Consider the following 56,684-nt stretch of genomic DNA (forward strand, 5'->3'; position numbering starts at 1 on the left):
GCGGGGCAAGCCCGCTCGCCACAGGGACAACTCAATCAGTCGAGGATCAGGTGCGGTAGAAACCGGCTTGAGTCCTTGGTGATCAAGCTGTTGTCTTCGCGCACGCCGATGCCTGCGGCTTGGTCAGCGATGACCCAGGAACCGATCAGTGTGTAGCTGTCACCAAACCTCGGCAGCGGCGCGAACTCCTGAAGGATAAACGGCGCATCCGTGTAGGGGCCGTCTTCTTTTACGACCAGGCCGTCGGCGGTTTGCAGTTCGATGTTGGCGCCTTCGCGGGAGAAGAACGGTTTGCGTACCCAGCCCTTTGGCACGGCTTTGCCGGGGTCGGTGTCCAGGTGGCAGGCGAGCAGGTTCGGGTGGCCCTTATTGAACTCCCACAGCAGCGGCAGGATGCCTTTGTTGGAGAGGATGGCCTTCCACGCCGGCTCGAAAAACTGGGTGTCGCTCTCGGCAATCGCGGCGCCGAAGGGTTCGTGGAAGATGAATTCCCAGGCGTGCAGTTTGAACAGGTGGGGAATCCAGCGATCCTCAAGGTCGACGAAGCGGCCTTCGCTGGTAAGGCCGATGTCTTCGATGTCGATGTGGCGGGATTCGATACCGACTTTTTCCGCGACCAGGCGCAGGTAGTCGGTGGTGCCTTTGTCTTCGATCGAGTCTTTCATCGAGGCGAAGTAGAACGGCTGGTTCAGTTGCAGTTGCGCGAAGGCCTGGTGCAGCTTGGTGTCGATGCTGTTGAACTGGTCGGCGTGCTTGGGCAGCAGGCCGCGTTCGATGCATTGCTCGAGCCAACCCCATTGAAACGCCGCCGCCTCATAAAGGCTGGTGGGTGTGTCGTAGTTGAGTTCGAGCAGTTTGGCTGGCCCGCTGCCGTTGTAGGAGAAGTCCATGCGCCCGTACAGGTGCGGGTGGCCTTCGAGCCATGAGGTGCGGATCATGTCGAAGAACGGCGCGGGAATGCTCAGGCGCTCCAGCAGCTCCTCGTTGTGCACCACGCGGGCCACCAGGTCCATGCACATGTCATGGATCTCGGTGGTCGGGTCTTCGAGGTCGCGCTCGATTTGCGCGAGCGTGAACTGGTAGTACGCGCTTTCGTCCCAGTAGGGTTCGCCGTCGATGGTGTGGAACAGGAAGCCGAGGCTCTCGGCGGTCTGTTTCCAGTCATGACGTTCTGCGCAGTGGATCTTCTTCATGATCTGGCTTCCTTAACTGCTCGACCCGCCGCCGCCCCAGCCGCTGCGGGCGCTGGCTTTGCTACCGAAGCCGCCACGGGAGGTGGACGAAGCAACATTCACCGGCTTGCTGGAGGAGCGCAGCGTGTTGGAGTAGTTGCTGCTGCCGTATCGGGCCTGGTTGGAACGGCCAAAGGTTGCCCCGTTGGAGACGCGCTGGTTGAGCGTTGAGTTGCCGTAATTGCCGCGATCATCGCGGTAGCGGTACACCGGCTCGGAGCGGTAGCTGTTGCGATTGTTGCTGAGCATGTTGCCAATCAACAGGCCGGTGAGCAGGCTGCTGGTAGAGAAACCAGAGCCGCCGCTGTTGGCTTGCGAGCCGGCGGCCTGGGCATTGGCCGCGTCGACCTGGGACTGTGTTACCTGGCCTTCGGCGGTCAGTTCAAAACCGCCGAGCCTTGGGATGAACTTGCCGGTGGAGTCTTGCTGGCACCAGTCAGCGACAAAGTCGGCGTCACAATCGGTCTGGCTGTCGTACACCGGCGCGATGCGGCGGTGCTCGGCCATGGCGGTCATGTAGGCGTCTGAACAGACGTCGACCGGCAGCTTTTCATCGGCGCATTGCTGGACCGACTGGAAGTTGTACTTCTTCTGCAAATCGTAGGTTTTTTCGGTCGGCCCGCAGCCGGATATCGCCATGGCGACCGACGCTGCCAGCGACAGCTGGACGTACTTGCTTCGTTTCATCGAGAGCTCCGTGCGCAATCAGTACTGGGTGGGCGTCATGCACGCGGCGTTCAGCATGCCGACGCTGATAGCCACGGCGGCTACGTAGATGCCGGCCGCAACTTCGCCGTTCTTGATGCGCTCGGACGTGCCTTTGAGCACCAGGCTGGTCAGCAGAAACGCCAGCAGTTGGACGATGGCGGCGATCACCGACCAGACGACAAAATCCAGCAGGCTGATGGAGTAGGCAATCACGTTGCTGGCCGGTATGGCGAAGCCAATGATCGCGCCGCCCAGGGCCACCGCCGCCGAAACGTTGCCGGCGCGGATCAGTTCGAATTCCTTGTGCGGGGTGATGCGGGTGTAGATGAACTGGAACAGCGCGAACAACACCGCAGCCCCCAGGATGTAGATGACAAAGCCGAGCACTGCGGCTTTGTTCAGGGAGATGGAGAGAGCTTCTAGCATGGATGGCTTCCTTTTTTAGAGCGCAGTCAGGTCGGTTGTGTACAGTGAAATGCCCAGCGACGTGCTCAGGCTGATGCCACCCTCGGCATCTTCTTCGACGGAAAACAGCAGGAACTCGCGGCGATCGGTTAACCCGGTGTCGCGGGCGTACAGCATCGAACGGTGCTCGACGTTGTAGGCGTCTTCCGGGTTTATCACGCGCTCGCTCATCGCCACCAGCTCGGTCTGGCCGGCTTCGCCGCCCCACACACGGGCGTACTCGACGCCGTTGTGGGTGTAGGTCGGCAGCCCGATCAAGCTTTGTGGGCCTGCCAGCCGACGCAGTTCCGCTTCGCTGCTGATGGTGACATAGCTTAAGTAGTTAAACAGGATCACCGACTCGACCTGCCCGGCGATGTCGCCGGTGGTGTGCACCTGCAGCCAGTAATCTTCTTCGTTCATGTAGTAGCGCGACAGCCAGGTCGACTGCCCGAGATCAACGGTGCCGTTGGCCCAGATTTCCTGGGAACCAGGGATCACCACCGAGGTTTTCCCATCGAGTAGCAATTTCAGAGTGGTGTCGAACATCACGCCTTTGCCCGGCGCCAGGCCCAGCGGCCCGGTGGTGGGCACGGGTTCGGCGGCGGGCCGGTTCGATTGTGGATTCGCGTTCGGGGCCTCGAGCCCCATCAACTGTTTAAACCATCCCATGGGAGATTTCCTTGAGGCGGGTGGAGGCAATGTAGAAGAGCTCGCCGCCTTCAACGCGCGTGGCACTGGGCGGGTTGATCGACGGTTGCTGGGCACCTTTGGCGCGATAGCCGATAAGGGTGGCGTTGTGGCGTTCTTTCATCCGGGTGTACAGATCGCCGAAGGTGGCTTCAAAGGCCTCGGGCAATTTCATCAGGTATTGAGTGGCGCCCTGCCCCACGCACAACAGTTCATTGATGACCACGGATGAGCCCGGATCCTGGGAGGCGCGCACCAGCATTTCGATCGCCATGCTGGACGTGCATTCCAGGCGCGGGGCGTAGGAGCTGGCCAGTGCGGCAATTTCACTTTCATTGAAGTGGGCGACCACATGGCCGACGGGGCTCAGTTGATTCACCGCCAGCACCGTGGCCAGCGTCAGGTCGTCAGACGGGGTTCGCACCAGCACACGCTCGGCACCGGGCACACCGGCACGCAGTAACAGCGCGCTGGAGGACAGGCTTTCACCGCGGATGAACGCGGCTTTGCCCGGCATAGGGTTTTCTTCGAGGGTGCAATCGCAAATCACGATCAGGTTGTCGTTTGAGGTTTCGTCCTGAAGCAATAACTCAATGACCCGCTCACTGGACGCGCCTTCCCAGCCGATGAGCACCGTATGGCCGACCTTGCCGGTGAAATCACCTTTGCCCTTCATGCCTTTTCTCCATGCATCGATAACACTGCTGGTGGTTTTGCCGATAGCCGCTGTGAGCAGCGCAATGCCCCCGAGCATTACCCAGGTCGCCACGAAAATGCGCCCTGCAGAGGTCTGCGGGGCGAGGTCGCCGTAGCCGACGGTGAGCGTGGTGGTGAGATAGAAGTAGATAAACGTGGCGGGAGCAGTGAGGTGTTGTTCGCCCAACAGCACCAGGCCCAGGTAAGCCGTGCTCAGGTGTACGCCCAGGGCAATGATCAAGCCTGCCCAGCCGAAGCGGTGAAAGAGCGAGGAGGCGTACATGCGCAATAAAAGGAAAATCGACATTTCGTCCCTGGCTCCCTGGGTACTTGAATCCTGATGACGCCATCGCCTCAGCGTCTGTAGGCTCAAGTGCGTTCACCCGGCATTAAACCTGCTGCGCGGTGCAGAGAGAAGTACCTTGGCAGCAATAAATCCGGCGAACGCACCAAACAGATGCCCTTCGAAGGAAATACCCTGGCGCGGCAGGAAACCCAAGATCAACCCGCCATAAAACACCGCCACCCCACCCGCGATTAACAGGTTGCTCCAGCTTCTGTGAAACCAGGCGCGTGACAACAGGTAGGCCCATAGCCCAAAGACCCAGCCGCTGGCACCGACATGTACGCCGCTAAACCCGAACAGCCAGACCAGCGAACCACCCAGCAGGATAATAATCGCGCTCACGGTGACGAATCGGTTGAGCCCTTCGGCCATGACCAGGGTGCCCAGCACCACAAAGGCGATCAGGTTTGCGCTGAGGTGGGCAAAGGAGGCGTGCAGAAACGGCGAGGTGAGGATGCCGAACAGGCCCTGCACGGTCCTCGGGATCAGCCCGAATGCCATGAGGCTGTAGCCGGTCGCCACATTGAGCAGTTGCAGCGCGACCATTAACACGGCCAGCCCTGCGATTGTCTTGAAACCCTTCAGGGCGTCCATCCTGACCTCGAGGTAAAAAAGAAGGGCAGACCTTAATGCCGGTCGGTTAAGCGCAAGCCCCCTGTGGGAGCGGGCTTGCTCGCGAAAGCGGTGGGTCAGTCAACATCCATGTTTGCCGGGCTGACGCCTTCGCGAGCAAGCCCGCTCCCACATTTGACCTTCGCTGCCTTGAGCATTTCGCTGACTTAACTGCCCGGCCTGCTTCGGCGTTGTTTACTCAGCTGACTTTTGCTTCAGGCGCTCCAGAATCGCATTAGCGCTGCCGGTGTCCGGCGTGATGCCGGCGTCGCGCAGTTTGCGTTCCAGGTCGGTGCCGGTCGATGCCTCGGCCAGTTCATCCTGGGCTTGCAGTTCAGCGGCACGTTGCTGCTGTTTGGCCTGCAGGCGGTTGAGTGTACCGACGGCGGTTTCCAGCTTGCCGTTGGCGCCGCCGCTGGCGACGGACGCACTGACCTGGGCCTTTTGTACGCTTTCGCGGGCCTTGGCCATGTCCACTTGCTGGCGCAGGCTTTTGATCCGGCTTTCGGCCTTGGTGATGTCCTTGCGCATGCTGTCGGCGTAGCCACCGAACTCGGCGGTCTGCTTTTGCTCGGCGTCGCGCTCGTTGGTCAGGGTCGAAATGGCTTCGGCCACTTCCAGGGCCAGGTCTTCACGGTTGGCCTGGATAGCGGCCATCGCTTTGGATTCCAGGTCTTTGATCTTGGCGTCGTACTCGCCCACGCGATCGGCCGCCAGTTTGTGCTTGGCCATGATGCTCACCAGCTCACGCTTGGCGTTGGCCAGTGCGGTGTCGGCGTCGCGAATTTCTTGATCAAGGATGCGCAGGGCCTGTTGGTCGACGATCGATTCGCCGACTTCGCTGGCACCGCCACGCAGCGCGGTGAACAATTTGCTCCAGATGGACTGAGTCATTGGATACTCCCGAATACTTAATTGAAGAAACGTTCGAAGGCTTCGCTCGCGCGCTGCACGTTATCGACCAGGGTTTTCACCTCGGTCACGATGTTGGTCAGGCTGGAGTCGGAACTCAGCGCACCAAACATGTTGTAAACGACTTGACCGTTCGGCATGGACTCGATGCCGATCGACGACAACGGGAACATTTCCCGGCTGCGCAGCACGGCGTCATTGAAGGCCGTTACATCGTTGATCGACTCGACGTCGACCAGCACGGTATCGACGATGATCTGCTCGCCCACCACCGCGATGTAAATCGGCAAGCCACCGAAATCGTTCATTTCCAGCTTGATGCTGGACTCGGAGCCTTGAACCAGAGAAAGCGTAATGTCTTTGGCGACCACTTCGTCCAGGGCCTGAAGCGCGCTGAAAAGGCGGTCGATGTTCCAGTTGGTACCTGCGCTCATGAAATTCTCCGACATAAATGAGCCAGCCAGAATCGGTTGGCGAAGCTGTTTCTCCATTTGCTTGAGCAGGCTTCGGTTTTCGGGAAGCACCCAAGTCTCGTGTTTCACATAACCGGCGGCCGCCAGCCCCGCGCGCATCTGCTTCATGTAAAAGCTCGACGGCTTTTTAACCGGCGGTTTCAAGCGCTCTCCCTTGCGGCTTGCTGAATCGGTATCGGGCTCTGCGGGCGGGCTCGATGGAGAGCTGCTTTTCATGGTACTGGCCTCGTTGTGAAAATCTCACGCGTGAGAAAATCTACGCGCTATTTTCGTCAGGCTCAATAGCTCACGCGTGAGATTTTTTGTCTCACTTTTCCCGAACCGCCCAACAGCGCCCACCGCTCAAGGCTGAGGCTCGATTGTTCCAATCTGATGAACGGTTAAATGTCATTGTTGGCGCGCCCACACTTGGCTCGCCACGCTCTAGCGCAAGCGCACCGTACACATCGGGCTTTTTTTCGGGCACCGGCCTTACTGCATAAATGTTCCGAAATTACCTTGGCGTTGTGAATTGTTGTGAAGGCGTTGCGAATCAGCCAAAACTCCGTGCTAAGTTCTGTGACGTTGCAATTCACAGCATTCATGCACAGCGGCCGCCCAACTAAGGCCGCCCTCTTGTTATCAAATAAACAGCCTCGGGTAGTTAACCAGGAAGTTGTACGGCCCTGCGCGCTTTAATAGTAGCCAGGCCACACTTACATCAGGAGAATAACCATGGTAGCGAAGGTAGAAACGACCCCAAAGGACGCCGCGGTCACTAATAAGAGTTCTGTCGCTGCCTGGGAAAAGTCCGTAAAAAAAGCCGCCGCCGCGCCCAAAGATGAGTTGGGCAAGGGCCAGAAGCGCCCCGAGGGTGACACCCGCTCGGCCCAGCAAATCATTGATGACACGCCCCTGCTCGCCCAACTGGGCAACCAAAGTGGAGTGAAGGACAACCTTAAAAAGCAGGTTGGTGATTTTGAGAAAGATGCGGATGCCGCCTATCGCGCGTCCAAGGTGCTGGAGCATGTGGAATACATCGACGAAGACGGCAAGCTCACCGATGGCAAAGAGGTCGGCAACCACAGCATCGACGGCTTCACCAAGGACGGCGAAGCCCGGCATGGCACCGAGGCGGGCCGTTTGCAGGACTTTGGCAAATACGGGTATTCGAGCCTGCGCGGCGAAGTGGTCAAGTCGAACCTGGGCGACAAACAGAAACGCCCCGACGGTGACACGCGTTCGGCCAAGGAGATTATCGACGCCACGCCCCTGCTGAAAAACCTCGGCAACCAGAGCGATGTGAAGGACAACCTCAAGAAGCAAGTGGGCGACTTCGAGAACGACGCCGACGCCGCGTACCGCGCTACCCAGGTGCTGGAACATGTGGTCAGCATCGATGAAAACGGCAAGTTGCTGACCGGTTATGACGCGCGCAACAAAGACAACGACAGCATCGATGGCTTCACCAAAGACAAAGAAGCCCGGCACGGCACCGAAGCCGGCCGCTTGCAGGATTTCGGCAAGTACGGCTACTCAAGCCTCAAGGGCGACCTGATGCACGTTAAGGACGCAACCCATTCCGACAAGGCCGCGCCGCCCGATGAGCCCCAGGACGTGCAGGCCCTGCGCGACAAATACAACATCCCCACCTTCGGCGCCGAAGGGCTGATGGACATGGAGCTGCCCAACGACAAGACCGTGGGCGGCCAGACGGCCGAGAACTTTGTGCAGGGCATCCGCGATGACATCAAGAGCGGCAAACTGACCGAGGACTCGGATGAAGCCAAGATCGTCAAGCTGATGGACGCCCAGGCCGCACTCGACAGTGGCTATGACCTGTACGGCTACGCCGAGAGTATCAACCTGGGCAGCGGCACTTACCGTGAAACGGATAAGACCCCGACTAAGTTGAACGGCAAGGACGTCAAGGAGATGGTCGACGAGGACAAACTCGCCAAAGAAATCTCCACACTCATGGGCAAAGAAGGCATTAAAGACCGTTACGACGTAGAACTAAAGAAAAGTGTCGGGAGCTTATCGGAAGATCGCTTGAATGAAGTTCGCGAGCAAGTGTTCCCGGCACTCTTCAAAGACGGTACGCGTGATGCCAACTTGAACTTTGAAGACTATGTGATTGCCATGAACGACTCCGGCGATCCGAAAAAGTCGGAAACCGCCGAACTCGATGTGGACCGTTATTTCGAATCGCTGCGCATCCTCGAACCGGACAGCTACACCGCACGTCGTCAGACTTTCGACCAGAACATGATGACGCACCAGCTCAACACCTACATGGAGAACCCCGACAAGGTTTCGCCGGAAAATGCCGAAAGTGGGTTGAAAGCCTCGTTCACGATGATCAAGGGCGGTATCAACGCCGTCCTCGGAGGCCTGGACAAGGGCGACAAAACCTACGACATGTACAAAAAGATGAAGGATGAAATCGACATCCTCGATGGCCATATCAAAGGGCTGACGCCGGCCGAAAACAAACAGATCGCAGCGGCCATTCGTCTCGCTGCCGCCAGCGGCGACCCGAAAGCCATCGACAAGGTGGTCGACAACCAGCTGAAGGGCCTGGGCGACAAACGCGAGGCGGCCGCTGGCTCCTTGAAGACGGTGCTGCACACCGCCAGCTCCACCGGCGGGCTGAGTGCCATGGCGGGCACCATGAACCTCGTCAGCGGCGCCCTGCAGCTCGCCAATGGCGGCGGCAACATGACCGACGACCAGAAAATCGCCGCCGCCAAAGACCTGGTCGCCGGTTTGAGCTTTACCAACGACTTCCTCAAGTTCGGTTCGAATATTGCTAAAACCCTGGGAGACAATGACTCCGATAAACCTGACGCGGACAAAGAGGGTAAAGGCCCGGCAAAAAGCAAAGCCACTGATTGGCTGGGCCTGCTCGATGAGAACCTCCCGGATATCTGGGGTAAGAAAGCCACTGAAAAATCTGATGCACTCGCCGCAGCCATAAGTACCCGTGTCAAAGAGTCGTCCGAAACCCTGAAGAAACTCGACGTGGGCAACCTGTCGGCCGATGAGGTCAAGGAGTACGACAACGCCGCCAAATCCCTTGGCGAACACATGGGCGTCAAGGACATTCCCGGCAAAGGTAGCCCGGCGTCAAAATCCGAGATTGCGATCGCCTCCGGGCGCTCGTTTCTGCGCTTTATGGGCGGCGCCGGCCTGGATTTGACCGGTGGCGTGATGGACATCGTTTCCGGCGCGCGCAAACTCAAAAACGCCAAGACCGCACTGGAGAAAACCGACGCGGCCTTCACCCTGGGCGGTGGTGCATCCGGTACCGGTATGGCGATTGCCAATACCATCGCCATGTTCGCCCCCAAAGGCGCGCACCTGGCTGGCAAACTGGCCGGTGATGTTGCCGCCACCGTGGTACGCGGGCTGGCCATCGGCGCCCGTATTGCTGGCCCGGTTTTCGCCGTGGCCGGTGTGATCTTCGGTGTGGCAGGCACCTTGATTGCCGAGGCGGTCGAGCATGCAAAAATGCAAAAGCTCACCGACTCCCAAGGCAAGTTTTTCAAAGACCTCGCCGCTGCCGGCGTAACCAAGGACGACTGGGGCGACAAGCTCGAATACGCGCGTTATGCCAGCTACATGTACGGCGGCCGCGACACACCGGACGACAAATCGATGTTCGAGTACCAGTCGGACGAATGGAAACACTTCAAGGAAACCGAAGACAAAAAAGGCAGCTCCCTGGCACGGCTGGCGCCCCACTTGCACAAGGACAGCGATCCCGACAGCAAGAACCTGTGGGAAAAATTCCTGGCCGGCGGCACCAGCTCCAGCGGGCCCCATGGCAGTGAACGGCATACCGATGACTGGCGTCCTTGGGGTAGCACGGACATGGATGCGGGCAAGCAGGAAAGGGCCTGATTTTATCCATTCAACGGTTACAGCCTGTCCTAATGGCAGGCTGTAACGGTTAAACGCCGCTAACCCGCCAACTCCCGCTCAATTTGCTCAATACTTGGCAAGCTCGTTTGCAGCTCTGCCGGTAAAGATTCCACCAACTGATATTCCGCCACGCCGATCGGTCGGTTGTTGTCGCGCAATGCGTATTCAGCCACCACCTCATTTTTGCTCTTGCACAACAACAGGCCGATGGTGGGCCCGTCCTGCGGGTGTTTAAGCTGGGCATCCACTGCCGACAGGTAAAAACTCAGCTTGCCGAGGTGTTCAGGCTTGAATTTGCCGGTCTTGAGTTCGATCACTACGTAGCAGCGCAGCTTCAGGTGATAGAACAACAGGTCGACGAAAAACTCATCACCGCCAACATCCAACAACACCTGTTGCCCGACAAAGGCGAAACCGGCGCCCAGCTCAAGCAGGAAGTCGGTGACGTGCTTGATTAGCGCGTTTTCTATATCGCGCTCCTGCGCATCCAAAGCCAGGCTAAGGAAGTCGAAGCGATAAGGGTCCTTGAGCGATTCGCGCGCCAGGTCGGACTGGGGTTTGGGCAAATGGTGTTCAAAATTGCTCACGGCCTTGCCACTGCGCTCCAGCAGGCGATGCTCGATTTGCATCACGAGGGTGTTACGCGACCAGTTGTGTTCGATTGCCTGGGCGATATACCACCGGCGCGTTTCGGGGCCGGGGAGTTTGTCCAGGAGCACCACATTGTGGCCCCACGGCAATTGTGCAGCAGCCTGTTGCACAAATCCGGCATTCGGCCACGCCTCGGCAAAAGCGCGCATATATTTGAGGTTGCGCGGTGAAAAGCCCTTCATCTTGGGGAAGGCCGCGCGCAAGTCTTGGGCAAGGCGATCAACCACCTTGCTGCCCCAACCCTGCGCGGCCTGGCGGGTCAGAATATCGTGACCGATCTGCCAGTAAAGCAGCACCAGTTCGCGGTTCACCGCCAGCGTCGCTCGCTGCTGGGCCGTATGGATGCGCAGTTTAAGGTCGCTCAGCCAGTCGCTATAGCCCGCAGGAGGCGTGATCAAGCCGATAGAGGTTTCACTCATGCCCGTTTCACTCTTGACTGGAAGGTCACAGGCTAGTCAGTGGTTTTTACTGTCACAAGGGGCCGCAAACGGTTCAGGAAGGGCCTTGCACAGATCACAGAAACGTCCTGCTGGCCTTTGCAAATCGGCGCATCGCAACGCCACGCCTTGACTCTCCCCGATACAGCACACCCTACCTTGAAAGACCCACTTTCAGGCTCCGGCACCATGACTCAGCGCATCCTGCTCATTCTCGGCCATCCCTCCAGTACCAGTTTCTGCTCAGCCATCGCAAGCAAGAATTGCGAACTAGCCGGGCAGATTGCCGGGCTGCAGAAAATGCAGGCCGGCTTGATGGCATTTGAAGCGCAGCTCAAGGACGCACAGGGGCAATGCTCCGGTATGCGCTGAGCCGAATAAAATGCCTAATCGGCTCACGAAATGAGCCGAATAAGCGTTTTATTCGGCTCAACGGCAGACCAGTGACAGCCCCGCTCATTTGCCCAGAATCCCCATGTCTGCTAGTGTCGCGCCGGTTTACCGTCTACCGGATTAGCCGCCATGGCCCGCAAAAAAGTTGCACTCGATTTCGAACAATCCCTCGCCGACCTGCAAACTCTGGTTGAGCGTCTGGAGAACGGCGAGTTGTCGCTGGAAGACTCGTTGACGGCGTTTGAGCAGGGCATCGGCCTGACGCGCGACTGCCAGAGCGCGCTGGCGCAGGCAGAGCAGAAGGTGCAAGTGTTGCTGGAGCGTGACGGGGAGTTGGCCGAAGAACCCTTCGATGCGGAACAGCCCGAATGATCGACGCGTATCAGGCCAGCAGCCAGGCCCGGGTCAATACGGCGCTCGAACCCTTGTTCGTGGCGCCAAGCCCCGAGATGAAGCGCTTGTATGAAGCCATGCGCTACAGCGTGATGAATGGCGGCAAGCGTGTGCGCCCGTTGCTGGCGTATGCGGCCTGTGAAGCCCTGGGCGCGCCGGCCGAGCAGGCCAATGGCGCAGCGTGTGCGGTTGAGCTGATTCATGCCTATTCGCTGGTGCATGACGATTTGCCGGCCATGGACGATGACGATCTGCGTCGCGGCCAGCCCACCACCCATAAAGCCTTTGACGAAGCCTACGCAATCCTCGCCGGTGACGGCTTGCAGAGCCTGGCGTTCAGCGCCTTGCTGGACCCGCGCCTGAACAGCGTGAATGCCGAGATCAGCCTGCGCATGGTCACGGCCCTGGCCCTGGCCGCAGGCCCGGCCGGCATGGTCGGCGGGCAGGCCATCGACATGGGCTCGGTCAGCCTCAAGCTCGACCAAAAAGCCCTCGAACATATGCACCGCCACAAGACCGGCGCACTGATCGAAGCCGCCGTGCATTTGGGCGCCCTGGCCAGTGGCCGCGCCGAAGCGGCGCAGTTGGCGGCCCTGCAGACCTATTCCCGGGCCATCGGCCTGGCATTCCAGGTGCAGGACGACATTCTCGACGTAGAAAGTGACACCGCCACCCTGGGCAAACGCCAAGGCGCGGATATCGCCCGGGACAAACCGACTTATCCGGCGTTGCTGGGCCTTGATGCTGCCAAGGCTTACGCCCTGGAACTGCGCGACCAGGCCCTGGATGCCCTGCGACCTTTCGACGCGGCGGCCGAGCCACTGCGCGACCTGGCGCGGTATATCGTCGAACGCCGCCACTGATAACCGCGGCCTTTCGCGCCGCATATCGGCCAAGTTCGGCGCCCTGCGTGGGCAGTTTGCACCGCTTGAGGTAAACTGCCGCCTCTTCTATACCTATAACGATTCGCCTGATGCCCACGACGTTTCAAGAGATTCCCCGCAAGCGCCCGTCCACGCCCCTGCTCGACCGTGCTGTCACGCCGGTCGGCCTGCGTCGACTGGGTGAAGCCGAGCTGGAAACCCTGGCCGATGAGTTGCGCCTGGAATTGCTCTACACGGTCGGCCAGACCGGTGGGCATTTCGGTGCCGGGCTGGGCGTCATCGAGCTGACCATCGCCTTGCACTACGTGTTCGACACCCCGGACGACCGGCTGGTGTGGGACGTGGGCCATCAGGCGTATCCGCATAAAATCCTCACAGGTCGCCGCGAGCGCATGGGCAGCCTGCGCCAGAAGGACGGCCTGGCCGCCTTCCCGCGCCGCTCCGAGAGCGAGTACGACACCTTTGGCGTCGGCCACTCCAGCACCTCCATCAGCGCCGCGCTGGGCATGGCGATTGCCGCCCGCCTGCAAGGCAGCGATCGCAAGGCGATTGCGGTGATTGGTGATGGCGCGCTGACCGCCGGCATGGCCTTTGAAGCACTGAACCACGCGCCGGAAGTGGACGCCAATATGTTGGTGATCCTCAACGACAACGACATGTCGATTTCGCGCAATGTGGGTGGCCTGTCCAATTACCTGGCAAAAATCCTTTCGAGCCGCACCTACGCCAGCATGCGCGAAGGCAGCAAGAAGGTGCTCTCGCGCCTGCCCGGTGCGTGGGAAATTGCCCGGCGTACCGAAGAATATGCCAAGGGCATGCTGGTACCCGGCACCCTGTTTGAAGAGCTGGGCTGGAACTACATCGGCCCGATCGACGGCCATGACCTGCCGACCCTGATCGCCACGCTGCGCAATATGCGTGACCTCAAGGGCCCGCAATTCCTGCATATCGTCACCAAAAAAGGCAAAGGCTTCGCTCCGGCAGAAGTCGACCCGATTGGTTACCACGCCATCACCAAGCTCGAACCTGTGGATGCGCCCGCCGCTGCGCCAAAAAAAGCCAGCGGGCCGAAGTATTCCGGCGTGTTTGGCGAATGGCTGTGCGACATGGCCGCCGCCGACCCGCGCCTGGTTGGCATTACCCCGGCGATGAAGGAAGGCTCCGACCTGGTGGCGTTCAGCGAGCGTTTCCCGCTGCGCTACTTCGACGTGGCAATTGCCGAGCAACACGCGGTGACCTTCGCCGCCGGCATGGCCTGTGAAGGCGCCAAGCCGGTGGTGGCGATCTACTCCACCTTCCTGCAACGCGGCTATGACCAGCTTGTTCACGATGTGGCGGTGCAGAACCTCGACGTATTGTTCGCCATCGACCGCGCCGGTTTGGTCGGCGAAGACGGCCCGACTCACGCGGGCAGCTTCGACTTGTCCTACCTGCGTTGCATCCCCGGCATGCTGGTGATGACCCCGAGCGACGAAAACGAGCTGCGCAAGATGCTCAGCACCGGCCACCTGTATAACGGCCCGGCTGCCGTGCGCTACCCGCGCGGCAACGGCCCGAATGCGGTGATCGAAAAAGACCTGGAGCCGATCAAGATTGGTAAAGGCGTCGTACGTCGCCAGGGCAGCAAGACCGCGTTTCTGGTGTTTGGCGTGCAGTTGGCCGAAGCCCTGAAGGTCGCCGAGAAAATCGACGCCACTGTGGTCGACATGCGCTTCGTCAAACCGCTGGATGAAGCCTTGGTGCGCGAAATCGCCGCCAGCCATGAGCTGCTGGTGACCGTCGAAGAAAACGCCATCATGGGCGGCGCCGGTGCAGCAGTCAGTGAGTTCCTGGCGCGAGAGAACATCCTCAAGTCGGTACTGCACCTGGGCTTGCCGGATGTGTATGTGGAACACGCCAAACCGGCGCAGATGCTGGCCGAATGTGGCTTGGATGAGGCCGGGATCGAGGCTTCGGTGCGCACGCGCATGGCGCTGCTCGGCCTGTAAACATCAATAACATGTGGGAGCTGGCTTGCCTGCGATAGCATCACCTCGGTTTAACTGAAAAACCGAGGTGGCCGCATCGCAGGCAAGCCAGCTCCCACATTGGTTTTGTATTGCTGCTCAATGCTATGGACAGCCCATGAATCGCCTTCGCTTTGCCTTGCCCCTGCTGCTGCTACCCGCCATTGACGTGCTGGCGGACAGCTTTGAGCGCGACGACGCGCTCAAACTCTCCGACGTGGTGATCAGCGCCAACCGCCAGGTGCAGGCGCGTAACGACAGCAGCGCCGCCAACAGCGTGTTTACCCGCGATGACATCGACCGTTTGCAGCCTACCAGCGTGAGCGACTTGCTCAGCCGTGTGCCCGGCGTGCAGGTGGCACAAAGTGGTGGCCGTGGCAGCGTGACAAACGTGTATGTGCGCGGCACGTCCACCGCCCAGAGCCTGGTGTTGGTGGATGGCCAGCGCATCAGCAGCTCCACCACCGGCACCAGCAACCTGCAATACCTCAACATCGACCAGATCGAGCGCGTAGAAGTGCTGCGCGGCTCGCGCTCGGCGATCTACGGCAGCGATGCGATTGGCGGGGTGATTCAGATCTTCACCCGGCGCAACACCGACTCTGGCCTGCAACCTCGCCTGCACGTGGGCTTTGGCAGCAATCAGACGTGGGAACGCAGCCTGGGACTGTCCGGCGGCGACCAGCAAACCCGGTTCAGCCTCGGCGCCAGCCTGGATGACACCGCCGGGATTAACCGCACACACACGTCGTACCCGAGCGATGGCGACCACGATGCTTATCGCAACCAGGCCATCAGTTTCAGCCTGAGCCATGCCTTCACCGATGACATCGACGCTGGCGTGAACGTGCTGGATAACCGTGGCAAAAGCGAATTCGACAACCCTTTTGGTCGCTATGACTCGGTTACTTACCAGAGTTTCCAGCAAAAGCCCTATACAGACTTCACCGTCAGCAGCGTCAACAGCTATGTCGACGCGCGCATCAACGACGCGTGGAAGTCTCGCCTGGAGCTGGGTCACAGCGAAAACCGCGAAAAGACTCTGGATAAACTCAGCGACGACCGCAGCGTATTCAACACCTACCGTGACTCGCTGAGCTGGCAGAACGATTTGACCCTCAATGATCAGAACAGCCTGATCCTGGGCGGCGACTGGTACGAAGACCGGGTCAACAGCAACACGGTGCTCGCCGAAGACAGCCGCTGGAACCGTGCCGCATTCATCCAGCACCGCTTTGAAGCGCAGTATTTTTCCACCGAGCTGGGGCTGCGCCGCGACCAGAACCAACAATTCGGCGGTCACAACAGCTGGAGCGGCACCCTGACCCTGCCGATGAACCCGGATAACGACCTGTTGCTGAGCTACAGCGAAGGCTTCCGAGCACCGACCTTCAACGACCTTTACTACCCGGACGAATACGGCTTTAAAAACGCCAACCCGAACCTGAAACCCGAAACCTCCAAAAGCTACGAACTACAGTGGCGCAGCCAGCTCAGCGACACCAGCCGCCTGGAGGCCTCGCTGTACCGCACCGATATCCAGGACGCCATTGTGTTCGGCAGCGACGGCCCGCAAAACGTCAGCTCGGCCCGCATCAATGGCTTTGAAGCCGCGCTCAAGCAAGAATTGTTCGGCTGGCAAGGCAGCCTTGGGCTGGCGATGATTGACCCACGCGACCGCGACACCGGCCACACATTGGCGCGCCGCGCCAGACGTACGGTGAGCCTGGATCTGGACCGCCAATTCGATCAGTTTGGCGTCGGCGCCAGCTGGCAAGCGGTGAGCAGCAGCTACGATGACCCGAAAAACCAGCAACCGTTGGGCGGTTACGGGTTGCTGGGTCTTCGCGCCAACTGGGCAGTGAACCGTGAAGTCTCGCTGAACATGAAGGTCGATAACCTGCTGAACAAAGACTACAGCCGGGCACTGTATCAGTATCAAGGCCAGCAATACGGCTACCGGGAAGAAGGCCGGGCGCTGTTGTTTGGAGTGTCCTGGACGCCGGAACTGTAACGCCAGCGCGCACTATCGATGATCAGTACTGCCTTTTGATCCGCTCGTTAGACGTCAGGCTGCCTGCCTCCACCACTTTGCTGCACGTTGAGTAGCCCCAGGCATTTGCCCAACCTTGCGAGGTGAACGAGACGAAATAATCGGCTTTTTTACCATCGCGCTCCAACGCGTAATCAAAACACTGCGAGGTGCCGCCACGGATCGAGGTGATTTTTGTGGGGGCTTGAATATTCAGCATGTCCTGCTTGGTGGTATCCATCGAAGAAGTCCGGTCCACCACGGGATGATTACCGAATGTCCTGATGTCTGAGATCGCTTGCGAGATCCCGCAGCCGCTCACTAGCGCCAATGCCAGAGCGGCACCGGCCAACGCCAATAGATAACGCATGATGTGTCCTTGATCAGCTCGAATGGGAGAGCCGCGAAACTAGCACCCATAGGCAAGCAGATCGCCAGGCAAAATCCGATAGTTTTGACAGACTAATCGCACCGCAGCAGACGAAAATACAGATTCTCAGCGCTGGCCGGCCATTGCCTGACAGAGCTTCGCGATGGCCTCGATCATCTGCCCACTCGGCCGCTCCAGCCCCTTGTCGGGCACGACCTGCAGACGACCTTCAGCCACGGCCGCTATCTGAGGCCAGGCCTTCCATTCGTCGAGTTGCGCCTGATCGCCGGCCAGGATCAGTTCGGGGTTGCGCTGCAGCACTGACTCAACGCTGACCTGCGGCGCAGGCAGCTTGAGGTCGGCAAACACGTTGCGTGCGCCGCAAACCTGCAAGGCATCACTGATGATCTGCCCACCGCCCACGGTGTACAGCGGCTGGTTCCACACCTGGTAAAACACGCGTAACGGCTCGGCACGCTGATAGCGTTGGCGCAGTTCGGCCAGGCGCTGGCGCAACTGCGCAGCCAGCGTTCGACCCGCTGCTTCACGGCCCAATTGTTCAGCGATGGCTTGGACCTCGGCAGTCAGTTGTTCAAGGCTATGGGGTTCGGCCACATAGACCGGGATATTCAGGCGCTGCAATTGTTCGCGCTGGGCCGGGCCGACACTGCCGGGCCAGAGCAGAATGAGGTCGGGCTTGAGGCTCAGCAGGCGCTCCATATTCAATTGGCCGTACTGCCCAACCGACGGCACTTGGGCCAATGCCGCCGGGCGCTCGCCGCCGTCGAGCACGCCCACCAGCAAATCGGCGGCGCCCAGTTCGACCACGATTTCGGAGAGAGACGGCGCCAGGCTGACGACACGCTCAACCGCAATCGCCTGGGCACTGAATGCCAGCAGAACCGCCAGCCAATAGCGCCTCATCCCAGCTGGCGCGGGATGCGGTAGAGGTAAAACAGCACCAGTGTCGACAGCGCCAGCAGAAACAGCGGTACCGCTTCCAGGCCGACGAACACCGCCAACGCGCCGATCCAGGCCGGCAGCGCGGCGACCAACAAAGCCGCACGCCGACGGGCCGCGAGGGTAATCCAGGCAGCCGGTTCTTCGGGCGTATCGAGGGCTTTGGAAGTGGCGATCAGTGCGTGTTTATAGCCATGAAAATAACGCAGGCTCAGAAACATCGAGGCCACGCCGGCAATAAAGAACGGCATGGCCAACACAGGAAGCAGGGATTGGGCTTGCCCGAACACCAGGTTAAGCACGAACAACGGGAGCAATGCCAGGGCCAGGTACTGCCACCAATTGAAGGACAGTCGCCGTTTCACCTGGCCACGGGTCACGCGCGGTCGACCTCGCCCTGATGCTCGTTGCCCATCATATGGTCGAGCTTGCTGGCTTTGGTGGCCAGGTAGAGCTTGTTGTGCGGGTTTTGCCCGGTGTGCAGCGGCACGCGCTCGGCCACGGTGATGCCCATCTCGGTCAAGGCTTTGACCTTGCGCGGGTTGTTGGTCATCAAACGCAGGGATTTGACGCCCAAATGCTCCAGCATCGGCAGGCAGATCGCGTAGTCACGCTGGTCAGCGGCAAAGCCCAGGCGTTCGTTGGCTTCGACCGTATCGGCGCCGCCGTCTTGCAGCTCGTAGGCGCGGATCTTGTTCATCAGGCCAATGCCACGGCCTTCCTGGCGCAGGTACAGCAACACGCCACGGCCTTCACGAGCAATGGCGCGCATGGCCGCTTCCAGTTGCGAGCCGCAGTCACAGCGCTGGCTGAACAAGGCGTCGCCGGTCAGGCATTCGGAATGCACACGGCCCAGCACCGGCGCGCCGTCGGCGATGTCCCCCAGACTGAGCACAACGTGCTCGCGGCCGGTGGCTTCTTCGAGAAAGCCGTTCATGGTGAACGTGGCAAAGGGGGTAGGCAGCTTGGAAGCGGCGACGAAAACGACGGGCACCGTGTGCTCCTGATTTCAGATTTCACAGAGGGCGTCATTGTAACAGCAGGTTCCTACAGACGCTTAAGCTGAATTATCGCTGATAAAGATCAATAGGTTCGATTGGCCTTCGTCCTGGTTCTATGCAGGTCAGAACGGGTACGGCTGCTTCCAGTGTTCGAAAATCGGTTTCAGCTCGCCGCTCTTTACCAGTACAGCCATGCGTTGGTCATACACGCCCATCAGCGCCCGGCCCCGCTCAGTGTCGGCAAAGCCTATGTAGAGCGGCAGTTCGGCTATATGAGTGAGCTTGAATTGCGCCGGGTCATCCGACTGGCTGAGCACGTATTTGGCTTCGGCGAGGGCATCTATATAGAAGTCGGCGCGGCCGTGCTGCAGCATTGGCAGGATGCCGTCGCGACGTTCGATCTGATTGAAGCGGCGCACATTCGGCAAATACTCCTCGTACTTGTAGCCACGCACCCAGGCCAGGCGGTAATTGCCCAGCGTGGCGACGCTGGGCGCAGGTGTGGCTGCCATCCCGAGGGCGTAGATGTGGTCGGAATCGAAGTTCCAGTGCGGGTACAGAACGCCAGTGGCCTCATCGCGATAGGAACCGACCCAGCCATCTACCTCGCCACGCCGGGCCAGGCCAACCGAACGGGTATACGGCACGCTGCGGGTTTGCACGGTAATGCCCACCGGCTCGAAGATCTGGCGTACCACATCCCAGGCCAGGCCCGTGCCGTCTTTGTTGGTGTAGTCGTTCCATTGCTCACTGGCCAGCATGATCTTGCCAGGCACCGAGGCTTCATCCGCCAGAACCTGGGATGCGAAAGCGCACAACACTATCAGCAGCCAACGGCGCACACCCATGGTGACAACCTCTCCTGCACTGGGGGAACCGTATAGAGGGTAGCGCAGGTCTGTCGCTTACGGCGTGTCGCGAAAATGCTGGTAGCCACGCACGGCAGGGGTGATGTCTTGCCCGGCGGCGTCCAGCAGCGTCACGCCCTGCCCTGTCGCAACCCGGCCAATCACATGGATCGGCCAGCCGCCCGCCAACAACGGCGCCAGCTTGGCCGGTGGCAGGGTGAACGCCAACACATAGTCGTCGCCGCCGCTCAATGCCGCCACACGGGCCTCGTCATGGCCGACAAACGCAAGCAACGCCTGGGATAACGGCAGCTTCTCGCGCTCAATCACCAACCTGACAGCCGAGGCCTTGGCGATATGCCCGCAATCGGCCAACAGGCCATCGGAGATATCCATGGCCGCTGTCGCGTTACCTCGCAGGGCCAGACCCAGTGCCAATTGCGGTTGCGGCGACCAGTAATGCGCCAGCAGCGGGCCCGCAATGGCCACGTCAGCCGTGCGCTGCCCCAACACCAGCGGCAAAGCACCGGCGGCGTTGCCCAGTTCGCCACCCACACACAGCAAATCACCCGGCTGCGCACCACTGCGAACCAACGCTTGCCCGGCCGGCACACGGCCGAACACGGTCAGGGTCAGGCTCAGCGGCCCGCGTGTGGTGTCACCGCCCACAAGGCCCACGCCGCAGCTCTGCGCCATGGCGTTCAAACCCTGGGCATAGCGTTGCAGCCAATCGGCATCGACGGTGGGTGTGGTGAGTGCGAGGGTGAAGGCCAGAGGGTGGGCGCCCATGGCGGCCAAGTCGCTGACTGCCACGGCCAACGAGCGCTGGCCGAGCAGGAACGGGTCACACGGGTCGGCAAAGTGCACGCCGGCCACCAGCGTATCGGTGGAGATTGCCAGTTGCTCCCCGGCGGGGAGCGCCAGCAAGGCGCAGTCGTCGCCGATCCCCAGGGCAATACCTTCGCCGCCCTGCGCACAAGGCGCGGCGGCGAAGTAGTTGCGGATCAGCTCGAACTCACCCATTCGGGACTCAAGCGACTTAGCGCTTGTGTTCCTTCACTTCGGCTTCACGCAGGCGCGGAGCCAACTTGTCGAGCACGCCGTTGACGAACTTGTGGCCGTCGGTCGAACCGTAGACTTTCGCCAGTTCGATACCTTCGTTGATCACCACGCGGTACGGCACGTCAACGCGCTTGAGCAGCTCCCAGGTGGACAGGCGCAATACGCACAGTTCAACCGGGTCGAGCTCTTCGATGGTCAGGTCCAGGCATGGCGCCAGAGCTGTATCGATCTCGGTCAGGTTGGCCGGAACACCGTGCAGGATGTCGTGGAAGTAGCTCTGGTCGGCGAAAGTGAAGTCGTTATCGACGCGGAACTGCGCTTCGATTTCGTTCAGCGAAGCACCGGCCATGTGGCGCTGGTACAGCGCTTGGGTGGCGAGCTGACGGGCAGCACGGCGCTTTTCGCTTTTCGATGGCTTGCCGGCGTCGGCTGGACGCTCGTCACGTGGGTTGAAACGATCGCTCTCGTCGGAAATCACTTGGCCTCCAACTGCGACAGCAGGCTGACCATTTCCAGTGCGGACAGGGCAGCTTCAGCGCCCTTGTTACCGGCCTTGGTGCCGGAACGCTCGATGGCTTGCTCGATGGAATCTACGGTCAGTACGCCGAAAGCGACTGGCACGCCGAACTCCATGGACACCTGGGCCAGGCCCTTGGTGCATTCCCCAGCCACGTATTCGAAGTGCGGAGTACCGCCCCGAATGACCGCGCCCAGGGCGATGATCGCCGCGTATTCACCCTGTTGAGCAACTTTTTGCGCAACCAGTGGAATTTCGAAGGCGCCAGGGGCGCGGATGATAGTGATGTCGCTCTCGCTCACACCGTGGCGAACCAGGGCATCCACGGCACCGCTTACCAGGCTTTCAACCACGAAGCTGTTGAAACGGCCAACCACCAGGGCATAGCGGCCTTTGGGGGCGATGAAGGTACCTTCGATGGTCTTCAGGGTCATTCGACAAATCTCTTAAAGAGCCGGGACGCGAAAAGTGCGTCCCTCAGTGATGATTTAACCGCGAACAAGGGGCAGAAAACGCCGGCCTTTATTCGGAGGGCACGTATTCTACAACTTCCAGATCGAATCCGGATATCGCATTAAATTTCATCGGTGCGCTCATCAGGCGCATTTTGCGCACACCGAGGTCGCGCAGTATCTGCGAACCGGCACCGACAATGCTGTAGGTGGTCGGTGTTTTGACCTGGGTGTGCTCAGCGGTTTCACGAATATGCGCGAGCAATACGTCGCCATCCACCGGATTACCCAGCAGCAACACCACACCGCTGCCAGCCTCGGAAACCGCGGCCATGGCGGCACGCAGGCTCCAGCGGCCCGGCTGCTTGACCATCAGCAGGTCGCGCAACGGGTCCATGTTATGCACGCGCACCAGGGTCGGCTCTTCGGCGCAAATATGCCCCAAGGTCAGGGCCATGTGCACGTCGCCTTCGACGGAATCACGGTAGGTCACCAGGTTGAACTGGCCCAGTTCGCTGTCCAGCGGCTGCTCGGCAATCCGCTGAACGGTACGTTCGTGGATCATGCGGTAGTGAATCAGGTCGGCAATGGTGCCGATCTTGATGCCGTGCTCAGCGGCAAACGCCTCAAGTTCGGCGCGACGGGCCATGGTGCCGTCGTCGTTCATCACTTCGCAGATCACCCCGCTCGGCTCGAAACCGGCCATGCGCGCCAGGTCGCAGGCGGCCTCGGTGTGGCCGGCACGCGCGAGGGTGCCGCCGGGTTGGGCCATCAGCGGGAAAATATGGCCCGGGCTGACGATGTCTTCAGCCTTGGCATCTTTGGCCGCAGCGGCTTGCACCGTGCGGGCGCGGTCTGCGGCGGAAATGCCGGTGGTAACGCCGGTGGTCGCTTCAATCGATACGGTGAACTTGGTGCCAAAACCCGAGCCATTGCGCGGCGCCATCAACGGCAGCTTGAGCAGCTCGCAGCGCTCGCGGCTCATGGGCATGCAGATCAGCCCACGGGCGTGCTTGGCCATAAAGTTGATGTGCTCAGGCTTGCACGCCTCGGCGGCCATGATGATATCGCCTTCGTTCTCGCGATCTTCGTCATCCATCAGGATGACCATCTTGCCTTGGCGGATGTCTTCAACCAGTTCTTCGATGCTATTGAGCGCCACGCGGCACCCCCTTGGTCAGGATTTCAGGTAGCCGTTAGCGGCCAGAAAGCTTTCAGTGATGTTCCCAGGCGCTGGCTCTGCGGCCTTATCGCCCAACAACAGGCGCTCCAGGTAACGGGCAAGCAAGTCGACTTCCAGGTTCACCCGGCGACCTGGCTGGTACGACGCCATGATGGTCTCGCTCAGGGTGTGCGGGATGATGGTCAGTTCGAATTCGGCGCCATTCACGGCGTTCACGGTCAGGCTGGTACCGTCGACGGTGATCGAGCCTTTGTGGGCGATGTACTTGGCCAGCTCTTTCGGCGCGCGGATACGAAATTCCACGGCGCGCGCGTTTTCGCTGCGTGCAACCACTTCGCCGACGCCGTCGACGTGGCCGCTGACCAGGTGGCCGCCCAAACGGGTGGTCGGGGTCAGGGCTTTTTCCAGATTGACCGGGCTGCCGGCTTTGAGGTCATTCATCGCGGTGCAGTCCAGGGTTTCCCGGCTGACGTCAGCAGCAAAGCCGTTACCCGGCAACTCGATGACGGTCAGGCACACGCCGCTGACGGCGATGCTATCGCCCAGTTTGACGTCGCCGAGGTCGAGCTTGCCGGTTTCAACCAGCAGGCGCACGTCGCCGCCTTTGGGGGTCATGGCGCGGATGCTGCCGATGGATTCGATAATGCCGGTGAACATGGCCTTCTCCTGGAAAACGGTGCGGGCACTTGAGCGCCCGGTCAGAATTATACGCTCGCTGCTGGCACAGGGATGGCAGTGACTCGCCAGTCGTCGCCTACAGCGCGCATTTCAGTGATTTTGAGTTGGGGGGCATCGGCCAGTTTCTCAAGCGGCCAGTCCAGCAAAGGCCGGGCAGCGGAGCCCAGGAACTTACCGGCGACGAAAATCACGTATTCGTCGACCAGGCCTTGTTGGGCAAACGCGCCTGCCAGGCTTGGACCTGCTTCTACCAACACCTCGTTAACACCACGGGCCGCCAGCGCCACCAGCGCCGAACGCAGGTCGACCTGACCTTCAACGCCCGGCACCACCAGGCATTCAGGGCCACGTGGGAACTGATTTTCCGGGGTGACGCAAGTGATGACCAGCGCCGGGCCAGCCTTGAAGAACGGTGCGTTGAGCGGCACCCGCAGGCGACCGTCGATCAGCACGCGCAGTGGCGGGCGCGACATGGCCAGCGCGGTGGTTTCGGCGTCCAGGCCCAATTCGGCGGCACGCACGGTCAGGCGCGCACCGTCGGCCAGCACCGTATCGGCGCCGGTCAGCACCACACTGGCCTCGGCGCGCAGGCGCTGCACGGCGGCGCGGGCAGCCGGCCCGGTGATCCATTGGCTTTCGCCGCTGGCCATCGCAGTACGGCCGTCCAGGCTCATCGCCAGCTTGACCCGCACAAACGGCAGGCCGTGTTCCATACGCTTGAGGAAGCCGGGGTTCAGCGCGCGCGCTTGTTGTTCGAGTACGCCGCTGTGGGTTTCGATACCGGCCTGAGCCAAGCGCTGCAGGCCGCGACCGGCCACTTCCGGGTTCGGGTCCTGCATCCCGGCCACTACGCGTGCCACACCGGCGGTCACCAGCGCATCGGCGCAGGGCGGCGTGTGCCCATGGTGGCTGCACGGTTCGAGGGTCACGTACACCGTGGCGCCACGGGCCTTGTCACCGGCGGCGCGCAGGGCGTTCGGCTCGGCATGCGGCTCGCCGGTACGTTCATGCCAGCCTTCGCCGACAATCTGCCCATCCCGCACAATAACGCAGCCCACCCGTGGGTTGGGGTGGGTGGTGTACAGGCCTTTGCGCGCCAGTTCGAGGGCGCGGGCCATGTAATGGGCGTCGAGGACGGCTTGTTCGGCAGACGGTGGGTTCATTCTTTGGCAGGCTCACGGGCCAGGCGGTCGATCTCTTCGCGGAACTCATTGAGGTCCTGGAAGCGTCGATACACCGAGGCGAAACGGATATAGGCGACTTCGTCGAGCTTTTGCAGCTCGCCCATCACCAGTTCTCCAACCACCAGGCTCTTGACCTCGCGCTCGCCGGTGGCGCGCAGCTTGTGCTTGATATGCACCAGCGCCGCCTCCAGCCGCTCGACACTCACCGGGCGTTTTTCCAGGGCACGCTGCATACCGGCGCGCAATTTTTCTTCGTCGAAAGGCTGGCGGCTGCCGTCGGATTTGATCAGACGTGGCAACACCAGTTCGGCGGTTTCGAAGGTGGTGAAACGTTCACCGCAGCCAGAGGCCAGGCATTCGCGCCGGCGGCGTACTTGATCGCCCTCGGCGACCAGACGCGAGTCAATGACCTTGGTGTCGTTGGCACCGCAGAAGGGACAGTGCATGGTTGGCAGGCAACAAAAAATGGGAGGGCCATGGTAGCGCATCCCCGTGGCAAGACAAGCCATAGCCTTTACGGTATATAGGCTGACTATTATGTTTCATACTTTTTAAGCCACGGATTTTGTCCTTTCTGGAGCCGTACATGCAGTTACGACCACTTGTTTTACTCGCCCTGTTCAGTTTTCTGGTCGCCTGCAGCAGCCAAGCCCCGAAACCATCGACACCGCAACCGACGCCCGTTCAAGAGAAAAAAGTGCCGGGCATTGAAGACCTCGGCCCTTTGCCGGCTTACCAGCGTGAAATCAACGGCACCCTGAATGGCGTGCCGGCCAACGCCGAAGTCGAACTGGCCATGCTGGTGATCGATGAGCGCAACCGCCCGCAACAACTGCTCGCCAGCAGCGTACTCAGCGGCAACGGCAAGCCCCTGGCCTTCCGCCTGCGTTTCAACCCAGAAGCTTTCCCAGCCGGTGCACGGGTTGAACTGCGCGGTCGCGCCAGCCAGTCAGGTCAGTTGATCCTGCACCTGCCCGCGGTGCGCATCACCCAGGCGATCACCCAGACCACCGGCCCGCTGCAATTCGTCCCGGCGCCATGACGCCACCGCTTGACCTGCAACGCGCCCTGAGCGAACTGATCGGCGACGCGCAACTGGTGCCCTGCCCGCTGCCGGGCACCGAGCTGTCGTTGTGGCTGCTGGACGCAGACAACATGGACCGTGCCTTCAGCCAGGAAGAGACCCGGCGCATCCTGCATGAACCGCCATATTGGAGTTTTTGCTGGGCCAGCGGATTGGCGCTGGCGCGCTACCTGGCGGCGAATCCCGAGTGGGTGGCGGGCAAACGCGTGCTGGATTTTGGCGCCGGTTCCGGTGTGGCCGGCATAGCGGCGGTTAAAGCGGGCGCGCTGGAAGTGGTGGCCTGCGATCTTGACCCGCTGGCCCTGGCCGCCTGCCGGGCAAATGCAGAACTCAATGGTGTGGAGCTGAGTTACTCAGCCGACTTTTTCGCCGAGGTCGACCGCTTCGACCTGATCCTGGTGGCCGACGTGCTCTACGACCGCGCCAACCTGCCGCTGCTCGACCACTTCCTGACGCGCGGCCGCGAAGCGCTGGTGGCCGACTCACGGGTGCGCGACTTCCAGCACCCGGCTTATCAGCGCCTGGGCATCCTTGATGCGCTGACACTGCCGGACCTGGCCGAGCCTTGGGAGTTTCGCAAGGTGAGCCTGTACCATTCGCGGCGCGCTTGAGGCCATCGCGGGCAAGCCCGCTCCCACAGTTGAACGCATGCTCCAGTAGGAGCTGGCTGGTACTCATCATGCTTTCAGCCAACCTCGCCAGCCCTTATAGTTGCCCCATTCCCGCTTTATTCGAGACGTCCCATGAGTGAGCCCACGCCGTACATCTTCGACGCCACCACTGCTACGTTCGACCAGGCAGTGATTCAGAACTCATTCGAAAAACCCGTGCTGGTGGATTTCTGGGCCGAGTGGTGCGCGCCGTGCAAGGCGCTGATGCCGATGCTGGCGAAAATCGCCGAGAGTTATCAGGGCGAGTTGCTGTTGGCCAAGGTCGATTGCGAAGCCGAGCAGGATATCGTTGCGCGTTTTGGCATTCAAAGCCTGCCCACGGTGGTGCTGTTCAAGGACGGCCAGCCGGTGGACGGGTTTGCCGGGGCACAACCGGAGTCGGCCGTGCGAGCGATGCTGGAGCCACACGTGAAGATGCCGCCACCGAAGGCGGCTGACCCGTTGGAACAGGCCCAGGCGTTGTTTGCCGAAGGCCGTGTCAGCGATGCCGAAGCGGTGCTGGTGGCGCTGCTGGGTGAAGACAACACGAACGCCGCCGCGTTGATTCTGTACGCACGCTGCCTGGCAGAACGTGGTGAGCTGGGCGAAGCCCAAACCGTGCTCGACGCGGTGAAAAGCGACGACCATAAAGCCGCCCTCGCCGGCGCCAAGGCGCAAATCACCTTCCTGCGCCAGGCCGCCGACCTGCCGGATGCCGCCGACTTGAAAAGCCGTCTGGCGCAAGACCCGCAGGACGATGAAGCAGCCTACCAACTGGCGATTCAGCAACTGGCGCGCCAGCAATACGACGCCGCGCTGGAAGGCTTGCTCAAGCTGTTTGTCCGCAACCGCAGCTACAGCGAAGGCTTGCCGCACAAGACCTTGCTGCAGGTGTTCGAATTGCTGGGCAATGACCACCCGCTGGTCACGGTGTACCGTCGCAAGTTGTTCGCCGCGCTGTATTAATCGCCGATCCAGCTGTACAGCGGCGTATCCCCGCCGCTGGCCACTTTCACACGAGCACTGTGGCGCAGGCGTACCAGCAGGCGTTTGCCTGACGCCGCATCGCCCGCCAAGCCCTCAAGCTGATCAAGCAACTCAAGCCCATTGAGTTGCCCGGCCTTGCGCAGCAAGTCCTGGGCGCTCTGCCACAAATCATCGTTCTGTTTGACCGGCGCCACAGCGGGCGTGCTTGGCGCCGGTGTTGCCTGCAAGTGGGCGCCCAGGCGCGCCCAATCGCCGTCATCGAGTTCCAGGGTCAAATCCACCGGCAAGTCACCGACGGTTCCACGAATTCGCAACATCGCACTTACTCCCGCAGTTTTCCGACCCGTATGCTCCCACGCGACTTGCGCATCGCCAAGCGGGCGTTCAAACTGGCGCGAATATTGTTATAAGATCACATAACAAAACTTTCATCTTATGGAGCCTTCTCATGCGCCGTCTGCTGCTTGCCCTGCCGTTTGCCCTACTGCCCCTGGCCATCGCCCACGCCGCCGATGAACACGATCATGAGCATGAACACGGCAGCCTTGGTGCCCATGAGCATGGTGTCGGCCGCCTCAATGCGGTACTCGACGGCCAGGCGCTTGAGCTGGAATTCGACAGCCCGGCCATGAACCTTGTGGGCTTTGAACACAAGGCCACCACGCCTGCCGACAAAGCCAAGGTCGCCGCCGCGCGCAAGCAGCTGGAAAACCCACTGGCGCTGTTCAACCTGCCCAAATCTGCCGGTTGTGTGATCAGCACCCAGGAACTCAACAGCCCGTTGTTCGGCGACAAGCCTGAAGCCGATCATGATGAAGACGATGACGACCACGCCACCGACGGCAAAGGCGCCGCCGCCCACGAACATCATCACGACCACAGCGAAATCCACGCCCACTACCAGTTCACCTGCGCCACGCCGACGGCTCTGAGCAACCTCGACCTGACTCAAGTGTTCAAGACCTTCCCTGCCACCCAGAAGATTCAGGTACAACTGATCGGCCCAAGCGGCCAGCAAGGTGTTGAAGCGACGGCCACGACCGCCACTCTTAAATTCTGATTTGAAACACGGTCAATGTGGGAGCTGGCTTGCCTGCGATAGCGGTATAACAGACACATCGATATTGAATGTGCCGCCGTCATCGCAGGCAAGCCAGCTCCCACATTGGATCGGCGCCACGCTCTACAACCAGGCGATATTGATTTCACATGACCCAAGCACTGATCGAACTGTCTGACCTGGGCTTCAACTGGCCCGGCCACCCGCAGTTGCTGGACATCCCCGCGTTCCGCCTGGAAGCGGGAGAAACCCTGTTTCTAAAAGGCCCGAGCGGCAGTGGCAAAACCACCTTGCTCGGGCTGTTGGGCGGCGTGCAGAAACCCAGCCGTGGCAGCATCCGTCTGCTCGGCCAGGAGCTGACCGAACTCTCGGCCGGCGCTCGCGACCGCTTCCGCGTTGATCACACGGGTTACATATTCCAGCAATTCAACCTGCTGCCGTTTCTCTCCGTGCGCGAGAACGTCGAGCTGCCGTGTCACTTTTCCAAGCTGCGTGCGCAGCGGGCGACTCAGCGCCATGGCAGTGTCGACCAGGCCGCCGCGACCTTGCTGGCACATTTGGGCTTGAAGGACAAAGACCTGCTGGAGCGCCGCGCCGACTCGCTGTCCATCGGCCAGCAACAACGCGTGGCCGCCGCCCGTGCGTTGATCGGCCAACCGGAACTGGTGATCGCCGACGAACCCACCTCGGCCCTGGATTACGACGCCCGCGAAGCGTTTATCCGGCTGTTGTTTGCCGAATGCCGCGAGGCCGGCGCCAGCCTGTTATTCGTCAGCCATGACCAGAGCCTCGCGCCGCTGTTCGACCGCCACCTGTCGCTGGCCGAACTCAATCGCGCCGCCACGCTCGCAGAGGTTTGAGATGTATCTGTTCCGTCTAGCCATGGCCAGCCTGGCTAACCGCCGCTTTACCGCGATCCTCACCGCCTTCGCCATCGCCCTTTCAGTGTGCCTGCTACTCGCTGTGGAACGCGTGCGCGTAGAGGCGCGCAACAGTTTCGCCAGCACCATCAGCGGCACTGACCTGATCGTCGGCGCCCGCTCCGGCTCGGTCAATTTGCTGCTGTACTCGGTTTTCCGTATCGGCAACGCCACCAATAACATCCGCTGGGACAGCTTCGAGCACTTCGCCGCCAGCCCGCAGGTGAAATGGGCGATCCCGATTTCCCTCGGCGACTCGCACCGTGGCTACCGGGTGATGGGCACCAACGAATCCTACTTCGAGCATTACCAATACGGCCGCAAGCAGAACCTCGAACTGGCCAGCGGCCGCGCCTTCGCCACCGACCCATTCGAAGTAGTGCTCGGTGCTGAAGTGGCGGATGCACTGCACTACAAGCTTGGCGACAAGCTGGTGCTGGCCCACGGTGTAGCAGTGGTGAGCCTGGTCAAGCACGATGACAAACCGTTCACCGTGGTCGGCATTCTCAAGCGCACCGGCACGCCGGTGGACCGCACGCTGCACATCAGCCTCGGCGGCATGGAGGCCATCCATATCGATTGGCACAACGGCGTGCCGGCCCAGGGCAAAGGCCGTATCAGTGCGGACCAGGCGCGCAATATGGACCTCACACCGCAGGCGATCACCGCGTTTATGCTCGGCCTGAACAACAAGATTTCCACCTTCGCGCTGCAACGCGAGATCAATGAATTCCGTGGCGAGCCGATGCTGGCGATTCTGCCCGGCGTGGCGCTGCAAGAGCTGTGGAGCATGATGGGCACCGCCGAAAAAGCGCTGTTCGTGATCTCGCTGTTCGTGGTGCTGACGGGCTTGATCGGCATGCTCACGGCGATCCTCACCAGCCTCAATGAACGCCGCCGCGAGATGGCGATTTTGCGTTCGGTGGGCGCACGGCCGTGGCACATTGCGACACTGCTGATCTTCGAAGCCTTCGCGCTGGCCTTGTCTGGAGTAGTGGCGGGCGTGGGCCTGCTGTACCTGTGCATCGCGGCGTCACGTGGGTATTTGCAGGCCAACTACGGCCTGGACCTGCCGATGTCGTGGCCCAGCGAATATGAATGGACCTTGCTCGCCGGTATCCTCGCCGCAGCGCTGTTGATGGGCAGCGTGCCCGCGTGGCGCGCCTATCGGCAATCTTTGGCCGATGGCCTGTCCATACGTTTATGAGGAAGCTGTCAATGCGTCGTGCCCTGTTTGCGCTGTTGCTGCTGGTGGTGGTGCCCGCCTGGGCCGACGAGCAGCCCAAGGACCTGTCGTGGCAGGAAATGATCCCGCCGGACGCGCCGCCGGAAATCCCCAATATGAAACCGCTGCACGACCTGTCGAACATGGCCGATGCGCTCTCGGTGGAAGCGGCGCCTGCGGCCAAACAGGAACTGCCCAACGCGCCGGTAGTGCAGAGCCTTAACGGCAAGCACATCCGTTTGCCGGGCTATATCGTGCCGCTGGAAGTCAGCGAAGAAGGCCGCACCACCGAGTTTTTGCTGGTGCCGTACTTTGGAGCGTGCATCCACGTGCCGCCGCCGCCATCGAACCAGATCGTGCATGTCAAAAGCGAAGTCGGCGTGAAGCTGGATGAGCTGTATCAGCCGTATTGGATCGAAGGTGCGATGCAGGTCAAGCCGTCTTCCAGTGAGCTGGCCGATGCCGGTTACCAGATGGATGCCGAGAAGATTTACGTCTACGAACTGCAGGAATAACGCCTTCCCAGGAACACCCAAGATCAAATGTGGGAGCGGGCTTGCTCGCGAATGCAGTGTGTCAGTCAACCAATTCATCGACTGACTGACCGCTTTCGCGAGCAAGCCCGCTCCCACATTTTTGATCAGTGGTGCAAGTGATTGATCGAGCTTTCATTGAGCTGAGTCAAAAGATCGGACGGAACGATCTTTACCATTGGACGTACAACTTTTAACGTCCTTTTGGAGCTCCCATGAACAAGTCTCTGCTCGGCGCGTCCCTCTTCGCGCTTGCCCTCGCCGCCCCTGTCGCACACGCTCACGAAGCGGGTGACATTCTGATTCGCGCCGGTGCAATCACCGTGAACCCGAAAGCAGACAGCGGCCATGTGAAGGTTGACCAAGGCCCATTGGCCGGCACCAACCTGGGCGGCAAGGCGACCATGAGCAGCGACACCCAACTGGGCCTCAACTTCGCCTACATGATCACCAACCACATCGGCATCGAACTGCTGGCCGCCACGCCGTTCGAGCATGACGTGAAGATCAAGAACACCGCCCTGGGTGCCGCCAACGGCAAGCTCGGTACGCTCAAGCACCTGCCGCCAACCTTGAGCGTCGTTTACTACCCACTGGACAACAAGTCCGCGTTCCAGCCGTATGTAGGCGCCGGTATCAACTACACCTGGATCTACGACGAGCACGTCGGCAGCCGCGCCGAACAAGCCGGTTTCAGCAACTTCAAGGCCGAAAACTCCTGGGGCTGGGCCGCGCAGATCGGCGCCGACTACATGATCAACGACAAGTGGATGATCAACGCCCAGGCGCGTTATATCGACATCAGCACCAAGGCGACGGTGGATAACAATGCGCTGGGCCAAGGCACACGTGCCAAGGTCAATGTGGATGTTGACCCGATGGTTTACATGGTGGGGATTGGTTACAAGTTCTAAACAACACTGCATAACCCAATGTGGGAGCTGGGTTTGTGTGGGAGCCGGGCTTGCCCGCGATGCAGGCACCTCGGTGTATCAGTGATACCGGGGTGATGCTATCGCAGGCAAGCCAGCTCCCACACAACCCCAGCTCCCACATTTTTTTGTGTTGCCTTCAGCTATGTCGGTAGAACCGGTCCAGCAACGCCGGCAACCCCGCCCGCCACGCCCGTGGCTTGATGCCGAAGGTGTGGAGGATTTTCTTGCAGGCCAGCACCGCGTGCTGCGGCTCGTCCGCCGCATCCGGCCGGGCCGCGTGGGCCTGGGCGGTGGGCGATTCGATCGCCAGCGGATGGAAGTTGCGCGCTTCGGTAAGGATCGCCTGGCCCAGCGCCAACGGCGTGGTCGCTTCGTGGCCAGCGTAGTGATAGGTGCCCCACAGCGGCGCCGCGCAATCCAGTTGCTTGAGCACCGAAATGATCACCCGCGCCGCGTCGTCCACCGGCGTCGGGTTGCCACGCCGGTCATCGGCCATCTGCAATTCATCCGGCTTCTCGGCACGCGCCAGGAAGCGCCCGAGGGTGCCATCAGCACTGTCATCCAGCAGCCAGCCAAACCGCAGCAGCACATGTTGCGGGCAAGTGGCGCGCACGCTCTGCTCGATCCGCCACAGCGCCTGGCCGCGCAGGCCCAGGGGCACCGGCTCGTCTTTTTCGCTGTAGGCGGTGGCGCGGGAGCCATCGAACACGCGGTAGCTGGACGGTTGCAGCAAGGTGATGTTGTGGTGCTGGCACAGTTCGGCCAGGCGTTCGATGGCGAACTCCTGTGCGGCCAGACGTGTTTCGCTGACTGCTTCGGCCTGGAACCAGTCGAAATAGTAGGCGAGGTTGATCAGCGCATCGGGACGGGTGTCGTCGAGCAATTGGGTGAGGCTCGCGGCATCCCAGCCGTCTTGGGGCGGTTTAGGTGCGAGGAAACCGATGTCTTCCTCTGCACCGAGGCGAATCAGCGCCTGCCCGAGGGCATTCCCGCCGCCCAGTAACATAAGGCGCATTCGCATAGATTGAGCAGGCCCGGTCTGTTTGGAACGATGGTTATTATCGGCAGGCGTGTGCGCCTTGCCGTAGGTTGTTGCCAGAATCGTTGCATTTTGCGGGTTTGTAGCGCAACCGTCACGGACAAAGTACCTGATTGCAACTTGTTGGAATGGGCAGTATCAATCAATAGATGAACCTTCCCGAATCAACCGACACGGTATTGGACGGCTTCCACCCCGCCGTCAGTGCCTGGTTTGGCAACACCTTCCCCTCGGTGACCGGCGCACAGGCCCAGGCGTGGCCGCTGATCCGCCAACGCCGATCAACCTTGATCGCCGCGCCCACAGGCTCCGGCAAAACCCTGACCGCGTTCCTGGCGGTGCTCGATGACCTGGTGCATCAAGGCTTGGCCAACGGCGGTCAACTGCCGGACGAGACGTTGGTGGTGTACGTGTCGCCGCTCAAGGCGCTGTCCAATGACATCCAGATCAACCTGCAAAACCCGCTGGCCGGTATCACCGCGCAATTACAGGCAATGGGTTTACCACCGCTGACTATTCGTACGGCCGTGCGCACCGGCGACACCCCGCAAAAAGACCGCGCACTGATGCGCAAACGGCCGCCGCATATCCTCGTCACCACACCGGAATCGCTCTACGTGCTGCTGGGCTCGGACTCCGGTCGGCAAATGCTGGCCAGCACGCGCACGGTGATCGTCGACGAAATCCATGCGATCGCCGCCGGCAAACGCGGCAGCCACCTGGCCCTGAGCCTGGAGCGCCTGCAAGGGTTATGCAGCGAGTCGTTGACCCGCGTCGGACTGTCGGCCACGCAAAAGCCTATCGAGGCGGTGTCGCGCTTTTTGGTCGGCAGCGGGCGTGAGTGCGCCATCGTCGATATAGGCCACGCACGCCCCCGCGACCTGGATATCGAAGTGCCGCCGGTGCCGCTCTCGGCAGTGATGGCCAACGATGTGTGGGAGTTGGTCTACGACCGCCTCGCCACGCTGGCCCGCGAACACCGCACTACGCTGGTGTTCGTCAATACCCGGCGCCTGGCCGAACGCTTGGCCCGGCACTTGAGCGAGCGTTTGGGCAAGACCGCCGTGGCCGCGCACCACGGCAGCCTGGCCAAAGAGCTGCGCCTGGACGCCGAGCAACGGCTCAAGGCCGGTGGGCTGCAAGTGCTGATCGCCACCGCATCGCTGGAGTTGGGGATTGATATCGGTGAGGTCGACCTGGTGTGCCAGATCGGCTCGCCCGGTTCCATCAACGGTTTTCTGCAAAGGGTTGGGCGTTCCGGCCATCAGGTCGGCGGCACGCCCAAGGGGCGACTGTTCGCCACCACCCGCGATGACTTGATCGAATGCGCCGCCCTGCTCGACTGCGTGCGGCGCGGCGAACTGGACACCTTGCACATCCCCATCGCCCCGCTGGACGTGCTGGCCCAACAGATCATCGCCGAAGTCAGCGCCCGCGAATGGCCGGAACAGGCGCTGCTGGACCTCATCCGCCGCGCCTCGCCCTACGCCGCACTGGATGAGCGTCACTATCAGGCGCTGCTGCACATGCTCGCCGACGGCTATAACGGCCGCCAGGGCATCCGCAGCGCCTACCTGCACCGCGACGCCGTGACCCACACCCTGCGCGCCCGCCGGGGTGCCAAACTGACCGCCGTGACCAGCGGCGGCACCATCCCCGACAACGCCGACTACAGCGTATTGCTGGAGCCTCAGAGCCTGAACATCGGCAGCGTCAACGAAGACTTCGCGGTGGAAAGCATCGCCGGGGATATCTTCCAGCTCGGTAATACGTCCTACAGAATCCTGCGGGTAGAAAGCGGCAAAGTACGCGTCGAAGATGCCCACGGCCAACCGCCGACCATCCCGTTCTGGCTGGGTGAAGCGCCGGGGCGCAGCAACGAGTTGTCGGCGGCAGTCGCGCGTTTTCAGGGACAGTTGGATGCCCTGCTCAGCACCACGCCCGGTGACCTGCAACCCGCGCAAGACTGGCTCACCGCCAGCCTTGGCCTGAACCACGCCAGCGCCGAGCAGATCCTTGATTACCTGGCCCGTGCGCGCCTGGCGCTGAGCGCATTACCGTCCCAGGACACGTTGATCATGGAGCGGTTTTTCGACGAGTCCGGCGGCACTCAACTGATCATTCACACGCCGTTCGGCAGCCGCATCAACCGCGCCTGGGGCCTGGCGTTGCGCAAGCGTTTTTGCCGCACGTTCAACTTTGAATTGCAGGCGGCCGCCAGTGAGAATGCAATCGTGCTGTCGCTGTCCACCAGCCACAGTTTTGAGCTGGATGAAGTGTGGCGCTATGTGAACAGCAACAGTGCCGAGCACCTGCTGATCCAGGCCGTGCTGGATGCGCCGCTGTTTGGCGTGCGCTGGCGCTGGAATGCCGGTGTGGCACTCGCGTTGCCGCGCTACACCGGAGGGCGCAAGGTGGCGCCGCAGATCCAGCGCATGAAAAGCGAAGACCTGATCGCCAGCGTGTTTCCCGACCAGATTGCCTGCCTGGAAAACCTTGCCGGCGAGCGCGAAGTCCCCGAACACCCGCTGGTGGAGCAAACCCTCGACGACTGCCTGCACGAAGCCATGGACAGCGAGGGTTGGCTGACGCTGTTGCGGCGCATGGAACGCGGCGAGGTGCGCCTGATCAGCCGCGACCTGCCGGCGCCCTCGCCCATGGCCGCCGAAATACTCAGCGCGCGGCCCTACACCTTTCTCGACGACGCGCCATTGGAAGAGCGCCGCACCCAGGCCGTGCTCAACCGTCGCTGGAGCGACCCGCACAGTACCGACGACCTTGGCGCGCTGGACGCTGAGGCCATTGCCGGCGTGCGTGAAGAAGCCTGGCCCGCGCCCCATGGCCTGGATGAAATGCATGAGGCGTTGATGAGCCTGGCGTGTATCGCCAGCAACGAAGTCACGCCGCAATGGGCCGAGTGGTTGCATGCCTTGGCCAAGGGCGGGCGCGCCTATCAACTGGACAATGGCCTGTGGGTGGCGGTGGAGCGCCTGAGTTGCCTGCAAGCGGTCTATCCGAGCGGCTTGCCGTTGCTGCCGGGCTTCGATGAACCCTGGACCTTTGACGATGCGCTGGCCGAAGTATTGCGCGCGCGCCTCGGCGGGTTCGGCCCGTTGACCCTGGCCGAGATTGCCACGCCGCTGGCGCTGCCGGCTGCTGATATCAGCCAGGCACTCGCGCGCCTGGAGCGGGAAGGCTACGTACTGCGCGGCCGTTTCAGCCCCGGCGCCACCCAGGAACAATGGTGCGAGCGGCATTTGCTCGCGCGTATCCATCGCTATACGGTCAAGCGCCTGCGCCGGGAAATCGAGCCGGTGGCGCTGCAGGATTTCATGCGCTTTCTTTTCGATTGGCAGCACCTGTCCGACGGCACTCGTGGCCAGGGCAGCGCAATGTTGCCGCAGATCGTCGGGCAGTTCGAAGGTTACGCCGCCGCCACCTCGGCCTGGGACAGCGACTTGCTAAATGCGCGGCTCAAGGACTATTCCTCCACCTGGCTCGATGAGCTGTGCCGCAGCGGCAAACTGGTGTGGACGCGCCTGAGCAACAAGGCCGGCGCCCTGGCACTGCGCAGTACGCCGGTGGTGTTGTTGCCGCGCAGCCAAGTGCCGTTGTGGAGCGGGCTGACCGAACCGACCGCCAGCACCACGCTGTCGCCCAAGGCCCAAAAAGTCCACCTGGCGCTGCGTGAGCACGGCGCGCTGTTTTTCGACGAACTGGTGCACGAAGCCCATCTGTTGCGCAGCGAACTGGAAACCGCCTTGCAGGAACTGGTGGGCGCCGGGCTGGTGAATGCCGACAGTTTTGCCGGGCTGCGGGCCTTGACCACGCCCGCCAGCAAACGCCAGGCACGCAGCAGCCGGCGTGGGCGCGGGGCGTTTATCGGCGGCATGGACGACGCCGGGCGCTGGGCCCTGGTGCGCCGCTCGCCCAGCGCCGCCGGAGCGCATTCGGCCGAGACCCTGGAGCATGTAGCCATGACCCTGCTTCGCCGTTATGGCGTGGTGTTCTGGCGGTTGCTGGAGCGGGAAGCAGACTGGCTGCCTAGCTGGCGCGAATTGCTGCGCACCTTCCATCGCCTGGAGGCGCGGGGCGAGATTCGCGGCGGGCGGTTTGTGAGTGGTTTGGCAGGGGAACAGTTTGCGTTGCCGGAGGCGATTCCATTGCTGCGTGAGGTAAGACGCCGGCCGCATGACGGCAGTCTGATTGCGGTGTGCGGGGCTGACCCATTAAATCTGGTGGGCACCTTGCTACCGGGCAGTAAAGTGCCGGCGGTGAGCGGCAATCGGATTGTGTATCGCGATGGCTTGCCGGCAGCTGTGATGGTTGCGGATAAGCAGCAGGTGTTGCTGGAGGAGGATTTGCAGGCGGTGCAGGAGAAGTTGATCAGGCGCTGAGAGCTGTATGGAGCTTGCCGGCCTCATCGCGGGCAAGCCCGGCTCCCACAGGGGAATGCATTCCAACTGTGGGAGCTGGCTTGCCTGCGATGAGGCCCTGACAGTCATTACATCATTGAGGCCTGTGCTGCTCGGTCAACACCACCGCACCCGGCACCTCTTCACCCGGCTCATCTACATGCGGGGAGCGCTTGGGCAGCCAAACCTGCTGTGGATAAGTTTGCGCGAAGTGCACCTCATCACAGTTATCCACAAGCTTTTTCAGGCGCTGGTTAAATGCCCGGCTCACAGCGTATTGCCCGCCGGACACGGTACGGAACTGCGCCGTCAGCACCACGCCGTTGAGGTCCATCTTGTCGACCCCGAACACTTCCAGCGGACCTTGCAGGTTGTACTTGAGGAACACGTCATCGCGGATCGACTGGCCCGCCTCCCGGATCAGCTCTACAGCCTTATCCACATCGGTGTCGTAGGTGAACTGCACCGAGAAGAACGCATAGGCAAACTGTCGCGACTGGTTGGTGACCGCCTTGATCTGCCCGAACGGCACCGAGTGCACAAAACCCTTGCCGTCCCGCAGGCGCAGGGTGCGAATGGTCAGGCCTTCGACCGTGCCGGCATGGCCGGAATCGAGCACCACCCAATCGCCGATCGACAGCGTGTCCTCGATGATGATGAACAGGCCGGTGATCACGTCCTGCACCAATTGCTGGGAGCCAAAACCGATGGCCAGGCCGACCACACCGGCACCGGCCAGCAGCGGCGCGACATTGATGCCCAGGTTGGCCATGGTGGTGATCGCGCAGATCACCACCAGCACGATTTTCACCGCATTGCGCAGCAACGGCAGGATGGTCTTGACCCGCGTGCTGGGCTGGCGGCTGGAGCGTTTATTCACCGGCGGTTTCAACGCCTCCTGGATTGCTGTGTCGAGCACCACCCAGAACAGCCAGGTCACCAGCAGGATCAGGCCGATGCTGCTGAGGGAATCGCTGATCGCCCGCCCCACCGAGTTGCGCTGGGCAAACTCGAAGAGCGAGATGCCCCAGATACGCCCAAGAACTTCGATAAACGCGATGGCCATGGCGATGCGCAATATCGCGTGCAGCAAGCTCAGGAAGCGCTCCTTATAGGCACTGCTGCGCTGGATCGCCACCTGGCTGCGGGACTTGAACAGGTGTTGCAACACCGTGCTGAGAAACACCGTGCCGATCAACAGAATCGTAGTGAACAGCGCGCAACGCAGGGCCTTCTGGTTGTCGTCGCCAGCGCCGATCAGGTTGATCGCCGAGACCAGCACCATCAACAGAATCGGCCAATACCACAGCCCGGAAAACACCCGCAGCGATTGCTGCAGCGCCGGGTGTTTGAGGCGCTGGGCCAACGGCCGATTGCGGATCAGATGCGCGACCGGACGGCGCAGGCGCACCACCAGCACGCCGAAAATCACCGCCGCGAACAGGCCGGTAAACACCGCGATACTGCTGGTGATATTGCCGCCCAACTGGCGCGCGATCTGCGGGCTGGTCAACGCGTCGCTGAGGGCGGCCAGAAAGCCGATCAGAAACAGCGGCTTGGGGCAATAATTGCGAATAATCTGCACAGCCGGGCGTTTGTGGCCGACGTTGAACATGACGATGACGCACAACAGCATCGACGTGGAGAAGATGCCGCTGCTGGTGGCATAGGCAAAACACAGCGCCAGCGCACGGCCTACGGAGCTGGGTAAAAAGTGGCTGACATAAAGCGTCAGTGGCAGGCAGATCAGGGCTGGAATCGTGTAGGGCACCACGTAACCCAGTACGCCCTGCAGACGCTCGCGCTGCGCAACGAAACGCCGCCGACTGAGGCGCTGCACGCTAAAGCGCCCGAGCAGCGTGAGTGCCGCAAAGGCGCCGACCCACACCCCGGAGAGCAACAGGAAGTCCCCGGCCACGCTCCACGGCGAGCGTTGGGCGGTTTGATCGACCAGCCGCCCGACCTCATCCGCCGCGCGGTCGGCGCGCAGGCGCCAGGCGTCGATGAGGTTCTGGTTGAGGTCGAGTTTGTCTTGCACATCGTCAATGCTGGAGCTGATGGCGCCGAGCAGGCCACCTTCGACCAGCAACTCCGGCTTGGCTGGAGCCTCAGCTGCAGCAGGCGCCGCGGCCGCGGCTTGCAGTGCGCCATTACCACACACCAACAGCGCGACGAGCAGTAATGCAGTCTTTAGATTCAGCAAAACACCGGGCTCCTTCAGCAGGGTCTGTAAGGAACTGACGGGTTTGAGCGCTGATCGTTCCCACGCTCTGCGTGGGAATGCATCTACGGACGCTCTGCGTCCAAGGGGCGCGGAGCGTCCCGGGCTGCGTTACCACGCGGAGCGTGGGAACGATCGGTTAACCGCACCGCCTGTAGGTCACTCGAAACTTTCCCCCAACCGCCGCAGTCAGCCAATAACATCAGCCAATAAAACAGGCTTCACCCTTTACTTATCCACAGGAGCGATCATGGCTGCGATTGCCGACTGGGTGCCCGTTACGCCCAGCACCGCCATCACCCGCTTCACCGTACTGACGGTGAATATCCATAAGGGTTTCACCGCGTTGAACCGACGCTTTATCCTGCCCGAGTTGCGGGAAGCGGTGCGCAGCGTGGGCGCCGACATGGTGTTCCTGCAGGAAATCCACGGCACCCATGAGCGGCACCCGCAGCGTTACAGCGACTGGCCGAAGATGCCGCAGTATGAGTTTCTGGCCGACAGCATCTGGCCGCAGTTTGCCTACGGCCGCAACGCGGTCTACCCGCATGGCGACCACGGCAACGCGCTGATGTCCAAATTCCAGATCATCCGCTACGACAACCTCGACATTTCCCAGAGCGGCCATGAAAGCCGTGGCCTGCTGCATTGCGTGCTGCGCTTGCCGGGCAGCGGCCAGGAGGTGCACGCGATCTGCATGCACCTGGGCCTGCGCGAGGTGCATCGCCAACAGCAATTGCGGTTGCTGGAGCAGCGCATCGCCGAGATTCCGGCTGACGCGGCGCTGATCGTCGCCGGCGATTTCAATGACTGGCGCCAGAAGGCAGACCTGAGCCAAAGCGGGCTCAGGGAGGTGTTTATCGAGGCCCATGGCAAACCGGCGCGCACCTTTCCGGCGCGCTTGCCGTTGCTGCCTTTGGATCGCATTTATGTGCGCAACCTCAAGGTGCATAACCCCAAGGCGCTGACGACGCGGCCGTGGTCCCATCTGTCAGACCACGTGCCGTTGTCGGTGGAGATTGAGCTATGAGTGTCGCCGTGGAACACATCGCCACCGACCAGCCGCCGGATGATGCCAAGGCCCGCGACCTGGATTACGGCTGGCAACCGGGCAACCGCATTGAGCTGCTGGAGAACGGCGAGGCGTACTTTCCCGCCGTCTTCGAGGCCATGCGCCAGGCGCAGCGGGAGATCTTGCTGGAGACCTTTATTCTGTTCGAAGACAAGGTTGGCCACGAACTGCAAGGCATTTTGATTGAGGCGGCGCAGCGTGGCGTAAAGGTGATCGTCAGCCTCGATGGGTTTGGCTGCGGCGAGCTGAGTCCCGCCTTTCTCGGTGAACTGGCCGAGGCCGGGGTGACGGTGCAAATGTTTGACCCGGCAGCGAAGATAGTGGGCATTCGCACCAACTGGTTCCGTCGCCTGCACCGCAAGATTGTGGTGGTGGACGCCGCCGTGGGGTTTATCGGCGGGATCAATTTTTCGGCCGACCACTTGGCTGATTTCGGCCCCGAAGCCAAGCAGGATTATGCCGTGCAAGTGAGCGGCCCGGCCGTGGCGGACCTGCATCATTTCGCCCTCGCCCAAAGTGGCCGCCAGGTACGCACACGACGCGGCTGGCGACGGCGCCAGCAACGGCCATCGCCGTGGCCGACGCACACCGACGACGGCCTGGTGCGGCTGATTTACCGCGATAACCTGCAACACCGTGATGACATTGAAGAGGCCTATATACACGCCTTGAGCAAGGCGCAAAAACGCGTGGTGATTGCCAACGCCTACTTCTTCCCCGGCTACCGCCTGCTGCGTGAAATCCGCAATGCCGCGCGGCGTGGCGTGCAGGTGCAACTGATCATGCAGGGCCAGCCCGATGTGCTGCTGGCCAAGCTCGCGGCGCGCATGCTGTACGACTATCTGCTCAAGGATGGCGTGGTGATTCATGAGTATTGCCAGCGCCCGCTGCACGGCAAAGTGGCCTTGGTGGATGACGACTGGAGCACCGTGGGTTCGAGCAACCTGGACCCACTGAGCCTGTCGCTGAACCTGGAAGCCAACGTGCTGATTCGTGACCACGCGTTCAATCAACAGCTGTACCAAAGCCTGGAAACACTGGCGCGCAATCATTGCCAGACAATGCCGGAAAAGCGCAAGCCGCGCCTGTGGTTATGGCGATTGACCGTGGGCTTTTTAGTGTTCCATGTGATGCGGCACTTCCCCGCGCTGACGGGCTGGCTGCCGGCACACAAACCGCGCCTCAAGCCATTCGAGAGCCAGGCCCATGAGCACTGAAAGCGGCGGCTCGCGGTTCAAGCGCTGGAAGAAACCGCTGACGATAGCGTTCTTTGTACTGCTGATTGTGCTGTTCACCCTGCTCGCGCGGCGTATCGACTGGAGCGAAGTGCTGCAGACGCTGGCGGACTTCAAGCTGCGCACGCTGTTGATCGCCGGCGGGCTGACGTTGTGCAGTTTTCTTGTCTACGCCAGCTTCGACCTGATCGGCCGCACCTACATTCGCCAGGATTTGCGCTGGAAGCAGATCCTGCCGGTGGGGATCATCAGCTATGCCTTCAACCTCAACCTGAGCGCGTGGGTCGGCGGCATTGCCATGCGCTATCGGCTGTATTCGCGGCTCGGGGTGAGCACGAGCAATATCGCCAAGATTCTTGGGCTGAGCCTGGCCACCAACTGGTTTGGCTACATGGCCGTGGCCGGCGTGGTGTTCAGCAGCGGTTTGGTGACCATGCCGCCGGGCTGGAAGGTCAGCAGCGGCGCATTGCAAGGCATTGGCGTGCTGCTGGTGCTGGCCAGCCTGGGTTATCTGGCGGCCTGCCAGTTTGCAAAGAAACGCGCGTGGTCGATCAAGGGCATCGAGATCAACTTGCCGTCGTTACGCATGGCCTGTTTGCAGTTGGCACTGGGTGCGTTGAATTGGTCGTTGATGGCAGCGGTGATCTTTACGTTGCTGCCCGCCAAGCTGGACTACCCGCTGGTATTGGGCGTGCTGCTGATCAGCGCGATTGCCGGGGTGATCACCCATATCCCGGCCGGGCTCGGGGTGCTGGAGGCAGTGTTTATCGCGCTGATGCAGCATGAGGCGTCGCGGGGCAGTTTGCTTGCGGGGTTGATTGCCTACCGGGCGATCTACTTTATTTTGCCGCTGCTGGTGGCGTTGGTGATGTACCTGGTGGTGGAGGCCAAGGCCAAGGCGTTGCGGGTGAGGAAGACACCGGCTTGAATATGGGGTGATTGGTCTGGCGCCTTCGCGAGCAAGCCCGCTCCCACATTCGACCGAGTACATCCTTGAAATAGGGTCACCTGTGGGAGCGGGCTTGCTCGCGAAAGCGGCCTAAAGTGCACTGCATCAGCGTGATTGAATAATGCTCAACCGCTCCCCCACCACCATTTCGGTAATCCAGTCCACCAGGATCGAGGTGTAGGCCTGCTGCGACACCGGATCACTCAACGAGTGGTCGGCGCCATCGATGATCCGATGGGTCAGCGAATGGGTGTTCTGGCAGGCCGCGCGGTAACTCATGATGGTGGCATGGGGCACATGGTCGTCGGTTTCGGATTCGACGATCAGCACGTCACCGCTGAACTTGGCGCAGGCATGCAGGGCGCGATTGGTCTCGGCATGCACCAGGGTGCTGCGGTAATCCATCAGGTCGGCCTTATCCAGCTCGCGCTTGGGCTTGAGCCATTCCTGGTCGCGGTACAACGCCGGCACGCGCAGCGCCAGCCAGCGTACTGGGCGCAATGAAGTGAGAATCGCCGCCAGGTAGCCGCCATAACTGGTGCCCACCACGGCCACGGCCGAGGTATCGATGGCAGGGTGTGAGAGCAGACGGTCGTAGGCCGCCAGCAAGTCGCGCAGGTTGTCTTCACGGGTGACGCGCGACAACGGAATTCCGGTACCGGCGTGGCCGCGCAGGTCGAAGGTCAGGCACACGCAGCCTAACCCGGCGATGCCCTTGGCGCGCTCCAGGTCGCGCTCCTGGCTGCCGCCCCAGCCGTGTACAAACAACACGCCGGGGACTTTGGATTTAGGACTCAGGAAGGTGCCGCTCATCTGTTCGTCGTCGATGTCGATCGCAATGCTTTCGCTTCTAGCCGTCATAAGGTTTAACCGTCACATACTTGAGAAGAAAGTCGCTGTTTTCGGCCGGGCCGCGATACACCTCAATAGCGTGCGCAGGCAGCGGTTGGTCCACATAGGTCTCCACCGAGGACACACGAATCGCCCGCAGGCCCGGGTTATTGATAAAGCTCTGCAGCGCCGCGACTTCCGCGCTGCTGGCACCGCCCATGCGCCAGGATTGTTCGAGCACGCCGCTACGACGTTGGCCGTCACTGTCCAGGCCTTGGGCAATATCGTAATTGCGCCGCGAGGCATAGAAACCAGGGTAGGCCTCATCGGCGGCGCTGTCGAAAACCTGGGCTTGTTGGATGGCTTCACGCACATCGTCGGGCAAATCGAGCTTGAGCAAGTCGTCGTAGCCACCGGGCACCGCCAGCAAGCTCGAGCCGCCGTAGACCTCTTCACCGTGCCCGTCCTGGGTGAGGTATTGCTCGCCGCAGTAGCTGAACACGTGATCGCCGATAAAGCTCTGGCCCACGCTATGGGTAGTGACATCGTGCAGATCCTGCTCCAGCACCACGCCATCACTGAATAACTGCGCCGCTTGCGGCCGCGCCAGCAGGGTCTCGAACTCGTCGAGGCTGTGGATAACTTCCTGGCCGCGTCCGGCACAGGCATGTACCGGTTTCACGCGGATCGGCCCGCTGTAGAGCAAGCGCGTGGCGGCAGGCAGCGCGTCTTCAAGGGCAAACACGCTGAGTCCGTCGAGAACGACGGTGCGCACACGCTCACAAAACGCCGGCGACCAGCCTTCAGGCGCGGTGGCGTCAGGGCTCACCAGGCCATGGGTGATCGCTTTGGTGCAGATGAATGCGTGATCGACATAACCACCCCACAGATCGCCCGGCCCTTTGACATTGAGCGGCCGCGCTTGGTCTGAGCCGACCAGGGTTTGGGTGGGCAACACGTACAAGTCGAGGCCGGCGTGTAACTGCGGGTCATAGCTGCCGCCGAATTTAAGCCCAAGAATCTGCGCAAGCCAGCGCGCCAGGGCGCGATTGGTTTCGACTTCATGTTGCGGCGCGCCGTGTCGTGTGGAGTGGGCGACTACGCGTTTTTTGCGTTGAGTCGGGGTCATACGTCCCCCTTGGCGATCCTGCCATGTGTGTGCGAGTAAGGTTGCATGGATCACGCCAAGGCAAGGTTTGCGAAGATGGCCGGTAAATCAAACAGTTACTCAAACAGCGATGGCACTAGGCCTGTTTTATTCTGCACGACAGGGATTTAAACGGAGGGTGTTCTGCACGACACCGCCATCAAAGCGGCTGCGTGGATGGCCACGGGCCAGCTAAGATGCAAGGCACTGCCAACCATCATAAGGACACCCATGGCCAAGCAAGCGCTCATCCTCATCGATATCCAGAACGATTACTTCCCCGAGGGCAAGTGGCCGCTCGATGGCGTGGAAGCCGCGGCGGACAAGGCCGCGCAGGTACTGCAGGCGTTTCGCCAGGCGGGCAATGCCGTCATCCATGTGCGCCATGAGTTCACCACCGAAGACGCGCCCTTCTTCACGCCAGGCTCCGAGGGCGCGCACCTGCATACCAAGGTACTCAATGAGGGCAACGAGCCGGTGGTGCTTAAACACTTTGTGAACGCGTTTCGCGGGACGAACCTGCGCACCGTGCTGGAACAACGCGCCATCACTGACGTGGTGGTGGTCGGCAACATGAGCCATATGTGCATCGACGCCGTGGTGCGGGCTGCGGCGGACTTGGGCTACAAGGTCACGCTGATTCACGACGCCTGCGCGACCCGCGACCAGGCATTCAATGGCCAGGTGATTGCGGCCGCGCAGGTGCATGGCGCTTATATGGCCTCGCTGGCTTTTGGGTACGCCAGCGTGGTGTCAACGGATGAATACTTGAAGGCGCAAGCGGCGGCGCAATGACTATCGCTTGCTTGCTTTCAGCGGGTTGCGATGATGAACAGGCGCGGAAAAGGCAGCAACACAGTGCCATCAGCCAGGGCCGGGTAAGCCTGGGTAATACGCGCCTGGTATTGCTGTAGGAATGCGGTTTTTTCGCTGTCGGTCAACGGCGCAAGAAACGGCCGCAATGCCGATGCCGTGAACCACTCCACCACCGCCGCATGATCGGCCAGCGGGTGTTGATAGGTGGTGCGCCACACGTCGACGGTGCTGCAATGTTTACTCAGCAGTTCGTAGTAGTAACTGGCGGTGTGTCGCTCGTTGTGTTTGACCGCTCCGATCTTTGCCGCCCAAGGGCCATCTGCCGCCACTTCGCGGGCCAGCCGGTGGGCAGGTTCGTCAAGGTTGTCCGGGGTTTGTACGGCGAGGGTGCCGCCGGGTGTCAGTTGGTCGACCAGGTGCGGATAGAGCGTGGCGTGGTCAGGTAGCCATTGCAGGGAAGCGTTGGCGAGGATCACATCGAATGTCTGCCCTGGGTTCCAGGCGCCGATGTCTGCCAGCTCGAAATTCAGTTTCGGCAAACGCTTGCGGGCGTCGACCAGCATGTCGTCGGAACTGTCCATGCCCGTAACGTGCGCCTGCGGGAAACGCTCGGCCAACACTTCAGTGGAATTGCCAGGGCCACACCCCAGGTCGACGGCGCTGCGCACATCGGTATTGGGAATGGCCGCGACCAAGTCACGGACCGGGCGGGTACGTTGCTGTTCAAACATCGTGTATTGCTTGGCAGACCAGGTCATCGCGGTGTTCCTTCTTTGTTAGAGGTGGCCACAGCCTAAGTCTTGTGAGCCATGAGAACAAATGCCAGGATTGGCAACCTCCCATACCTTGAAAGTATCCCTATGTTGGAGCTTCGCCAGCTTAAAGCCTTCGTGGCTATTGCCGAGGAAGGCTACATCACCCGCGCCGCAGAACGCCTGGGCATGCAGCAACCGCCGTTGACGCGCTTGCTGCAAAGTCTTGAAACGCAATTAGGCGTGGTGCTGATGGAGCGCCTGCCCCGCGGCGTGCGCCCAACCACGGCGGGCCTCGCATTGCTGGACGAGGCGCGTGACATCCTGGCGCGAGCCGAGGGTGTTGCCGACGTGGTAAGCCGTGCCGCGCGGGGTGAACGCGGCCGGCTCGCCATCGGCTTTACCAGCTCGGCGGCGTTGCATCCGTTTGTACCCAGCGTGCTGCGGCGGTTTCGCGAGACCTTTGTGGGGGTCTCGGTGGTACTGGAAGAAGCAGGAACCGGCGAACTGCTGGACGCGCTGGTGCAGGAAAAACTGGATGCGGCGTTTATCCGCTCACCGCTCAGTGGCACGCAACAGTTGCAGGACGAACCGATCCTGGTGGAGCCGATGCTGCTGGCGCTGCCGACTGATCATCCCTTGGCACTTGATGCGGGGCACCCGTTACCCTTGGCAGCATTGGCTAATGAGGCTTTTGTGCTCTATCGCCGTCGCGTAGGGCTGGGTTTGTATGACGCCATTCTGGTGGCCTGCCGTGAAGCGGGGTTCAGCCCGCAGGTGGTGCAGGAAGCGCCACGCATGACCGCGACCCTGAGCCTCGTGGCTGCAGGGCTTGGCGTCTCCATCGTCCCCGCCTCCATGCAGCGACTGCGCGGCGATGGCATTGTTTATCGCGAACTGAGCGAGTGCCAGAGCCTGGTGGCGCCGTTGCATTTGGCCACGCGAATTGGCGACGGCTCAGCGGTATTGCGCAGGTTCAAGGAGATGGTGGTCACAGCGGCCGCGACGGACGCGTGATCACAGGCATTAAAAAACCCCCGAGGCTTTCGCCAGCGGGGGTTTTGATCGCTTCGGGTCTGGGACCTAGAACGGGATATCGTCATCAAAGCTGTCGAAATCCGGAGCCGGCTGTGGAGCGGCCTGCTGCGGAGGTGGCGCCTGGCGAGACTGTTGCGGTGCCGACTGCTGCGGGCGCGGAGCCTGCTGGCGTGGGGCCGGAGCGGACTGCTGGTAATTGTTGCCCCCGCCTTGCTGGTCGCCCTGCTGTGGACGGCCGCCCAACAGTTGCATGGTGCCTTGCATGTCCACCACGATCTCCGTGGTGTAACGCTTGATGCCGTCTTTTTCCCACTCGCGGGTTTGCAGTTTGCCTTCGATGTAGACCTGCGAACCTTTGCGCAGGTACTCACCGGCGATTTCTGCGACCTTGCCGAACAACGACACGCGGTGCCACTCGGTTTTCTCTTTGCGCTCGTTGGTCTGCTTGTCGGTCCACTGTTCGCTGGTCGCCAGACTCAAGTTGGTCACGGCGTTACCGTTAGGCAAGTAGCGAACTTCGGGATCCTGGCCGCATGTACCGACCAATATGACTTTGTTAACCCCACGGGCCATAACGTTCTCCTAGGCTGGGCGCGCTGTCGGCACTGGGTTGACCAGTTGCTCGAGCGTCGCGCGATCCAATAATTCGGTGTCTAATTTGATGTAGATGGCGGCTTCTTCTGCAATAACCACGGCATCTGTAACCCCGGTAACGGCCTTGAGGCGCTCAACCAGACCGGCTTCGCGGATCGCTTCTGGCGATAACGGCAAACGCAGGCTCGTCACATAGGGAGGTTCGCGCATGGTAACAGCAAAGGCTAGCCAGAGGGCAGCCAGACCTGCGCATCCCAGGAACACAACCGACAAACCGCCATGCTGGAACATCCAGCCGCCCATGATGCCGCCAAGCGCAGAACCCAGGAACTGGCTGGTGGAATACACGCCCATCGCCGTGCCCTTGCCACCGGCCGGTGAAACTTTGCTGATCAGCGAAGGCAGTGAAGCTTCCAGCAGGTTGAACGCAGTGAAAAACACCACTGTGCCGATTACCAGTGCCCGCAGGCTGTCGCCGAACTGCCAGAAGAATAGCTCAGTGAGCATCAGCGTCGCGACGGCGCCGAGCAAAACTCGTTTCATTTTGCGTTTCTTCTCGCCGTAGATGATGAACGGGATCATGGCGAAGAACGAAATCAGCAGTGCGGTGAGGTACACCCACCAGTGCTGTTCCTTGGGCAAACCGGCTTTTTGCACCAGTGCCAGAGGCAACGCGACGAAGCTGCACATCAGCATTGCGTGCAACACGAAGATACCTAAATCCAGGCGCAGCAGGTCCGGGTGCTTGAGCGTCGGCAGTAAAGCCTTGCGCGCAACGCCCGACTCACGGTGCACGAGCGTGCCGGTGGAGCGCGGCACCATGAAGGCCACGATCACGATGCCAAACAACGCCATGCCGCCGGTGGCGAGAAACAGCCCATGCAAACCGAAGGCGCGGGTCAGCAAGGGACCGACCACCATCGCAACGGCGAAGGACAGGCCGATAGTCATGCCGATCATGGCCATGGCCTTGGTACGGTGTTGTTCGCGGGTCAGGTCCGAGAGCAGCGCCATCACCGCCGCGGAAATCGCCCCGGCGCCCTGCAGGACGCGCCCGGCAATCACACCCCAGATCGAATCGGACTGCGCCGCGAGCACACTGCCGAGAGCAAACACGATCAGCCCCAGGTAGATAACGGGACGACGGCCGATACGGTCGGAAATGATCCCGAACGGGATCTGAAAAAGTGCCTGGGTCAGGCCATAGGCGCCAATCGCCAGGCCGATCAGTGCGGGGGTCGCTCCTGCGAGATCCATTCCATAGGTCGCCAACACCGGCAACACCATAAACATGCCTAGCATACGGAACGCGAACACCAGGGCCAGACCGCTTGCTGCTCGGGTCTCGCCGCTACTCATGCGTTCGCTGTGGGGATCGTGCATGGAAAAACCTCGTGTGAACCGGCGGCGATTCTACCAGTCCCATCGATTGAGAGGGTATATGCGGCGCTTTGCCGCGCAGCTTTCATCTAAGGCTGCACCCGGCACTTTGACAGTGTATATTCATCCAGTCTTTAGCCGTATACTCCGGCATTATTTACGCCCGCCGTGCGAGGCCATCTTGGACAAGATCCTGATTCGTGGGGCTAGAACCCACAACCTGAAGAACATCGACCTGACCCTGCCCCGGGACAAACTGATCGTCATCACCGGCTTGTCCGGCTCGGGCAAATCGTCCCTGGCGTTCGACACGCTGTATGCCGAGGGCCAGCGCCGCTATGTCGAATCGCTGTCGGCCTATGCGCGTCAGTTTCTGTCGATGATGGAAAAACCCGACGTCGACACCATTGAAGGCCTGTCGCCGGCGATTTCCATCGAGCAGAAGTCAACCTCCCACAACCCGCGTTCCACCGTGGGCACCATCACCGAGATCTACGACTACCTGCGCCTGCTGTATGCGCGCGTGGGGATTCCACGTTGCCCGGACCACGACATCCCGCTGGAAGCCCAGACCGTCAGCCAGATGGTCGACCTGGTGCTGGCCCAGCCGGAAGGCGCCAAGCTAATGCTGCTGGCGCCGGTGATTCGCGAGCGCAAGGGTGAGCACCTGTCGGTGTTCGAAGAGCTGCGTGCCCAGGGCTTTGTGCGGGCGCGCATCAACGGCAAGCTGTATGAGCTGGATGAAGCACCGAAGCTCGACAAGCAGAAGAAGCATTCGATTGATGTGGTGGTCGACCGCTTCAAAGTACGCGCCGACTTGCAGCAGCGTTTGGCGGAATCGTTCGAAACCGCGCTGAAGCTGGCCGATGGTATTGCCCTGGTCGCACCGATGGATGACGAACCGGGCGAAGAGATCATCTTCTCCGCACGTTTTGCTTGCCCGATCTGTGGCCATGCGATCAGCGAGCTGGAACCCAAGCTGTTTTCCTTCAACAACCCGGCTGGCGCGTGCCCGACATGCGATGGCCTGGGGGTGAAGCAGTTCTTCGATATCAAGCGCCTGGTCAATGGTGACCTGACGTTGGCGGAAGGCGCGATACGCGGCTGGGACAGGCGCAACGTCTATTACTTCCAGATGCTGGGGTCGCTGGCGTCGCACTATAAATTCAGCCTGGAAGTGCCGTTCAACCAACTGCCGGCCGAGCAGCAGAAAGTCATCCTGCACGGCAGTGGCTCGCAGAACGTCGATTTCAAATACCTGAACGACCGCGGCGATATCGTCAAACGCTCGCACCCGTTCGAAGGCATTGTGCCGAACCTGGAACGTCGCTACCGCGAGACCGAATCGGCGAGCGTACGCGAAGAGCTGGCGAAATTCCTCAGCACCCAACCGTGCCCGGATTGCCGTGGCACGCGCCTGCGTCGTGAGGCGCGGCATGTGTGGGTCGGTGAGAAAACATTGCCGGCGGTCACCAACCTGCCGATCGGTGATGCTTGTGAATACTTCGGTGTACTCAAGCTGACCGGCCGCCGTGGGGAAATTGCCGACAAGATTCTCAAGGAAATCCGTGAGCGCCTGCAGTTCCTGGTCAATGTCGGACTGGACTACCTGTCGCTGGATCGCAGCGCGGATACCTTGTCCGGTGGTGAGGCCCAGCGAATTCGCCTGGCCAGCCAGATTGGCGCTGGCCTGGTGGGCGTTCTGTACATCCTCGACGAGCCGTCGATTGGCCTGCACCAACGCGACAATGATCGCCTGCTGGGTACGCTGAAACACCTGCGCGATATCGGCAACACGGTGATCGTGGTCGAGCACGATGAAGACGCGATTCGCCTGGCCGATTATGTGGTGGATATTGGCCCTGGCGCGGGTGTGCATGGCGGGCATATTGTCGCCGAGGGCACGCCTGCCGAAGTGATGGCTCACCCGGACTCGTTGACCGGCAAGTACCTGTCCGGTCGCGTGAAAATCGCAGTGCCAGCCAAGCGCACGCCACGTAACAAAAAGATGGCCTTGCACCTCAAGGGCGCGCGCGGCAACAACCTGCGCAATGTCGACCTGGAGATTCCGCTGGGCCTGCTGACCTGCGTGACCGGTGTCTCCGGCTCGGGCAAATCGACGTTGATCAACAACACGCTGTTCCCACTGAGCGCCACCGCCCTGAACGGCGCAACCACCCTGGAAGCGGCTGCGCACGACAGCATCAAGGGCCTGGAGCACTTGGACAAGGTGGTCGATATCGACCAAAGCCCGATTGGCCGCACACCACGCTCGAACCCTGCGACCTATACCGGATTGTTCACGCCGATACGCGAACTGTTTGCCGGCGTGCCGGAGTCTCGCTCGCGAGGCTACGGGCCTGGCCGGTTCTCGTTCAACGTAAAGGGTGGTCGCTGCGAAGCCTGCCAGGGCGACGGCCTTATCAAGGTGGAAATGCACTTCCTGCCGGACATCTACGTGCCGTGCGACGTGTGCAAGAGCAAGCGCTACAACCGCGAAACCCTGGAGATCAAGTACAAGGGCAAGAGCATCCACGAAACCCTCGAGATGACCATCGAGGAAGCGCGGGTGTTCTTCGACGCGGTTCCGGCGTTGGCGCGCAAGCTGCAGACGTTGATGGATGTGGGCCTGTCGTACATCAAGCTGGGGCAGTCGGCGACTACGTTGTCGGGTGGCGAGGCGCAGCGGGTGAAGTTGTCCCGTGAGCTGTCCAAGCGCGACACGGGCAAGACCCTGTATATCCTCGATGAGCCGACCACGGGCCTGCACTTTGCGGATATTCAGCAATTGCTCGACGTATTGCACCGCTTGCGCGACCACGGCAACACAGTGGTAGTCATCGAGCACAACCTCGACGTGATCAAGACCGCCGACTGGCTGGTAGACCTGGGGCCGGAAGGCGGCTCCAAGGGAGGCCAGATCATTGCGGTGGGCACGCCGGAGCAGGTCTCCGAGATGCAACAGTCGCATACTGGTTACTACCTGAAGCCACTGTTGGCGCGCGACAGAGCCTGATTTATCGGGCGCATGAAAAAGCCCCTGTCACTTTGCGGTGACAGGGGCTTTTTTGTAGCCGGAAATCAGAACTGCGATTGCAGGTAATTCTCCAGACCGACCAACTTGATCAGCCCCAACTGCTTTTCAAGCCAGTAGGTGTGATCTTCTTCGGTGTCATTCAACTGCACGCGCAGAATTTCGCGAGTGACATAGTCGTTGTGCTGCTCGCAGAGCTCGATGCCCTTGCAGAGCGCGGCACGCACCTTGTACTCGAGACGAAGGTCGGCAGCGAGCATGTCAGGCACCGTGGTGCCCACGTCCAGGTCGTCGGGACGCATGCGCGGCGTGCCTTCGAGCATCAGGATACGGCGCATCAGCGCGTCGGCGTGCTGTGCCTCTTCTTCCATTTCGTGGTTGATACGCTCGTAGAGCTCGGTAAAGCCCCAGTCTTCGTACATACGCGAATGAATGAAATATTGGTCACGAGCTGCCAGTTCGCCCGTCAGCAACGTGTTGAGGTAATCGATTACGTCGGGGTGACCTTGCATCGCCCTACATCTCCCTGCTTGAAAGTCTGTAGTTTGAACCATGCTGACTCGAAGGTCACGGGACAAACGGCAGAAAAGCGAAGATATTCCGAGAAAAGTGGCGGAAATAACGCAAAAACCGCCCAAATGAGGGCGGTTCTGCTTCTCGTTTAGAGTCAGCTAAGCGTTACGCCCAGTGCAGTTGCAATGCCCTGGCCGTACGCTGGGTCAGCCTTGAAAAAGTGCTGAAGCTGGCGCTGAACCACATCACTGCTGACACCGGCCATCGCACCGGCGATGTTGTTAATCAGCAGCGTTTTCTGAGCATCGTCCTGCAGGCGGAACAACGCACCGGCATGGCTGTAGTAGTCCGTGTCTTCACGTTGATCATAACGGTCAGCAGCACCGCTCAGCGCCAGAGGCGGCTCAGCGTACTGTGGCGCCTGCTTGGGTGTATCCGCAAAACTGTTGGGCTCATAGTTAGGAGCCGCTCTACCGTAACCAAAGGACATGGAACCATCGCGCTGGTTGTTATTGACCGGACTCAATGGGGAGTTGATCGGCAACTGCTGATGGTTGGTGCCAACGCGATAGCGGTGGGCGTCCGCATAAGCGAAAACGCGACCTTGAAGCATACGGTCTGGCGACAGACCAACACCTGGAACCATATTGCTTGGGCCGAAGCATGCCTGCTCGACTTCAGCAAAGTAATTCACTGGATTACGGTTCAGCTCCAGTTCACCCACCTCGATCAACGGAAACTCCTGCTGCGACCAGGTTTTGGTCACATCGAACGGGTTTTCGTAGTGAGCAGCGGCCTCAGCCTCAGTCATGATCTGAATGTTGACGCTCCACTTTGGAAAGTCACCGCGCTCAATTGCAGCAAACAGGTCACGCTGCGCGTAATCAGGATCGGTACCGGCGATACGTGTCGCCTCCTCGGGCGTCAGGTTCTTGATCCCTTGCTTGGTTTTATAGTGCCACTTGACCCAATGGCGCTCGCCTTTGGCGTTGATAAGGCTGTAGGTATGACTCCCAAAACCGTGCATGTGACGATAGCCGTCTGGAGTGCCACGATCCGAGAACAGAATTGTGATCTGGTGCAGCGCCTCTGGGGACAATGACCAGAAGTCCCAGACCATTTGGGCACTTTTGAGGTTGGTTTGCGGCAAGCGTTTCTGGGTGTGGATAAAATCCGGAAACTTGAGCGGGTCGCGAATGAAGAACACCGGGGTGTTGTTGCCAACGATGTCCCAGTTACCTTCCTCGGTGTAAAACTTCAAGGCAAAGCCGCGCGGGTCACGCGCAGTATCTGCCGAGCCGCGCTCGCCACCTACCGTAGAGAAACGCAAAAACGTCGGGGTCTGCTTGCCTACGGACTCAAAAAGTTTGGCACGGGTGTATTGGGTGATGTCCCGAGTGACGGTAAACGTACCGTGCGCACCTGAGCCTTTAGCGTGCACACGACGCTCAGGAATGTTCTCACGGTTGAAGTGCGCAAGCTTCTCGATCAGATGAAAGTCATCGAGCAGCAACGGGCCACGCGGGCCAGCTGTGCGGGAGTTCTGGTTATCAGCGACGGGAGCGCCGCTGGCGGTAGTCAGAATTGTACTCATGCTCAATCTTCCTCAGGTCAGGCTTAGAACTGCCGGCTAATCGGCTTGGAGGGAGTATTGACCATCAAGATGACACCATCAAATGCATTAAATCATGGACTTTGATAGAAAATAACTAATAACCCGTCAGGGCGAATAGAGTTTGGATTAATAAGAGAACCGGCAGCGACCTGAGAAATATAGACGGCTTTTCTATCGCCCACAAAAAACCGGGCACTAGGCCCGGTTCTTCGTTGCAGCGTGTCGTCTTACTCGGCGCTTACAGCTTCGCCGGCAGTAGCACGATCAACCAACTCGACGTACGCCATAGGCGCGTTGTCGCCAGTGCGGAAGCCGCACTTGAGGATGCGCAGGTAGCCACCCTCACGGGTAGCGTAACGCTTGCCCAGGTCGTTGAAGAGCTTACCAACGATAGCTTTCGAACGAGTACGGTCGAAAACCAAACGGCGGTTAGCCAGGCTGTCTGTCTTGGCCAAAGTGATCAGCGGCTCAGCAACGCGACGCAGTTCTTTAGCTTTCGGCAGTGTAGTTTTGATCAGCTCGTGCTCGAACAGCGACACCGCCATGTTTTGAAACATGGCCTTGCGGTGCGAGCTGGTACGGCTCAGGTGACGACCACTTTTACGATGACGCATGGTTCATTCCTTACCAAACTCACGTTCGGTGATTACGACGATCAGGCAGTCGCCTTGTCGTCCTTCTTAAGACTTGCAGGCGGCCAGTTGTCGAGGCGCATGCCGAGGGACAGACCGCGGGAGGCCAGAACGTCCTTGATTTCAGTCAAGGATTTCTTGCCCAGGTTCGGAGTCTTCAACAGTTCTACTTCGGTACGCTGAATCAGGTCGCCGATGTAGTAAATGTTTTCCGCCTTAAGGCAGTTAGCCGAACGTACAGTCAGTTCCAGATCGTCAACCGGGCGAAGCAGGATCGGATCGATCTCGTCTTCCTGCTCGATTACCACTGGTTCGCTGTCACCTTTGAGGTCGACGAACGCAGCCAACTGCTGTTGCAGGATGGTTGCAGCGCGGCGGATAGCCTCTTCAGGATCCAGAGTACCGTTGGTTTCCAGATCAATAACCAGCTTGTCCAGGTTAGTACGCTGCTCGACACGGGCGTTTTCCACCACGTATGCGATACGGCGAACCGGGCTGAACGAAGAGTCAAGCTGCAAGCGACCAATGCTGCGGCTTTCGTCTTCATCGCTCTGACGCGAGTCGGCCGGTTCATAACCACGACCACGAGCTACGGTGAGCTTCATGTTCAGGGCGCCGTTAGACGCCAGGTTAGCGATTACGTGATCGGGATTAACGATCTCGACATCATGATCCAGCTGAATATCGGCAGCGGTAACCACCCCCGAACCCTTCTTCGACAAGGTCAGCGTAACTTCGTCACGGCCGTGCAGCTTGATAGCCAGACCTTTAAGGTTCAACAGGATTTCAATTACGTCTTCCTGTACACCTTCGATGGCGCTGTACTCGTGGAGCACACCGTCAATCTCGGCCTCGACTACTGCACAGCCGGGCATTGAGGACAACAGGATGCGGCGCAGCGCGTTGCCCAGGGTGTGGCCAAAACCACGCTCGAGAG

Annotated in this window: 53 protein-coding genes and 1 pseudogene (1 of these 54 running past the window's edge); 21 read left to right on the forward strand and 33 right to left on the reverse strand. The window is 60.8% G+C overall.

Annotation, left to right across the window (positions count from 1 at the left end):
* Window positions 1–35: 35 nt before the first annotated feature.
* From K0H48_RS23900 to K0H48_RS23935, 8 genes are all read right to left on the reverse strand, one after another.
* On the reverse strand, window positions 36–1,193 hold the full coding sequence (locus K0H48_RS23900) for a glutathionylspermidine synthase family protein (protein WP_219269441.1): 1,158 nt from the start codon (window positions 1,191–1,193) through the stop codon (window positions 36–38).
* Between the two features lie 12 nt (window positions 1,194–1,205).
* Entirely contained in the window at window positions 1,206–1,919 is a 714-nt protein-coding gene (locus K0H48_RS23905) for a DUF1190 domain-containing protein (RefSeq protein WP_219269442.1), read from the reverse strand.
* An 18-nt stretch (window positions 1,920–1,937) separates the two neighbouring features.
* Window positions 1,938–2,366, reverse strand: coding sequence for a DUF350 domain-containing protein (locus K0H48_RS23910; RefSeq protein WP_219269443.1), 429 nt, complete (start codon window positions 2,364–2,366; stop codon window positions 1,938–1,940).
* A 15-nt stretch (window positions 2,367–2,381) separates the two neighbouring features.
* Window positions 2,382–3,056, reverse strand: coding sequence for a DUF2491 family protein (locus tag K0H48_RS23915; protein ID WP_219269444.1), 675 nt, complete (start codon window positions 3,054–3,056; stop codon window positions 2,382–2,384).
* Window positions 3,043–4,077: an ion channel gene (locus tag K0H48_RS23920; RefSeq protein ID WP_219269445.1), complete on the reverse strand. Its 1,035-nt coding sequence runs from the start codon at window positions 4,075–4,077 to the stop codon at window positions 3,043–3,045. The genes K0H48_RS23915 and K0H48_RS23920 overlap by 14 nt, the downstream gene beginning before the upstream one ends.
* Window positions 4,078–4,149: 72 nt before the next feature.
* Window positions 4,150–4,710, reverse strand: coding sequence for a rhomboid family intramembrane serine protease (locus K0H48_RS23925; protein ID WP_219269446.1), 561 nt, complete (start codon window positions 4,708–4,710; stop codon window positions 4,150–4,152).
* 213 nt (window positions 4,711–4,923) lie between these two features.
* On the reverse strand, window positions 4,924–5,622 hold the full coding sequence (locus K0H48_RS23930; RefSeq protein ID WP_138813667.1) for a PspA/IM30 family protein: 699 nt from the start codon (window positions 5,620–5,622) through the stop codon (window positions 4,924–4,926).
* A 17-nt stretch (window positions 5,623–5,639) separates the two neighbouring features.
* A complete protein-coding gene (locus K0H48_RS23935) occupies window positions 5,640–6,221 on the reverse strand; it encodes a YjfI family protein (RefSeq protein WP_032865490.1) in 582 nt (193 codons plus the stop codon).
* Window positions 6,222–6,827: 606 nt separating this feature from the next.
* Between K0H48_RS23935 and K0H48_RS23940 the strand changes: the two genes are divergently transcribed.
* Window positions 6,828–9,998 (forward strand): hypothetical protein, encoded by a 3,171-nt coding sequence (locus tag K0H48_RS23940; protein WP_219269447.1) that lies wholly within the window; start codon window positions 6,828–6,830, stop codon window positions 9,996–9,998.
* 59 nt (window positions 9,999–10,057) lie between these two features.
* Here the strand turns inward: K0H48_RS23940 and K0H48_RS23945 are convergent, their stop codons facing one another.
* Window positions 10,058–11,089: a YhcG family protein gene (locus tag K0H48_RS23945; RefSeq protein WP_219269448.1), complete on the reverse strand. Its 1,032-nt coding sequence runs from the start codon at window positions 11,087–11,089 to the stop codon at window positions 10,058–10,060.
* Between the two features lie 264 nt (window positions 11,090–11,353).
* Between K0H48_RS23945 and K0H48_RS23950 the strand changes: the two are divergent.
* The 5 genes and pseudogenes from K0H48_RS23950 to K0H48_RS23970 all read left to right on the forward strand — a co-directional run.
* Window positions 11,354–11,479: pseudogene (locus K0H48_RS23950) on the forward strand (MerR family transcriptional regulator); the annotation flags it as partial.
* Window positions 11,480–11,629: 150 nt separating this feature from the next.
* On the forward strand, window positions 11,630–11,872 hold the full coding sequence (locus K0H48_RS23955) for an exodeoxyribonuclease VII small subunit (RefSeq protein ID WP_003176346.1): 243 nt from the start codon (window positions 11,630–11,632) through the stop codon (window positions 11,870–11,872).
* Window positions 11,869–12,756, forward strand: a complete 888-nt coding sequence (gene ispA, locus K0H48_RS23960; RefSeq protein ID WP_219269449.1) for a (2E,6E)-farnesyl diphosphate synthase — start codon at window positions 11,869–11,871, stop codon at window positions 12,754–12,756. The genes K0H48_RS23955 and ispA overlap by 4 nt, the downstream gene beginning before the upstream one ends.
* Window positions 12,757–12,866: 110 nt before the next feature.
* A complete protein-coding gene (gene dxs / locus K0H48_RS23965) occupies window positions 12,867–14,765 on the forward strand; it encodes a 1-deoxy-D-xylulose-5-phosphate synthase (protein ID WP_219269450.1) in 1,899 nt (632 codons plus the stop codon).
* Window positions 14,766–14,901: 136 nt separating this feature from the next.
* Window positions 14,902–16,797, forward strand: a complete 1,896-nt coding sequence (locus tag K0H48_RS23970; protein ID WP_219269451.1) for a TonB-dependent receptor — start codon at window positions 14,902–14,904, stop codon at window positions 16,795–16,797.
* Window positions 16,798–16,819: 22 nt separating this feature from the next.
* On the opposite strand, the gene K0H48_RS23975 is transcribed toward K0H48_RS23970, so the two are convergent.
* The 12 genes from K0H48_RS23975 to nrdR form a co-directional block, all read right to left on the reverse strand.
* Window positions 16,820–17,185, reverse strand: coding sequence for a hypothetical protein (locus tag K0H48_RS23975; RefSeq protein WP_138813660.1), 366 nt, complete (start codon window positions 17,183–17,185; stop codon window positions 16,820–16,822).
* A gap of 126 nt (window positions 17,186–17,311) precedes the next feature.
* Window positions 17,312–18,109 (reverse strand): cobalamin-binding protein, encoded by a 798-nt coding sequence (locus K0H48_RS23980; protein ID WP_219269452.1) that lies wholly within the window; start codon window positions 18,107–18,109, stop codon window positions 17,312–17,314.
* Entirely contained in the window at window positions 18,106–18,525 is a 420-nt protein-coding gene (locus K0H48_RS23985; RefSeq protein WP_138813658.1) for a nuclear FMR1 interacting 1 family protein, read from the reverse strand. The genes K0H48_RS23980 and K0H48_RS23985 overlap by 4 nt, the downstream gene beginning before the upstream one ends.
* Window positions 18,522–19,139 carry a GTP cyclohydrolase II gene (ribA, locus tag K0H48_RS23990; protein WP_017135999.1) on the reverse strand — a complete coding sequence of 206 codons (618 nt, stop codon included), beginning with the start codon at window positions 19,137–19,139 and terminating at the stop codon, window positions 18,522–18,524. Before ribA ends, K0H48_RS23985 begins: the two co-directional genes overlap by 4 nt.
* A gap of 129 nt (window positions 19,140–19,268) precedes the next feature.
* A complete protein-coding gene (locus K0H48_RS23995; protein ID WP_219269453.1) occupies window positions 19,269–19,994 on the reverse strand; it encodes an ABC transporter substrate-binding protein in 726 nt (241 codons plus the stop codon).
* A 57-nt stretch (window positions 19,995–20,051) separates the two neighbouring features.
* On the reverse strand, window positions 20,052–21,017 hold the full coding sequence (thiL, locus tag K0H48_RS24000) for a thiamine-phosphate kinase (protein ID WP_219269454.1): 966 nt from the start codon (window positions 21,015–21,017) through the stop codon (window positions 20,052–20,054).
* A 16-nt stretch (window positions 21,018–21,033) separates the two neighbouring features.
* A complete protein-coding gene (nusB, locus tag K0H48_RS24005; protein WP_219269455.1) occupies window positions 21,034–21,534 on the reverse strand; it encodes a transcription antitermination factor NusB in 501 nt (166 codons plus the stop codon).
* Window positions 21,531–22,007: a 6,7-dimethyl-8-ribityllumazine synthase gene (ribE, locus tag K0H48_RS24010; RefSeq protein ID WP_003176356.1), complete on the reverse strand. Its 477-nt coding sequence runs from the start codon at window positions 22,005–22,007 to the stop codon at window positions 21,531–21,533. The genes nusB and ribE overlap by 4 nt, the downstream gene beginning before the upstream one ends.
* 88 nt (window positions 22,008–22,095) lie before the next feature.
* Window positions 22,096–23,187 carry a bifunctional 3,4-dihydroxy-2-butanone-4-phosphate synthase/GTP cyclohydrolase II gene (gene ribBA, locus K0H48_RS24015; protein WP_219269456.1) on the reverse strand — a complete coding sequence of 364 codons (1,092 nt, stop codon included), beginning with the start codon at window positions 23,185–23,187 and terminating at the stop codon, window positions 22,096–22,098.
* 15 nt (window positions 23,188–23,202) lie between these two features.
* Window positions 23,203–23,865: a riboflavin synthase gene (locus tag K0H48_RS24020; RefSeq protein WP_219269457.1), complete on the reverse strand. Its 663-nt coding sequence runs from the start codon at window positions 23,863–23,865 to the stop codon at window positions 23,203–23,205.
* A 47-nt stretch (window positions 23,866–23,912) separates the two neighbouring features.
* Window positions 23,913–25,049 carry a bifunctional diaminohydroxyphosphoribosylaminopyrimidine deaminase/5-amino-6-(5-phosphoribosylamino)uracil reductase RibD gene (gene ribD, locus K0H48_RS24025; RefSeq protein ID WP_219269458.1) on the reverse strand — a complete coding sequence of 379 codons (1,137 nt, stop codon included), beginning with the start codon at window positions 25,047–25,049 and terminating at the stop codon, window positions 23,913–23,915.
* The gene (nrdR, locus tag K0H48_RS24030; protein WP_015886108.1) at window positions 25,046–25,516 is read right to left on the reverse strand and encodes a transcriptional regulator NrdR; all 471 of its coding nucleotides are present in this window, start codon (window positions 25,514–25,516) and stop codon (window positions 25,046–25,048) included. The genes ribD and nrdR overlap by 4 nt, the downstream gene beginning before the upstream one ends.
* A 140-nt stretch (window positions 25,517–25,656) precedes the next feature.
* Here nrdR and K0H48_RS24035 point away from each other — a divergent pair, with 140 nt between their 5' ends.
* The 3 genes from K0H48_RS24035 to trxA all read left to right on the forward strand — a co-directional run bounded on the left by K0H48_RS24035 (window position 25,657) and on the right by trxA (window position 27,770).
* Entirely contained in the window at window positions 25,657–26,112 is a 456-nt protein-coding gene (locus K0H48_RS24035; protein WP_219269459.1) for a YbaY family lipoprotein, read from the forward strand.
* Window positions 26,109–26,765, forward strand: coding sequence for a methyltransferase (locus K0H48_RS24040; RefSeq protein WP_219269460.1), 657 nt, complete (start codon window positions 26,109–26,111; stop codon window positions 26,763–26,765). Before K0H48_RS24035 ends, K0H48_RS24040 begins: the two co-directional genes overlap by 4 nt.
* Window positions 26,766–26,897: 132 nt before the next feature.
* Window positions 26,898–27,770, forward strand: a complete 873-nt coding sequence (trxA, locus tag K0H48_RS24045) for a thioredoxin (RefSeq protein ID WP_219269461.1) — start codon at window positions 26,898–26,900, stop codon at window positions 27,768–27,770.
* Here the strand turns inward: trxA and K0H48_RS24050 are convergent.
* Complete coding sequence (locus tag K0H48_RS24050) at window positions 27,767–28,108, reverse strand: hypothetical protein (protein WP_219269462.1); 342 nt, start codon at window positions 28,106–28,108, stop codon at window positions 27,767–27,769. The two genes, trxA and K0H48_RS24050, sit on opposite strands and share 4 nt — an antisense overlap.
* A gap of 131 nt (window positions 28,109–28,239) precedes the next feature.
* Here K0H48_RS24050 and K0H48_RS24055 point away from each other — a divergent pair, with 131 nt between their 5' ends.
* From K0H48_RS24055 to K0H48_RS24075, 5 genes are all read left to right on the forward strand, one after another.
* Complete coding sequence (locus K0H48_RS24055; protein ID WP_219269463.1) at window positions 28,240–28,851, forward strand: DUF2796 domain-containing protein; 612 nt, start codon at window positions 28,240–28,242, stop codon at window positions 28,849–28,851.
* 149 nt (window positions 28,852–29,000) lie between these two features.
* Complete coding sequence (locus tag K0H48_RS24060; RefSeq protein ID WP_219269464.1) at window positions 29,001–29,711, forward strand: ABC transporter ATP-binding protein; 711 nt, start codon at window positions 29,001–29,003, stop codon at window positions 29,709–29,711.
* 1 nt (window position 29,712) lies between these two features.
* The gene (locus K0H48_RS24065) at window positions 29,713–30,978 is read left to right on the forward strand and encodes an ABC transporter permease (RefSeq protein ID WP_138813647.1); all 1,266 of its coding nucleotides are present in this window, start codon (window positions 29,713–29,715) and stop codon (window positions 30,976–30,978) included.
* Window positions 30,979–30,989: 11 nt separating this feature from the next.
* Complete coding sequence (locus K0H48_RS24070) at window positions 30,990–31,511, forward strand: DUF3299 domain-containing protein (protein WP_056861907.1); 522 nt, start codon at window positions 30,990–30,992, stop codon at window positions 31,509–31,511.
* 233 nt (window positions 31,512–31,744) lie between these two features.
* Window positions 31,745–32,443, forward strand: coding sequence for an OmpW family protein (locus K0H48_RS24075; RefSeq protein ID WP_017135983.1), 699 nt, complete (start codon window positions 31,745–31,747; stop codon window positions 32,441–32,443).
* Window positions 32,444–32,600: 157 nt separating this feature from the next.
* Here the strand turns inward: K0H48_RS24075 and K0H48_RS24080 are convergent, their stop codons facing one another.
* Window positions 32,601–33,485 carry a sugar nucleotide-binding protein gene (locus K0H48_RS24080; protein ID WP_219269465.1) on the reverse strand — a complete coding sequence of 295 codons (885 nt, stop codon included), beginning with the start codon at window positions 33,483–33,485 and terminating at the stop codon, window positions 32,601–32,603.
* Window positions 33,486–33,652: 167 nt separating this feature from the next.
* Here K0H48_RS24080 and K0H48_RS24085 point away from each other — a divergent pair, with 167 nt between their 5' ends.
* Window positions 33,653–37,900: a DEAD/DEAH box helicase gene (locus K0H48_RS24085; protein WP_219269466.1), complete on the forward strand. Its 4,248-nt coding sequence runs from the start codon at window positions 33,653–33,655 to the stop codon at window positions 37,898–37,900.
* A 112-nt stretch (window positions 37,901–38,012) separates the two neighbouring features.
* Here K0H48_RS24085 and K0H48_RS24090 read toward each other — a convergent pair whose 3' ends face one another.
* Window positions 38,013–40,121 carry a mechanosensitive ion channel family protein gene (locus K0H48_RS24090; RefSeq protein WP_219269467.1) on the reverse strand — a complete coding sequence of 703 codons (2,109 nt, stop codon included), beginning with the start codon at window positions 40,119–40,121 and terminating at the stop codon, window positions 38,013–38,015.
* 268 nt (window positions 40,122–40,389) lie between these two features.
* Between K0H48_RS24090 and K0H48_RS24095 the strand changes: the two genes are divergently transcribed.
* From K0H48_RS24095 to K0H48_RS24105, 3 genes are read left to right on the forward strand one after another with little or no spacing between them, the layout of a single operon-like run.
* Entirely contained in the window at window positions 40,390–41,169 is a 780-nt protein-coding gene (locus K0H48_RS24095; RefSeq protein WP_219269468.1) for an endonuclease/exonuclease/phosphatase family protein, read from the forward strand.
* A complete protein-coding gene (clsB, locus tag K0H48_RS24100) occupies window positions 41,166–42,428 on the forward strand; it encodes a cardiolipin synthase ClsB (RefSeq protein ID WP_219269469.1) in 1,263 nt (420 codons plus the stop codon). Before K0H48_RS24095 ends, clsB begins: the two co-directional genes overlap by 4 nt.
* Window positions 42,418–43,374, forward strand: a complete 957-nt coding sequence (locus K0H48_RS24105) for a lysylphosphatidylglycerol synthase domain-containing protein (protein WP_219269470.1) — start codon at window positions 42,418–42,420, stop codon at window positions 43,372–43,374. The genes clsB and K0H48_RS24105 overlap by 11 nt, the downstream gene beginning before the upstream one ends.
* A 126-nt stretch (window positions 43,375–43,500) precedes the next feature.
* Here the strand turns inward: K0H48_RS24105 and K0H48_RS24110 are convergent, their stop codons facing one another.
* Together K0H48_RS24110 and K0H48_RS24115 are read right to left on the reverse strand one after the other, a co-directional pair.
* A complete protein-coding gene (locus K0H48_RS24110; RefSeq protein ID WP_200432050.1) occupies window positions 43,501–44,256 on the reverse strand; it encodes a S9 family peptidase in 756 nt (251 codons plus the stop codon).
* The gene (locus K0H48_RS24115) at window positions 44,246–45,355 is read right to left on the reverse strand and encodes a DUF3182 family protein (protein WP_219269471.1); all 1,110 of its coding nucleotides are present in this window, start codon (window positions 45,353–45,355) and stop codon (window positions 44,246–44,248) included. Before K0H48_RS24115 ends, K0H48_RS24110 begins: the two co-directional genes overlap by 11 nt.
* Window positions 45,356–45,604: 249 nt before the next feature.
* On the opposite strand from K0H48_RS24115, the gene K0H48_RS24120 reads away from it, so the two are divergent.
* Window positions 45,605–46,168 (forward strand): cysteine hydrolase family protein, encoded by a 564-nt coding sequence (locus tag K0H48_RS24120; RefSeq protein WP_219269472.1) that lies wholly within the window; start codon window positions 45,605–45,607, stop codon window positions 46,166–46,168.
* A 17-nt stretch (window positions 46,169–46,185) separates the two neighbouring features.
* Here K0H48_RS24120 and tam read toward each other — a convergent pair whose 3' ends face one another.
* Window positions 46,186–46,947 (reverse strand): trans-aconitate 2-methyltransferase, encoded by a 762-nt coding sequence (gene tam / locus K0H48_RS24125; RefSeq protein ID WP_219269473.1) that lies wholly within the window; start codon window positions 46,945–46,947, stop codon window positions 46,186–46,188.
* Between the two features lie 102 nt (window positions 46,948–47,049).
* Between tam and K0H48_RS24130 the strand changes: the two genes are divergently transcribed.
* On the forward strand, window positions 47,050–47,958 hold the full coding sequence (locus K0H48_RS24130; RefSeq protein ID WP_219269474.1) for a LysR family transcriptional regulator: 909 nt from the start codon (window positions 47,050–47,052) through the stop codon (window positions 47,956–47,958).
* Between the two features lie 66 nt (window positions 47,959–48,024).
* Here K0H48_RS24130 and K0H48_RS24135 read toward each other — a convergent pair whose 3' ends face one another.
* Window positions 48,025–48,552, reverse strand: coding sequence for a single-stranded DNA-binding protein (locus tag K0H48_RS24135; protein WP_056861897.1), 528 nt, complete (start codon window positions 48,550–48,552; stop codon window positions 48,025–48,027).
* A gap of 9 nt (window positions 48,553–48,561) precedes the next feature.
* On the reverse strand, window positions 48,562–49,956 hold the full coding sequence (locus tag K0H48_RS24140; RefSeq protein ID WP_219269475.1) for an MFS transporter: 1,395 nt from the start codon (window positions 49,954–49,956) through the stop codon (window positions 48,562–48,564).
* Window positions 49,957–50,134: 178 nt separating this feature from the next.
* On the opposite strand from K0H48_RS24140, the gene uvrA reads away from it, so the two are divergent.
* Window positions 50,135–52,969, forward strand: coding sequence for an excinuclease ABC subunit UvrA (uvrA, locus tag K0H48_RS24145; protein WP_138813633.1), 2,835 nt, complete (start codon window positions 50,135–50,137; stop codon window positions 52,967–52,969).
* Window positions 52,970–53,034: 65 nt separating this feature from the next.
* On the opposite strand, the gene bfr is transcribed toward uvrA, so the two are convergent.
* The 4 genes from bfr to rpoA all read right to left on the reverse strand — a co-directional run.
* On the reverse strand, window positions 53,035–53,499 hold the full coding sequence (bfr, locus tag K0H48_RS24150) for a bacterioferritin (protein ID WP_015886133.1): 465 nt from the start codon (window positions 53,497–53,499) through the stop codon (window positions 53,035–53,037).
* Between the two features lie 155 nt (window positions 53,500–53,654).
* Window positions 53,655–55,100 carry a catalase gene (locus tag K0H48_RS24155; RefSeq protein ID WP_219269476.1) on the reverse strand — a complete coding sequence of 482 codons (1,446 nt, stop codon included), beginning with the start codon at window positions 55,098–55,100 and terminating at the stop codon, window positions 53,655–53,657.
* A 242-nt stretch (window positions 55,101–55,342) separates the two neighbouring features.
* On the reverse strand, window positions 55,343–55,729 hold the full coding sequence (rplQ, locus tag K0H48_RS24160) for a 50S ribosomal protein L17 (protein ID WP_017135967.1): 387 nt from the start codon (window positions 55,727–55,729) through the stop codon (window positions 55,343–55,345).
* Window positions 55,730–55,770: 41 nt separating this feature from the next.
* Window positions 55,771–56,684: the 3' portion of a DNA-directed RNA polymerase subunit alpha gene (gene rpoA, locus K0H48_RS24165; RefSeq protein ID WP_003176403.1), read on the reverse strand. Its footprint extends 88 nt past the window's final position; 914 of the gene's 1,002 nt are visible here — the last part of the coding sequence; the start codon falls outside the window, past its right edge; it ends in the stop codon at window positions 55,771–55,773.

This window comes from Pseudomonas sp. Xaverov 259, assembly GCF_019352915.1.
GTDB lineage: Bacteria > Pseudomonadota > Gammaproteobacteria > Pseudomonadales > Pseudomonadaceae > Aquipseudomonas.

What these genes read in the sequence shown, in the direction of transcription:
- K0H48_RS23900 (WP_219269441.1), bottom strand. Translation starts at nt 1,193, where the DNA reads ATGAAGAAGATCCACTGCGCAGAACGTCATGACTGGAAACAGACCGCC.
- K0H48_RS23905 (WP_219269442.1), bottom strand. Translation starts at nt 1,919, where the DNA reads ATGAAACGAAGCAAGTACGTCCAGCTGTCGCTGGCAGCGTCGGTCGCC.
- K0H48_RS23910 (WP_219269443.1), bottom strand. Translation starts at nt 2,366, where the DNA reads ATGCTAGAAGCTCTCTCCATCTCCCTGAACAAAGCCGCAGTGCTCGGC.
- K0H48_RS23915 (WP_219269444.1), bottom strand. Translation starts at nt 3,056, where the DNA reads ATGGGATGGTTTAAACAGTTGATGGGGCTCGAGGCCCCGAACGCGAAT.
- K0H48_RS23920 (WP_219269445.1), bottom strand. Translation starts at nt 4,077, where the DNA reads ATGTCGATTTTCCTTTTATTGCGCATGTACGCCTCCTCGCTCTTTCAC.
- K0H48_RS23925 (WP_219269446.1), bottom strand. Translation starts at nt 4,710, where the DNA reads ATGGACGCCCTGAAGGGTTTCAAGACAATCGCAGGGCTGGCCGTGTTA.
- K0H48_RS23930 (WP_138813667.1), bottom strand. Translation starts at nt 5,622, where the DNA reads ATGACTCAGTCCATCTGGAGCAAATTGTTCACCGCGCTGCGTGGCGGT.
- K0H48_RS23935 (WP_032865490.1), bottom strand. Translation starts at nt 6,221, where the DNA reads ATGAAGCAGATGCGCGCGGGGCTGGCGGCCGCCGGTTATGTGAAACAC.
- K0H48_RS23940 (WP_219269447.1), top strand. Translation starts at nt 6,828, where the DNA reads ATGGTAGCGAAGGTAGAAACGACCCCAAAGGACGCCGCGGTCACTAAT.
- K0H48_RS23945 (WP_219269448.1), bottom strand. Translation starts at nt 11,089, where the DNA reads ATGAGTGAAACCTCTATCGGCTTGATCACGCCTCCTGCGGGCTATAGC.
- K0H48_RS23955 (WP_003176346.1), top strand. Translation starts at nt 11,630, where the DNA reads ATGGCCCGCAAAAAAGTTGCACTCGATTTCGAACAATCCCTCGCCGAC.
- ispA (WP_219269449.1), top strand. Translation starts at nt 11,869, where the DNA reads ATGATCGACGCGTATCAGGCCAGCAGCCAGGCCCGGGTCAATACGGCG.
- dxs (WP_219269450.1), top strand. Translation starts at nt 12,867, where the DNA reads ATGCCCACGACGTTTCAAGAGATTCCCCGCAAGCGCCCGTCCACGCCC.
- K0H48_RS23970 (WP_219269451.1), top strand. Translation starts at nt 14,902, where the DNA reads ATGAATCGCCTTCGCTTTGCCTTGCCCCTGCTGCTGCTACCCGCCATT.
- K0H48_RS23975 (WP_138813660.1), bottom strand. Translation starts at nt 17,185, where the DNA reads ATGCGTTATCTATTGGCGTTGGCCGGTGCCGCTCTGGCATTGGCGCTA.
- K0H48_RS23980 (WP_219269452.1), bottom strand. Translation starts at nt 18,109, where the DNA reads ATGAGGCGCTATTGGCTGGCGGTTCTGCTGGCATTCAGTGCCCAGGCG.
- K0H48_RS23995 (WP_219269453.1), bottom strand. Translation starts at nt 19,994, where the DNA reads ATGGGTGTGCGCCGTTGGCTGCTGATAGTGTTGTGCGCTTTCGCATCC.
- thiL (WP_219269454.1), bottom strand. Translation starts at nt 21,017, where the DNA reads ATGGGTGAGTTCGAGCTGATCCGCAACTACTTCGCCGCCGCGCCTTGT.
- ribE (WP_003176356.1), bottom strand. Translation starts at nt 22,007, where the DNA reads ATGACCCTGAAGACCATCGAAGGTACCTTCATCGCCCCCAAAGGCCGC.
- K0H48_RS24020 (WP_219269457.1), bottom strand. Translation starts at nt 23,865, where the DNA reads ATGTTCACCGGCATTATCGAATCCATCGGCAGCATCCGCGCCATGACC.
- ribD (WP_219269458.1), bottom strand. Translation starts at nt 25,049, where the DNA reads ATGAACCCACCGTCTGCCGAACAAGCCGTCCTCGACGCCCATTACATG.
- nrdR (WP_015886108.1), bottom strand. Translation starts at nt 25,516, where the DNA reads ATGCACTGTCCCTTCTGCGGTGCCAACGACACCAAGGTCATTGACTCG.
- K0H48_RS24035 (WP_219269459.1), top strand. Translation starts at nt 25,657, where the DNA reads ATGCAGTTACGACCACTTGTTTTACTCGCCCTGTTCAGTTTTCTGGTC.
- K0H48_RS24040 (WP_219269460.1), top strand. Translation starts at nt 26,109, where the DNA reads ATGACGCCACCGCTTGACCTGCAACGCGCCCTGAGCGAACTGATCGGC.
- trxA (WP_219269461.1), top strand. Translation starts at nt 26,898, where the DNA reads ATGAGTGAGCCCACGCCGTACATCTTCGACGCCACCACTGCTACGTTC.
- K0H48_RS24050 (WP_219269462.1), bottom strand. Translation starts at nt 28,108, where the DNA reads ATGTTGCGAATTCGTGGAACCGTCGGTGACTTGCCGGTGGATTTGACC.
- K0H48_RS24055 (WP_219269463.1), top strand. Translation starts at nt 28,240, where the DNA reads ATGCGCCGTCTGCTGCTTGCCCTGCCGTTTGCCCTACTGCCCCTGGCC.
- K0H48_RS24060 (WP_219269464.1), top strand. Translation starts at nt 29,001, where the DNA reads ATGACCCAAGCACTGATCGAACTGTCTGACCTGGGCTTCAACTGGCCC.
- K0H48_RS24065 (WP_138813647.1), top strand. Translation starts at nt 29,713, where the DNA reads ATGTATCTGTTCCGTCTAGCCATGGCCAGCCTGGCTAACCGCCGCTTT.
- K0H48_RS24070 (WP_056861907.1), top strand. Translation starts at nt 30,990, where the DNA reads ATGCGTCGTGCCCTGTTTGCGCTGTTGCTGCTGGTGGTGGTGCCCGCC.
- K0H48_RS24075 (WP_017135983.1), top strand. Translation starts at nt 31,745, where the DNA reads ATGAACAAGTCTCTGCTCGGCGCGTCCCTCTTCGCGCTTGCCCTCGCC.
- K0H48_RS24080 (WP_219269465.1), bottom strand. Translation starts at nt 33,485, where the DNA reads ATGCGAATGCGCCTTATGTTACTGGGCGGCGGGAATGCCCTCGGGCAG.
- K0H48_RS24085 (WP_219269466.1), top strand. Translation starts at nt 33,653, where the DNA reads ATGAACCTTCCCGAATCAACCGACACGGTATTGGACGGCTTCCACCCC.
- K0H48_RS24095 (WP_219269468.1), top strand. Translation starts at nt 40,390, where the DNA reads ATGGCTGCGATTGCCGACTGGGTGCCCGTTACGCCCAGCACCGCCATC.
- clsB (WP_219269469.1), top strand. Translation starts at nt 41,166, where the DNA reads ATGAGTGTCGCCGTGGAACACATCGCCACCGACCAGCCGCCGGATGAT.
- K0H48_RS24105 (WP_219269470.1), top strand. Translation starts at nt 42,418, where the DNA reads ATGAGCACTGAAAGCGGCGGCTCGCGGTTCAAGCGCTGGAAGAAACCG.
- K0H48_RS24110 (WP_200432050.1), bottom strand. Translation starts at nt 44,256, where the DNA reads ATGACGGCTAGAAGCGAAAGCATTGCGATCGACATCGACGACGAACAG.
- K0H48_RS24115 (WP_219269471.1), bottom strand. Translation starts at nt 45,355, where the DNA reads ATGACCCCGACTCAACGCAAAAAACGCGTAGTCGCCCACTCCACACGA.
- K0H48_RS24120 (WP_219269472.1), top strand. Translation starts at nt 45,605, where the DNA reads ATGGCCAAGCAAGCGCTCATCCTCATCGATATCCAGAACGATTACTTC.
- tam (WP_219269473.1), bottom strand. Translation starts at nt 46,947, where the DNA reads ATGACCTGGTCTGCCAAGCAATACACGATGTTTGAACAGCAACGTACC.
- K0H48_RS24130 (WP_219269474.1), top strand. Translation starts at nt 47,050, where the DNA reads ATGTTGGAGCTTCGCCAGCTTAAAGCCTTCGTGGCTATTGCCGAGGAA.
- K0H48_RS24135 (WP_056861897.1), bottom strand. Translation starts at nt 48,552, where the DNA reads ATGGCCCGTGGGGTTAACAAAGTCATATTGGTCGGTACATGCGGCCAG.
- K0H48_RS24140 (WP_219269475.1), bottom strand. Translation starts at nt 49,956, where the DNA reads ATGCACGATCCCCACAGCGAACGCATGAGTAGCGGCGAGACCCGAGCA.
- bfr (WP_015886133.1), bottom strand. Translation starts at nt 53,499, where the DNA reads ATGCAAGGTCACCCCGACGTAATCGATTACCTCAACACGTTGCTGACG.
- rplQ (WP_017135967.1), bottom strand. Translation starts at nt 55,729, where the DNA reads ATGCGTCATCGTAAAAGTGGTCGTCACCTGAGCCGTACCAGCTCGCAC.